The organism is Streptomyces sp. NPDC058877, from assembly GCF_042742855.1.
In the GTDB taxonomy this organism is placed as follows: domain Bacteria; phylum Actinomycetota; class Actinomycetes; order Streptomycetales; family Streptomycetaceae; genus Streptomyces.
This window is the reverse complement of sequence record NZ_JBHYMF010000012.1, coordinates 1-55,201: the sequence shown is the minus strand read 5'-3', so window position 1 is coordinate 55,201 and position 55,201 is coordinate 1. Positions and strand designations below refer to the sequence as shown.

Below are 55,201 nucleotides of genomic sequence, written 5' to 3'. Positions count from 1 at the left end.
TGGAACGCGCAGCGCACCGCACGACCGCGGACGGTGCTCCGGCAGCCCCCGGTGGGCCCGGAAGGGCGCCCCGGCGCGGGGGCGATCCGTACGCGGTTCCGGACGGCGGCCCGGCCCGTCCTTCCCCGGCGTCGGTCCTGGGATTCCCCCGCGCCGACCCCGTACGGGCTCTTACGCTGAGTGCCGTGACATCGAACAACAGACCCCTGGCCGTCTTCGACCTCGACAACACCCTGGCCGCGACGGCGCACCGCCAGCACTTCTTGGAGCGCAGGCCCAAGGACTGGAAGGCGTTCTTCGCGGCGGCGCCCGATGATCCGCCCCTGGAGGCCGGCGTCGCGCTCTGCCGCGAGGCGGCCGGGGAGTGCGAGGTGGTCTACCTGACCGGGCGGCCCGAGCGTTGCCGACGGGCGACCGTGGAGTGGCTGGCCGCACAGGGACTCCCGGAGGGGACGGTCCACATGCGGCGCAACCGTGACTTCCGGCCGGCCCGGGTGACCAAGGTCGAGGTTCTGCGTCGGCTCGCCGTCGACCGCGTGGTCAAGGTGTTGGTCGATGACGACCCGGCCGTGTGCGACGCGGTGGAGGCGGCCGGGTTCGCCGTCGTACGGGCCCGCTGGGCGGAGCCCTCCGAGGTGCTGCTGCAGGCGCAGGAGAAGGAGGGTCGCACCTGACGGCACCCTGTGCGGCGGCGGGACGCTTCGGTGCGCGCCGCCGCCGTCAGTCCTCGTCCTCCAGGCGGAAGCCGACCTTCAGACCGACCTGGTAGTGCTCGATCGTTCCGTCGACGAGATGGCCGCGCACCTGTGTGACCTCGAACCAGTCGAGGCCCCTCAGGGTCTGTGACGCGCGCTGGATGCCGTTGCGGATGGCCTGGTCGACGCCTTCCGTGGAGGTGCCGACGATCTCGGTGACGCGGTAGGTGTGATTCGACATGGGGGCCGAACTCCTCTCGGTGCGGTCCCTCCACGGTGCCCCAGGGTGCGTCGGCGCGCGACACGACGACCGCCGGGTGGTTCACGGGGACTTACCGAAGGTAAGGGACGGAGCGCCCGTCGAGGGGGTGAAACGGAATGGTCAAGGACTTGACCATCTGGTTGGTCCAGACCAGAATCCAGGCCACATACCCGCGCGAACACCCCGTTCGGTCCCCCCATGCCGGGTCAGTCCCTCCCCATGCACACGACACCGTGCTGAACCCGAGCAGAAGGTGACCCACGTGAAGAACCGCCATCTCGCCTGCCCCCTGGCCGCCGCCACCGCGCTCGCCCTCGCGGGCTGCGGGATGCTGCCGGGCGGCGACGGCGGAACGAAGACCGTCAACATCTGGCTCATGCGGGACAGCGCCAGCGAGGACTTCCTCACGCGCTTCACCGAGGAGTACGAACAGGAGCACGACGGCGTTCGGCTCCAGATCACCATCCAGGACTGGACCGGCATCGGCAAGAAGGTCACCGAAGCGATCGAGGGGTCCGGCGGGCCCGACGTCATCGAGGTCGGCAACACCCAGGTCGCCCAGTACGCCGACACCGACAAGCTCTTCGACGTGACCCTGGAGTCGATCCGCGACCTCGGCAGCGAGGACTGGCTGCCCGGCCTCGCCGAACCCGGCAGCATCGGCGGGAGCCAGTACGGCATCCCCTGGTACGCGGCCAACCGCATCGTCATCTACAACAAGGACCTCTTCCGGGACGCCGGCATCGAGAAGCCGCCCGCCACCCGCGACGCGTGGCTCGACGACACCGAGAAGCTCAACAAGAACGGTTCCCAGGGCATCTACCTCGCCGGACAGGACTGGTACACCCTCGCCGGCTTCATCTGGGACGAGGGCGGCGAACTCGCCGTTGACAAGGGCGGCCAGTGGAACGGGACGCTCGACACCCCGGCCGCCCAGCGCGGCATGGCCTTCTACAAGGAGCTCCAGTCCCTCGGCTCCGGCCCGAAGAACGCCGACGAGCAGACCCCGCCGCAGGCGGACGTCTTCGCGCGGGGCGACGTCGCCCAGCTCATCGCCACCCCCAGCGCCGTCGCCGCCATCCTCAAGGTCAACCCGGAACTCAAGGACAAGCTCGGCTTCTTCCCCATACCGGGCAAGAAGGAGGGGCAGCCCTGCGCCGTCTTCACCGGCGGCTCCGACCTCATCATCCCGGAGAACGCACCCCAGCGCGACGCCGCCCTCGACGTCGTCAAGGCACTCGCCGGCGAGAAGTGGCAGTCCGAACTGGCCCGCGCCATGGGCTACGTGCCCAACAAGAAGGGCCTCGCCTCCGTCGTATCCGGCCAGGAAGCCACCGCCGTCATGGCGCAGGGCGCCGCGCGCGGTCGCGCCACCCCCAACTCCCCCCAGTGGGCGAGCGTCGAGGCCGACAACCCCATCAAGCCGTACATGACGGCCGTCCTCCTGGGCGAGGACCCCATGAAGGCGGCGCAGAAGGCTTCGACCGCCATCACCGACACCCTCGCCGAATAGCATTCAGCGTTCCCACACCCGAGGGCCCCCGGACGGTCATGTCGAATCCGCCCGGTCACGGAAGAAGTAAGGAGCCGGGTCGTCGCACACGCGGCCCGGCGCCGCCCCTTTCCCTTCCGTCCGCCGGAGGAGCCCGCCATGCCCGCACCGACGCCCACGCTCACCGCCCCCGCATCGCCCCAGGTTCCGACCGAGCAGCCCACGCCCCGGTACGTCGTCGGTCTCGCCCGGGACCAGGAGGAGGTGCGGGCCGCCCAGCGGCTGCGCCACCAGGTCTTCGCCGGCGAGCTCGGCGCACGGCTCGAAGGACCCGAGCCCGGTCTCGACAGCGACGCCTTCGACGCCTACTGCGACCACCTCTTGGTCCGGGAGGAGAGCACCGGAGAAGTCGTCGGCACCTACCGGGTGCTGCCGCCCGAACGGGCCGCCGTCGCCGGCCGCCTCTACTCCGAGAGCGAGTTCGACCTCACCCGGCTCGCCCCCATCAGGCACGACCTGGTGGAGGTCGGTCGCTCCTGCGTCCACCCCGCCCACCGCAACGGCGCCGTCATCGCCCTCATCTGGGCCGGCCTCGCCCGCTACATGACCCGGACCGGCCACAACTGGCTCGCCGGATGCTGCTCGCTCCCCCTCGCCGACGGTGGTGCCCTGGCCGCCGCCACCTGGGACACCGTCAAGGACAAGCACCTCGCCCCCGAGGAGCACTGGGTCACCCCGCACAAGCTCTGGAGCCCGGACGGCATCGCCCGGCCCGAGGGCCGCACCGAGCTCCCGCCGCTGCTCCGCGGCTATCTGCGGCTCGGCGCCTGGGTCTGCGGTGCCCCCGCGCACGACCCCGACTTCGGCGTCGCCGACCTCTATGTGCTCCTCTCGCTGCGCCGCACCCACCCGCGCTACCTCAACCACTTCCTCTCGCTCGCCCCGGCGCAGTGAACGGGTCCACGGCCCCCTCGCCGTGGCTCCCCACGGCACCCTGCACCCCCGGACGCTGTGCCGCCCACACCGAGGACGGTGCCGGCGATCCCTTCGAGCGCGGTGCCGGCGCCCGGGCCGAGCGGGCCGCCCTGCCCCTCGCCGTGGCCCGACTCCTCGCCGGTACCGGCACCGTCCTCCTCGGCGTCCTCCTGGCCCCGATCGCGGGGCTCCTACCGGTCGCGGCGCGACTCGCCCTCGTCCGGTGCTGGGTGCGGGCCGTGGTCCGCGCCTTCGGCGTCCGCGTGCGCCACACGGGAGCCACCGGTGCGACCCCCGGCCCCCTCCTCGTGGTCGCCAACCACGTGTCCTGGCTCGACATACCGATCGTCGCCGCCGTCCTGCCCGGACGGATGGTCGCCAAGACGGAGGTCCGGAGCTGGCCCGTCCTGGGGCCGCTGGCCGCGCTCGGCGGCACCGTCTTCGTCGACCGCGACCGGCTCAAGGCCCTGCCCGGCACCGTGCGGGACGTCACCGGAGCACTCTCCCGGGGCGGCCGGGTGATCGTCTTCCCCGAGGGCTCGACCTGGTGCGGCCGGGCCCGGGGGCGCTTCCGCCCTGCCGCGTTCCAGTCGGCCCTGGACGCAGGCTGCGCCGTACTGCCGCTACGGATCGACTACCGACCCACCGGATCCGCCGCGTACGTCGGGGACGATCCGCTGGGCGCGTCCCTGTGGCGGGTCGTGACCACGCGGCGGATCGTCGCCACCGTTCGAACGGCGGCTCCCCTGCCCAGCGGTCGGTACCCGGACCGTCGTGCCCTGGCCGCCGCGGCGCAGCAGGCCGTTGCCCACCTCGATGTCGTTCAGCGGGCCGTCGCCAAGGAGAGCGCGAACCTGCCCCCGCTGTCCGTCCACCAACGGGACAGCTCCAGGCCCGCGGCTGCCAGTTCCTCCCGCACGCCCTCCTGACGGAACTTCGCCGACACCTCCGTCCGCATCTCCTCGCCCGCCGCGAACGGCACCACGAGATCCAGTTCGGGGATCTTCACGGTCAGAGCGCGGCGGGCGCGCAGCCGCATCTCGATCCACTCCCGCTCGGCGTCCCACACCGCCACGTGCTCGAAGTCGGCCGGATCGGCGTCCGCCCCCAGCTCCCGGTCGATCACCGACAGCACGTTCTTGTTGAAGGCCGCCGTCACCCCGGCCGAGTCGTCGTACGCGGCCACGAGCGTGGCCTCGTCCTTCACCAGGTCCGTGCCGAGCAACAGCGCGTCGCCCGGTGCGAGCATGGCGCGGACCGAGTGCAGGAAGGCCCGCCGCTCGGCGGGCAGCAGATTGCCGATCGTTCCGCCGAGGAAGGCCACCAGACGCGGCCCGGGGGACCCCGGCAGCGCCAGCCCCCGCGTGAAGTCGGCGACGAGCGCGTGCACCGACAGCTCCGGCCGGTCGGCCAGCAGCGACTCGGCCGCCCCGGTCAGTGCGGACTCGCTCACGTCCACGGGCACGTACGCGACCAAACCCGGCAACAGCGCGTCGATCAGGAACCGCGTCTTCTCCGACGAGCCGGAGCCCAGCTCGACCAGGGTCTTCGCCCCGGTCGCGGTGGCGATCTCCGGTGCCCGTGCGGCCAGGATCTCCCGCTCCGCACGAGTCGGGTAGTACTCGGGCAGTCGGGTGATCTCCTCGAAGAGCTCACTGCCCCGGGCGTCGTAGAACCACTTGGGCGGCAGTTCCTTCGGGGAGCGGGTCAGGCCGTGGAGGACGTCGGCGCGCAGATCGGCGCCGGCGGCGTCCGGGGCGAGGGTGCGGGTCAATTGGAACGGGCTCACGCGGACGGCTCCTTGAGCGGAATGAGGACGACGTCGGAGCGGTCGGCGGTGACGAGCGTCCGCTCGGGCACCTCCCGCCAGTGGGGGTCGTCGTCGTACGGTTCGGAGGCCACGACCACGCGGTCGTGGCCCGACAGGTACCAGAGGCTGTTCCGCCAGGCGGTCGCGGCGATCTGCGCACCATCGGTGAGCAGCAGGTTGAGCCGGGCCCCGGGGACGGCGGCGGCGACCTCCCGCACGGTGTCGGCGAGTGCCGCCCCCGGTGCGTCGCCGGCCCGCAACCGGTGCAGCACGAGCCCCCACAGCAACGCGGAGTCGGTGCGGGCCTCCAACTGGAGCAGTTCCTGCGCCGGCAGCACGGAGGCGAGTTCCGCCAGGGAGTCGGACCACCTCTCGACCGAGCCGTTGTGGCTGAACAGCCAGGGACCGGCGGTGAACGGTGCCGCAGCGGCCTCTCCGTCCGCCCCGGGCAGCGTCGCCCCCCGAACCGCTCCGAGGAACGCCCCGGAGCGCACCACCCGGGCGAGGTCCGCGAAGGAGAAGTCACCCCAGATCGGACCGGCCCGTCGGTAGCGTGCGGGCACCGGATCCCCTTCGGCGTACCAGCCGACCCCGAACCCGTCCGCGTTCACCACGCCGCTGTCCTGGGTGCGGGGCTCCCAGGACTGGCGCAGCAGGGCGTGGGGCGGTCGGACGAGCAATTCCCCCAGTGCCACCGGTTCGCCCAGGTAGGCGATGTGGCGGCACATCAGTCGAGCTCCGCGGAGCGCGCCGTCCGGAAACCGGAGAAGATCTGTCGCCGCACCGGTAGGTCCCAGTTGCGGAACGTGCCCCGGCAGGCGACCGGGTCCACGGCGAAGGAGCCGCCGCGCAGCACCTTGTGCTCCGAGCCGAAGAACACCTCTGAGTACTCCTTGTACGGAAAGGCGGTGAACCCCGGGTAGGGCAGGAAGTCGCTGGCCGTCCACTCCCACACGTCACCGATCAACTGTCGTACGCCGAGCGGTGAGGCGCCCGCCGGATAGCTGCCGACCGCTGCGGGCCGCAGATGTCGTTGGCCGAGGTTCGCGTGCTCCGGCCCGGGGTCGGCATCGCCCCACGGATAGCGACGGGAACGCCCGGACACCGGGTCGTGGCGGGCCGCCTTCTCCCATTCGGCCTCCGTGGGGAGTCGGCGCCCGGCCCAGCGCGCATAGGCGTCCGCCTCGTACCAACTGACGTGCAGGACGGGTTCCTCCGCGGGGACCTGCTCCGTCACGCCGAACCTGCGGCGCAGCCATTGTCCGCCGTCCCAGCGCCAGAACAGCGGCGCCGCGATGCCGTGCTCCCGGATCTGGGCCCAGCCCTCGGGCTGCCACCAGCGCCGGTCCGCGTAGCCGCCGTCGGTCATGAAGGCCAGGTAGGCACCGTTCGTGACGGGGGTGGTGTCGATGTGGAAGGCGGGGACCTCGCGGGGATGCGCAGGTCGTTCGTTGTCCAGGGCCCAGGGCTCGCTCGACGTCCCCATCGTGAACGGGCCGCCGGGAACCAGGACTTCGGTCGGCAGTGGGCCGGACTCCGGAGCGGGAGGTGGCGGAGCCGTCAGGACCACCGGCCCCTTCCTCAGCTGATGGGTGATCAACATCGTTTCGTCGTGCTGCTGTTCGTGCTGGGCGATCATGCCGAAGGCGAAGGCGGCGTCGAGCAGCGGTCGCCCCTCCAGCGGAGTGCGTTCGAGCACGTCGAGGATCCGGAGCCGTACGTCCGCCGCATAGGCGCGGGCCTCGCCCGGCGACAGCAGCGGCAGCGACGGGCGGCTGGCGCGCGAGTGCTGGAAGGCGTCGTAGAGCGAGTCGATCTCGGGCCGCAGTGCATCACGTCCCGCGACGGCCCGCCACAGCCACTGCTCCTCCTGATTGCCGATGTGCGCCAGGTCCCAGACGAGCGGTGACATCAAGGGCGAGTGCTGTGCGACGAGTTCGACGTCCTCGACGCACGAGGTGAGCAGGGCCGTGCGCTCCCGCGCGGCGACGAGGGCGTCGAGGGCCTGCCGCCGCAGGGCCTCGTGATCGACTTCGGCATCCGTCCCCGTACTGCTCATGACGTCACCACCTGGAGGTCGTCGGCCGGGCAACTCCCGGGAACCACGTACTGGTCGCGGAAGGCGGCCACGGCCCGCCGAACCCGCTCGCTCGCCCCGATCCGGGGCAGCGCGTCGAGCGCGGCGGAGAACACGGCCACGGCCGCGCCGTGCAGTTCGGGGTCGGCGAGGCCGTCACGGGCCGCCGCCCGCCACAGCCGGTTGCGCGGAGCGGGTTCCGTCCCGGCCCGCTCCGCCAGCGGTTTCACCACCCGGTACACGGTCTCCGCCGCGTGCGGGTCCTCGAACACGGCCGTCGTCACCGCCACCGGAACCATCCAACCGTCCGGCCCCGGCTGAGCGTCGACCATGCGCAGCTCCAGGTGGCCGCGCGGTCGTACCGGTGGGAAGAGGGTCGTCATGTGGTAGCGCAGGTCGTCGACGTCGACCGGACGGGGCAGGCCCGAGCGCAGCCACTCCCGGAAGGTCAACCCCTCCGGGACCTCCCACGGCCCCTCCTCGGCCCGTATGCACAGCACCGGAGTGTCCAGGACGTGCGCGGCCCACTCCGCGCGGGGCTCCCCGTCGGGCGTCGGGGCGAGCGTTCGCCGGGGGTCGAGGTCCGTCCACAGGGCCTGGCGCGTCGAACGCCAGCCGGTCCGGCGTCCGCCGTGCACCGGAGAGTTGGCGAACGCGGCCACCAGTACCGCGCCCAACAGGTGCGCCAGCTGCCAGCGCCGGTGGTAACCGAGCGGCCCCGGTTCCTCCAGGCCGGCGTCGAGGCAGATCTGCACCGACGCCGAGTCGCACATCATCGCCCGTCCGGCCGGCCCGGTCCGGTCGAGCGCGATCTCCATCGCGTCGTAACGGGGCTCGTGCAGGACCCGGCTGCGCGGCGCGTGCCAGGGGTCCACCCCGTATCCGCTCAAGGTGAGGCCGAGCGGGCCGAGCGCCGCCCGCACCGCCGTCAGATCGGCGGCGAGGGAGTCCAGGCACTCCATGAGCGATCCGGCCGGGCGCGAGCTGAGCTCCAACTGCCCGCCGGGTTCGAAGGTGAGGGCCGACACCAGGGGAAGCGACCGCACGGTGTCGAGCGCAGCCGCGAGCTTGGCCGGCCGCACGGGAAGGCGGGGGTCATCCAGTTCGTGCACGAGCCACTCCAGCTCCGCCCCCACGGTGCGGGGCGGGCCGGTCTTGAAGCAGATGCAGCGCAGTAGGTCTTCCGCCTCCGCCTCCGTGAGAGGGGGGCCGCCCCGCGGTACGCCGCTCGGCGACATCCGTGCACCTCCTGGTCCTCCGGGCCGCGGTGGGCCCGCTCCGGTGAGCCGCTGCTTCCACCTAAAGCCACCGTCGAGCGCCGTGCAAGAGCGCCTCGCACGTTTCCCACGCGCCCCCTGTGCCTCCGCTCGTCCGAAAACCCCCGGCAGCACGGCGGGACACGGAAAACCCTTTGCACCCATTGAGAGGAAACGATCATGCTGCCTTCATGAGTGCACGCCTGCGAGAGCTCGCCCGACGGACCGAAGAGATCGTCGCTGCGGGCCGCTACAGCGCCGCCGACGGCCGAACCGTCTCCATCGCCGACGATCTGGCCGCAGCCCTGTCCGGAACCCGCCTCCACGGCCCCGAGCCCGTCCCGGTCACCCCGGACACCGACCGCACGGCGGTCCTCACGGTCACCCCCGAAAGCAGCCTGGCCGCGGCCCGCCGCATGACCACGGCCGATGCCGACCGCCCGGTGGCCGTCCTGAACTTCGCGTCGGCCCGCAACCCCGGCGGCGGCTACCTCAACGGCGCCCAAGCCCAGGAGGAGGCGCTCTGCCGCTCCTCCGCCCTCTACGCCACCCTGCTGCGGGCTCCCGAGTACTACGACCACCACCGGTCCCAGCGGGACGCCCTCTACACGGACCGGGTCATCCACTCGCCCCGTGTCCCGGTCTTCCGCGATGACCGGGGCGCGCTGCTGGCCGACCCCTTCACGGTCGGCTTCCTCACCTCACCCGCGCCCAACGCGGGCGCAGTCCGCCGCAACACCCCCGAGCTCGCGGGCCGCCTGCCGGCCGCCCTCGCCTCCCGGGCCGAACGCGTCCTGGAGACGGCTGCCGCAGCCGGGTACCGCCGACTCGTCCTCGGCGCGTGGGGTTGCGGAGTCTTCCGCAACGACCCGGCGCAGGTCGCCAGCACCTTCAGGGCCCTCCTCACCGGTGACGGACGCTTCGCCGGGCACTTCGACGAGGTCGTCTTCGCGGTCCTGGACCGTACCTCCGGCACTCCGACGTTGGCCGCCTTCCAGCGTGTCCTCGGCTGACCGCCTGACGTGCGCCCCGCTTGCCCCCGTGCCAGGCTGAAGGGATGCGGACCACCGTCCGAAACCCCTCACGGGAGGCATGATCGTGGGCAAGAAACAGACCCGTACGAACCGGGGAGCCCGTACCGGCGGTCATGAGCACCGCAGCGACGCAACCGCGAAGGAGAAGGCCGCACCGACCCCCGCGAGAGAGTCGTCGATGCCGCTCGTCGAGCACGCGTCCCACCGCAAGGAGCGGAAGTTCGGCCACAACTGAGGTTATGACCGAGGCGCCCACCGGGTGACCCCACGGATCCTGCGCCCGGGCCCGCACCGTCGTGGTCGTGGGCCCGGTGCCTGCGGTGGGGGCGTCGGGTGCGCTCCCTCGTTCCCGACTCCGGTCCGTACGGCTCCGAGCGCTCCCCGCACCTCCGAGGCCCCTCAGGAGGTGGGCGGAGCCGGCGTCGTGACCGCTTCCCGCCCCCTCCGCGGCGTCCGGCCCGTCGCCCCGGGGCGCCTGCGGACCGGCCCGGCGCGGGGGCCGTCAGATCCAGCCCTCCAGCACGGACATGAAGCCGTCGAAGTCGTCCCGGTGGATGGTGTGTCCGGCCCCCTTCACCGTACGGAGTTCGAAGCCGCGCTCCGTCAGCATCCGGGCGTGCTCCGGCCGTACCAGGAAGCTCGGGTCGGCGAGGGCGACGAGGGAGGGCACGGCGGGCCGGGACGGCCAGAGGTCGGCCCCCACGGACGGAGCCAGCCCGTGTGCCGTCCGCTCGTCCCAGTCCCGCACCGATGCCATTTCGAGGTCGAGGTCCTCGTCCGACCAGTGCGGATTGAAGCCCTTGACCTGCTCCGGGGTCAGTGTCTTCCCCCTGGTGAAGAGCTCCGGGCGGTAGCCGCAGGGGCCGGCCGCAAGGTGCCAGGCCGGGTCCGAGTACACCGCACGGGAGGGGCGCAGACGCTCCACCGCCTGGGCGAGGACGAGCCCGCCGAGTGAGTGTCCGATCGCCAACTCCGCTTCGACCGGGAGGTTTTCGACCAGATCGTCGGCATGGTCTTCGGGCCGGTAGGCCTCCGGGCCCGCAGCCCGGGCGCTCGCCCCGTGTCCCCGCAGGTCCACGGCGATCACCCGATAGCCGTGCCCGGCCAGTGCCGGGCCGACCCGCCGCCAGGTGCGGTGGTCGGCCATCAGGCCGTGGACGAGCAGGGCCGTCCGGTCCCCGGATCCCCAGGTCGTGGTGTGCAAGCGCACGGAGCCGTCTCTCCTTCGGTGCTCGGCGGTCGCCGACGGGGGTCAGCGCACGCTGCGGATGGGGCGCACCGCCAGCGCGCCGAGCACCGACAGTACGGCTGCCACCAGGAAGAGCGCCGTGTATCCGCCACTCACCGAGACCACGAGCGAGGCCGCGAAGGGGGCGATGATCTGGGGACCCGCGTTGGCGACGTTGAGGACGCCCATGTCGCGGGCCGCGTCTTCGGCCCGGGGCAGCACCATGGTGACCAGGGCGGTGTCGACGGCCATGTAGCAGCCGAAGCCGAGGCCGTTGACGGCGGCGAAGGTCAGCATGGCCGTCCAACTGTTGGACACGGCGGGGACGAGCAGGGCCACGGCGGCCAGCGCGGCGGAAGCACCGACGAAGAGCTTGCGCCGGTCGAACCGGTCCGAGAGCCAGCCGCCGAGCACGGTGGAGACCACCATGGCGATCGAGCCGACCGGCATGAGGATCGCCACGGCCTCTTCGGGGCTCAGCCCGGCCGGCAGGTCGGTGTGGTCCTTCAGGACGTACAGCTGGAACCCGGCCACCGAGAAGTAGCCGAGGACCAGCAGGGCGCGTCCGATGAACGCCCAGCGGAAGTCGTGCTCCTTGAGGGCGTCGCCGAAGGCCGCGAGCTGCTGTTTGACGGGCAGCGGGGCCTTCGGGGGCATGCGTTCCTCGCGGGCGCAGGCGGTGAACAGCACGGCGGTGGCGGCGAGGATCGCGCCGAAGGCGAGATAGCCGGTCCGGTAGTGCTCGGAGAAGGCCGCGCCGAGCAGGGCGCCGATCGTGGAACCGACGGGGAGGCCGAGCCCGACGGCGGCCGAGGCCCTGCCCCGTGCGGACACGGGTATCCGGTCCGGCACCACGGAGGTGAGGGCCGCCTGGTAGACGTTCATGACGGCCTGGCCGAGGCACCAGGCGATGGCGACCAGCAGGATCGTGTTGACGCTCCCGAGGAGGAACATCACGGGGAGGGCGAGCAGGCCGCCGGCGAGGATCCAGGGGTTGCGGCGCCCCGAGCGGTCGGACAGGGCACCCGCGACCGGGTTGAAGACGGTCGCGAAGATCGCTGAGATGCCGGAGACGAGGCCGAAGTTCGCCACCTTGTCCGCGGGGTCGATGGCCTCGATCTGGAGTGCCAGGAGAATGCCGGGGACGCCGATGTACAGCGCGTACATGGCGGTGTTCCCGGCGAGCAGCAGGGGCAGCAGGCCGCGCGTCGGCCGGGCGCCCGGCGCGTGGGGGCCGCTGGTGGGCGGGGCGGTGGCGGAGCCCGGAGCGTCGGAGCCCGGAGCGTCGGAGCCGGGGGAGGAAAGGGCCATGGTTGCCCTCCTGGGGAGATCGCCTGGCGGGGCGAGAGCGGATGCGAGTCATGTGGTTACACGTGTCAGTGGCACGTGTGAGCATTGTCTAGCACCCATATCCGGCCATCCGCCAGACCTCGGGCCGGATCGTTCTGGAAAGATGCCGGACCGATGAGCCAACCAACCGAACAGTCCCCCGAGCGCCCCTCCAGGCACGCGGTCCCGACCAGTGCCGATGTCGCGCGCCTCGCCGGCGTATCCCGGGCCACCGTCTCGTACGTCCTGAACAACACTTCGGCCGTCCGCATCAGTGAACCCACCCGGCGCCGGGTGCGCGAGGCCGCCGAAGAACTCGGCTACGTACCCCACGCCGCCGCCCGCAGCCTGCGCGCAGGGCACAGCCGCATGGTCCTGCTGCCGACCTCCCACGTCCCGGTCGGACCGCTCTACAGCCGGTTCTTCAACGACTTCCAGTGGGCGCTGCGCCGCCTCGACTACACGGTGGTCCAGTACGGCAGCGTCGGCCTGGAGGCGGAGGAAGCGGCCCGCGCCTGGGCCGAGCTGCGCCCGGTGGCCGTCGTCTCGCTCGGCGAGGTGGAGCTCACCGGGCAGGGCGTCGAGATCCTGAAGCGCTCCGGGGCCCGTGCCGTGATCACCCTCGGCACCCAGCGCGTCGAGGGCACCCATGCGCTCGTCATGGACCAGGGACGGGTCGGCGAGGTGGCGACCGCGCACCTCCTGGACACAGGGCGGCGCCGGATCGGCGTGGTCATCCCGGAGGAGCCGGGGCTCGCCATGTTCTCCGGGCCCCGGCTCGACGGCGCCCGCCGAGCGGCCCGGGGCACCGGGGCGAGCGTCGTGCCCCTGCCCCTGCGGTACGAGGAGGAGTCGGCGTCCGCCCTGGCCGCACGGTGGGGCGAACTCGGACTCGACGGCGTCTTCGGCTACAACGACGAGTACGCGATGCTGCTCATGAGGGCCCTCCAGGACGCCGGGGTCGCGGTGCCGGGGGAGACCGCCGTCGTCGGTGCCGACGACCTGCTCCTCGGCCGGCTGCTGCGACCCCGGCTCAGCACCGTGCGGATCGACATGGTGCTCGGCAGCGAACTCGCGGAGCTGGTCGACCGTGCCGTCCGCGACCCGGACGCGGCACCCGTCAGCCGGGACCTGCTGGACTCACGGGTCGTCCGCCGGGAATCGAGCTGAGTGCGGAACCCCGAGCGACGGGACGTCCCGCTCCGGGGCGCCGCCGGTCGGTGGCGCCCCGCGGCTCCCGGACCGGACGGCGACCCCGCTGGTCATCCGCTTCCTCCCCGCAACCGGTGCCGTCCGGCGAGAGTTCCGGTGAGCGCTTAGTTTCGGTGCATGAGCACAGTTCCGAAGCGGTTCGAGATCCTGTTGGTGCCCGAGCACGTCGAGGACCGGGGCGGGGCCTCCGTCGCGGACAGCGCCGTCCGTTCGGCCGTGGTCGAGGCCACCGGGCGGCACGGGGAGTCGGGCTATCCGATCTACGAGGGGCACGGCATCCGGGCCGACGTCGACCCCGGGACGCTCACGGTCGAGGCGCTGCTCGTCGACGGCCGCGAACTCGACTACGGCCTCACGGCGCTCGTCCGGCCCGTGGCGCCGGGATGACCGTCCGGTACCTCCCGCATCCTCCCGATCGTTCCGAAACGGCCCGTTGACACGACGGGCCGTCGGGAGAGACCCTGCGCGCGCATCCGGGTGAAGATTGCCTCGCCCGGCGAACAGTGTCGTTCCGCAGGTCACGTGGGAGAGAACCGATGAGCATCCGCGACGTCTACATCGTCGACGCCGTCCGCACCCCGATCGGGAAGTTCGGGGGTGCCCTCGCCCCGGTGCGCCCCGACGACCTCGCGGCCCACGTCGTCCGGGCGCTCGTCGACCGTTCGCCCGCGCTCGACCCCGCACGGGTGGACGACGTCTACTTCGGCGACGCGAACGGCGCGGGCGAGGACAACCGCGACGTCGCACGGATGGCGGTCCTGCTCGCCGGGCTGCCCGTCAGCGTTCCCGGAGTGACCGTCAACCGCCTCTGCGGCTCCGGCCTCGAAGCCGTGATCCAGGCCGCCCGCGCCATCGCGCTCGGCGACGCCTCCGTGGCGATCGCGGGCGGCGTCGAGTCGATGTCCCGCGCCCCCTGGGTCCTGCAGAAGCCGGAGCGGGCCTTCCCCGCCGGTCACCAGCAGCTCCACTCCACGACCCTCGGCTGGCGCATGACGAACCCGCGGATGCCCGCCGAGTGGACGGTCTCCCTGGGGGAGGGCGCGGAACTCGTCGCCGACAAGCACGGCATCACCCGGGAGCAGCAGGACGCCTTCGCCCTCGCCAGCCACCGCAAGGCGGCTGAGGCCTGGGCGAAGGGCCTCCACGACGACGAGGTCGTCCCCTACCCGGGCGTGGACCTCGGCCGTGACGAGTGCATTCGCGACACCACGTCGATGGAGGCCCTCGCCAAGCTCAAGCCCTCCTTCCGCCCCGAAGGCGGCACCGTCACGGCGGGCAACTCCTCGCCGCTCAACGACGGTGCGGCGGCGCTGCTCCTCGTCGACGAGGAAGGGCTGCGGGAGACCGGCCGGGAGCCGCTCGCCCGGATCCGCACCTCCGCGGTCACCGGCATCGAACCCCAGCTCTTCGGCCTCGGCCCGGTGGAGGCCGTCCGCCGGGCCCTGGGGAAGGCCGGACGTTCCTTCGCCGACCTCACGACCTTCGAGCTCAACGAGGCCTTTGCCGCACAGTCCCTCGGCTGCCTCGCCGAATGGCCGGAACTCGACCCCGAGATCGTCAACCCGCGCGGCGGAGCCGTTGCGATCGGCCACCCCCTGGGGGCCTCCGGCGCCCGCCTGGCGGGTTCGGTGGCCCACCAGCTCGCGGCGGCGGGTTCCGGTACGGGCCTCGCCGCGCTCTGCATCGGCGTCGGCCAGGGCCTCGCGCTGGTCCTGGAGCGCTGACTCCGGACGGTCGGCGTCGCACGGCGCGCGAGTGGGGTGCGGGAAGTCCTCCCGCACCCCACTCGGCGCGACTCACTTCGCCTGGGCGTCCGCGATGGACTTGCGGACCTCGTCCATGTCCAGCTTCCGCGCCTGACCGATGACGTCCTCCAGCGCCGCCTCCGGCAGCGCGCCGGGCTGCGCGAACACGGCCACCTTGTCACGGACGATCATCAGGGTCGGGATCGAGCGGATCTCGAACGCCGCCGCGAGCTCCTGCTGCGCCTCGGTGTCCACCTTGGCGAAGACGAGGTCCTGGTGGCGCTCGGAAGCCGCTTCGAAGACCGGTCCGAACTGACGGCAAGGACCGCACCACGAAGCCCAGAAGTCGATGAGGACGAACCCGTTCCCGCTCACGATCTCGTCGAAGTTGTCCTTGGTGAGCTCTACGGTGCTCATGCTGCCTGCCTTTCGGGTCTCCTGGTGGTGGTCCTCACGGTTCCCTGGGGACTCGTCGGGCACAACGGCGTATCGAGCCGCGCTATTCCGGACCGCTCCCACCAGACTGGGAGCCATGACACGAATGGTGGAAGACGAGCACGCCTTCGACGTGGTCGTGATCGGCGCGGGTCCGGTCGGCGAGAACGTCGTCGACCGGGTACGGGCAGCCGGTCTCAGCGCGGCGATCGTCGAGGGAGAGTTGATCGGCGGCGAGTGCTCGTACTGGGCGTGCATGCCCAGCAAGGCGCTCCTCCGCCCCGCCCTGGCCCGCTCCGACGCCCGGAAGGTCGCCGGACTGCGGAAGGCGGTGTACGGCCCCTTGGACGCGATGGAGGTCTTCGCGCACCGCGACTCCGTCGTCGGTGACTGGAAGGACGACGGCCAGATCGACTGGCTGGACTCGATCGGGGCCCGGGTGTTCCGCGGCCACGGCCGGCTCCGGGGACCGCGCCGGGTCGAGGTGGCGGGCCCCGAGGGGGAGCTCCACCTGCTCACGGCCCGCCACGCGGTCGCCCTCTGCACCGGCACCCGCGCCCTCCTTCCCGAACTTCCGGGGCTGCCGGGGGCGCACCCGTGGACCAGCCGTGAGGCGACCAGCTCCGACCGGGTGCCCGAGAGGCTCGTCGTGGTCGGTGGGGGAGTGGTCGGCGTGGAGATAGCCACCGCGTGGCAGGCCCTCGGGGCGAAGGTGACCCTGCTGGTGCGGGGCCGGGGGCTGCTGCCGCGCATGGAGCCGTTCCTCGGCGAGCACGTGGCGGATGCGCTCGCCATGCGCGGGGCGGACGTCCGCACGGGGGTTTCGGTGAGTGCCGTGGTGCGCGACGGGGGCACCGGGCCGGTCACCGTGGTGCTGGAGGGCGGCGACCACGTCGAGGGCGACGAGGTCCTCTTCGCGACCGGTCGGAAGCCGCGCACCGAAGACGTCGGCCTGGAGACCGTCGGCCTGACGCCGGGCTCTTGGCTCGACGTCGACGACAGCCTGCGGGTCACCGGCAGCGACTGGCTCTATGCCGTCGGGGACGTCAACCACCGTGCGCTCATGACGCACCAGGGCAAGTACCAAGCCCGCATCGCCGGTGCCGCGATCGCCGCCCGGGCGCACGGCGACGCTCCTTTGGACACCGGACAGTGGGGTGCGCACGCGGCCACGGCCGACCGCGCCGCCCTGCCGCAGGTCGTGTTCAGCGACCCCGAAGCGGCTGCCGTGGGGCTCACCCTCGCCGCGGCGGAACGCGCGGGCCACCGGGTGCGGGCCGTCGACGTGGACCTGCGGCAGGTCGCGGGCGCGGACCTGTACGCCCAGGGCTACCGGGGGCACGCGCGCATGGTCGTCGACCTCGACCGGGAGGTGGTCCTCGGCGCAGCCTTCGTCGGGCCCGGCATCGGAGAGCTCCTCCACTCGGCGACGGTCGCCGTCGCGGGGGAGGTCCCGATCGCCAGGCTCTGGCACGCCGTTCCCGCGTATCCGACGCTGAGCGAGGCGTGGCTGCGCCTCCTGGAGGCGTACCGGGGCTGATGCCGCGTCACCCGTCGGCGTTGCGGGCGGGCCCGCCGGTCTCGCCCGGGTACGGGGGGACCAATGCGCGGGCTGCCGAGCGCGCTACCTCCAGGGCCGGCCGGGCGTCCCGACCCGACTCCTGCCCCAGGACCACCCGAGTGCTCAACCCGTCCAGCAGGGCAAGGAGTTCGGAGGCACGGGCGCCCGCGTCGAGCGGTGCGAAGCGCCGGCGTGCCACCCCCGCCGTCAGCAGGGCCTCCAGGTCTGTCTGCCAGGCCGCGTCGAGTTCCACCTGGGCCTCGCGGAGCCCGGCGTTGCCAGGCGTGCGGGCCCACAGCTCGATCCACAGCGTCCAACGCGGGTCGCGGGGGCCGCGAGGAAGGTAGAGCCGGAGGAAGAGGTCGAGCTTGCGCTCGGCCGTGGTGCGTCGGCCGAGGAGCGCGCGTCGTTCCTCGGCCAGTGCCGCCTCGCTCCACCGGAGGGCCGCCAGCAGCAGGAGGTCCTTGCTGCCGAAGTAGTAGAGGATGTGGCCGCCGCTCGTCCCGAGCCGCTCGGCGAGCGCCGCCATGGTGAGGGACGCGAGGCCGTCCTCGGCGATCGCCGCCATGGCCTCCTCGAGCATCCGCTCCTGGGTGACGTTCCCGTCCCTCCGCCGTGTTGAGCCTGCCACTGCAGTCGTCCCCGTCCTGTGCGTCGCGCGCCCCGCGACTCCGCTGTCTGCGGGATCGACCTTAACCGCACCCTCCTCGGGTCTTGACGCGCCCCGGGCCCGTCCCACATCTTGAATGCCGTTCTAAAAATTAGAACGGCATTCAAGGTTTTCTCCGCGAGAGGAGTGCGATGTGCTCGCACGCGACACGGCGCCCGTGACCACGGACCGAACGGCGACCGACGAGGTCTTCCAGGTCGAGGAGCACGGCATCGACCCGATCCCCGACGCCGAGCGGCACGGCGACGCCAAGGACGTCTTCTGGCTCTGGTTCGGCTCGAACCTCACCTTCACCTACGTCATCAACGGCGCCCTCGCCGTCGCCTTCGGGCTCTCCTTCTGGCAGGCCACCGCCGTCGTGGTGGTGGGCGGCCTCGCCTTCCTGGTCATCGGCGCCGCCGGGCTCAGCGGAGTCCGCACCGGCACCGCCACCCTCGTCATCTCCCGCGCGGCCTTCGGGCGCCGAGGTAACTGGCCCGCCGGCCTCCTCAACTGGATCGTCAGCATCGGCTACACCATCGTCAACACCGTGGTGGGCACCCTGGCGCTCGAAGCCTTCTTCGCCGACCTCGGCTGGAACGGTGGACACGCCACCCGGGCCCTCGCCCTCGCCGTCACCCTCGCCCTGACCTTCGCCGTCGCCCTCTGGGGCCACGCCACCGTGCAGTTCGCCGAACGTTGGATGGCGTACGTCCTCGCCGCGGGCTTCGCCGCCCTCCTCGTCCTGCTGCTGCCCGGCGCCGACACCTCCGCCCCCGCCGCCGCACCCGGAGCCTCGGGCTGGAGCCTCGCCTTCGTCGTCATGCTCGCCGGCCCCTTCTCCTACCTCCCCATGCCCGCCGACTACACCCGCTACCTCCCCCGTACCACCCGCCTCAGAGCCGTCACCTGGAGCGGCGCCCTCGGCGGCTTCCTCTCCTCCGTGGCCCTGGGCGTCGCCGGAGTCGCCGCAGCGACCCAGGTCGACATGACCGACGCCGTCGCAGGCACCGAGAGCCTCCTCCCCGGCTGGTTCCAACCCCTCTTCCTCGCACTGGTCCTCGGCGGCTCCGTCACCAACTCGATCATCACGCTCTACTCGTCGAGCCTGAACCTCCAGGTCCTCGGCATCCCCTGGACCCGGGCCCGCGCCATCGTCATCAGCGCGGCCGTCACCGCGGTGGGCTCCCTCGGCGCACTCTTCCTCGCCGACTTCACCACCTCGCTCCTCTCCTTCCTCTCCCTCCTGATCATCGTCTTCGCCCCCTGGGGCGGGGTCTTCCTCGCCGACATGGTGCTCCGCCGCTGCACCTACGACACCGATGCGCTACACGCCGACGGAAGCGGCGCCTACTGGTACCGGTCCGGCTGGCATCCGGCCGGCGCGGCCGCGCTCCTCACCGGACTGCTCTTCTCGGCGCTGACCTGTGACTCCGAACTGTGGACCGGTCCGCTCGTCGCCCCGCTCGGCGGCGCGGACCTCACCCTGCTCGGTTCGGTCGTCTCCGCCCTGACCTATGTGCTCCTCGCCCGCGGGCGGGTCACCCCGGTCACCTCCTGAGCACCCCCACCCGCCCTGCGCGGGGAGCACCCCCGTGCCCCAGCACGCACGGCCACGCTCCCGGTCGGTGTCCCGCCCCGGCCCGCCCCACCACCCGTACGACACGGAGCCGCACCCCATGAACCGCATCCCCGCCGACCTCGTCCTCACCGGGGCCCGCATCCACACCGTCGACCCCGAGCTTCCCGAGGCCCAAGCCCTCGCCGTCCGTGCCGGCCGCATCGTCTGGATCGGCTCCGATGCCGGGGCCGACGTCTGGACCGGACCCGACACGCGGGTCCTCGACGCCGCCGGACGCCTCGTCCTGCCCGGTTTCGTCGACGCCCACAACCACGTCCGCCTCGGCTCTGACGACGCCTGCGCCCAACTCGCCGGAGCCGGCGACCTCGACGAGATCCACCGACGCATCCGCACCTGGCACGCCGCCCATCCGGACGCCGAATGGATCGAGGCCGAGGCCTTCGACTACTCGGCCGTCCCCGAGGGGCGGATGCCCACCGCCGCCGACCTGGACCCGGCCACCGGTGACACCCCGGCCCTCGTCCTCAGCTACGACGTCCACACCGCCTGGCTCAACACCGCAGGCCTCCGCCGCCTCGGCATCGACCGCGACCACACCGACCTGCCCTTCGGACGGGCCGTCACCGACCCGGCCACCGGCGAACCCACCGGCTTCGTCAAGGACTTCGCCGTCAAGGGCCTCTCCCGCGAAGGCCATCGCGCCCTGCGCGCGCTCGGCCTGCCCTGGGCCTCGCCGGACCGCCAGTACGCACGGCTCGCCAAGAGCCTGGACGACGCCATCGGCTACGGCATCACCACCGTCGTCGAGCCGCAGAACTCCCTCGACGACCTCGCCCTCTTCGAGCGCGCCCGCGCCGAGGGGCGGTTGCGTTCCCGGATCGTTGCCGCACTCTTCCACCCGCGCGGCACCAGCACCGCGGACCTCGACGCCTTCCAGGCCGCGGCAGCCCGGTACGCCGACGACCGGTTCCGGGTCGGTCCGCTCAAGCTGTACATCGACGACGTCGTCGAGCCCCGCACCGCCGCGCTCCTGGAACCGTACGCCGGCTGCTCCCACCACCGGGGCGACACCTTCTACCCGGCCGAGGAGTTCGCCGAGCTGCTCACCCGACTCGACGCGCGCGGCTTCCAGTGCTTCGTCCACGCCACCGGCGACCGGGGCATCCGCACCGTGCTGGACGCCGTGGAACGGGCGCGCGCCGTCAACGGGCCCCGCGACGCGCGCCACCAGATCGTGCACGTCGAATGCCTCGACCCCGCCGACACCCCGCGCTTCGCCGCCCTCGGCGTCACCGCCTGCATGCAGCCCCGACACGCCGCCCCGGACATCGCGGGCCCCGGCCGGGACTGGGCCGAGAACGTCGGCCCGGAGCGCTGGCACAAGGCCTGGCCGCTGCGCAGCCTGAACGAGGCAGGAGCGGTCCTCGCGCTCTCCAGCGACTGGAACGTCGCCGAGATGGACCCCATGGTCGGCATCCACGCAGCCGTCACCCGCCGTCCGCGCGGTGGTGGCGAGCCCTGGACGGCGGGCGAGACGATCGACGTCGCCACCGCCGTCGAGGGCTACACGATGGGCTCCGCCCACGCCAACTTCCTCGAACACGAGCGGGGCTCGTTGACGGTGGGGAAGCTCGCCGACTTCGTCGTCCTCTCCCGCGACATCCTCCGCGTGGACCCCGAGGAGATCCCGGGCACGGTGGCGGAGACGGTGGCGGTCGGTGGCGAGGTGGTCGTCGAGCGGCGCGGCGGCGCGTGACGGACGGGGCCGCCCGCCCGCTCCCCGGGCGGGCGGAACGCCCCGCTGCTCAGTGGCCGTCGTTCCCGGTCTCCACCGCCATGCGCCGGTCGAAGCCGCGACCCCCGTCCCGTGACTCGTACACCCCGTCCTGGGTGGCGACGAACAGCCGGCTGCCGTCCACGGCGGTGAGCGCCTGCGGGGCTCCGCCCGGCACGCCACCGACCCTCTCCCAGGCGGTGCCGTCGGAGGTGCCGCGGAAGAGGACACCGCTCGGGTCGATGCCGAACGGGGCGTCAGCAGTCCCCCAGGAGACGTATGCGAGGACCGGGCCGGAAGCCGCCGCGAAGGTCCGGCCACCGTCCGTGGAGCGGACCACGCCGGCCTCGGTGGTGGCGAGGACGGTTCCCGGCGCATCGGGGGAGACGGCGATGTCGAGTGCGCGCAGGGTCGCGCGGTCCTCCCAGGTGACCCCGTCGGAGCTCACCCGCAGGAGGCCGGCGGCGCCGTCGTAGCCGTAGACGGTGGAGTCGGACGCGGTGTCGAGGGCGTGGAAGTCGACCTTCCCCGCGAGGGACTTCTCCTGCCAGCTGAGGCCGGAGTCCGTCGAGGCGATGAGTCCCAGGTCGGCGGGCCCCTTGCTGCCGGTGCCGGGCGCAGGGTGTCCGCTCGCGAGGAAGGTGCCCGCACCGGTGACCGTGAAGCCCATGAAGTCGTCGCGCCGGTCGCCGACCGGGGTCGGCCTGCCTTCGGGGTCCGGGGTGTGGAGGCCCTGGTGGGTGGCGACGTAGAGGGTGTCGTCGTGCAGTCCGAGGCCGTGGACGTGGCTGAGGACCGGGTCGGATCCGGCTCCGTCGGCCGTGTTCCCCGAGGAACAGGCACCGAGGGCCAGGGCGAGGACGACGGCGCCGAGGGCGGCGCCGATGGATACGGCCGGGCGGCGGCCGGAAGAGGTCGTGTTCATGGTTCCTTCGCCGAAGGGATGAGGGAGGGCACGGCGGCTCGTACCCCGCGGGGGACGAGCCGCGGCGCGCGGGGTGACGGGGCGGTATCAGAGCCGGTCGAGGACGGTCCGCAGTCGCCCGATCTCGGCGGACTGCGTCCGGACGACGTCGTCGGCCAGCTCCTTGGCCGTGGGGTTGAGCCCCTTCCGCAGTTCGTCCTTCGCCATGGCGACGGCTCCGTCGTGGTGGGCGGTCATCAGCTCGGCGAACGCGCGGTCGAAGCTTTCGCCCTCGGCTGCGGCCAGACGCTCCATGTCCTGCGCGGACATCATCCCGGCCATGCCGTGTCCGGAGCCGTGCTCGGCGGCCCCGGGGGCACCCCAGCCCTTCAGCCAGGCCTTCATCTTCTGGATCTCCGGGTCCTGGGCCTGCTCGATCGCCGCCACCAGTTCCTTGACCTCGGGGTCCGAGGCCCGGCCTTCGGCGAGCCTCGCCATCTCCAGGGCCTGCTCGTGGTGGGGGATCATCATCTGCGCGAACATGACGTCCGCGTCGTTGAAGGCGCCGGGTGCGGCGCCGCCGCCTGCGGCGGTCTCGGGGGAAGCTGCTGCGTCCGGGGAGGCGGCGGACGTGCCGCCGTCGTTCCTTCGAGCGTCGTCGTCGGTGCCGCAGGCGGCGAGGAGGAAGGCCGCTCCGGTGACGGCGCCGACGAGGGCGAGCCGACGGGTGGTGGGACGGATGGGGGCACGCATGGCGGAGGTACCTCGTGTGGTGTTCGTGCGTACGGAAAGGACTGACCGGGTGGGGCACGGGCGGCCGAGGGCGGCCCGTGACGGCGGAGCGGTCTAGATCCGCAGGACGGACGAGCGTGCGGGGTACGGGGGGCTGAGCGGCGGAGCGTGCGGGCCGAGCGAGGGCCGGAACCGTGCGAGGAAGGGGGCGAGCCGGTCGGGACGGCGCCCGAGTGCCGCCCTGACGAGGCCGGCCAGCAGCCAGGAGCCGAGGACGGCCACGCACAGCACGGTCAGGTCCGTGCCCGGGCCCGGCTCGTGCCGGGTGCCGGTGCTCCCCTCGCCGTGTGCCGCGGAGACGTGCTCCGCATCGACCTGGGAAGTGCCGTGATGAGGGGCGGAAGCGCCGCTCGTGTTCCCGCCCGAACCCTCGGGGTGACCGACGGAGTGCATCAGGAACACCCCGAGTGCGAGCACGGCCACGAGCAGGAGGTGCGCCACGGCACCCCCTGCTCGCCCACGGCTTCCCGCCGGGTGTGTGCGCACAGTCATGACCTCCGCGGCGAAGATACCGTGCGGGGGTATCAGATCTGCGTTAAGAGGGAACCTCGCCCGCCATCGCCGCGGCCATCCGCAGGTGCGGCGCGGCCTCGTCGGGGCGGCCCTGGCGCTCCAGGGTGCGTCCGAGCATCAAGCGGGCGTAGTGCTCGACCGGGTCGTGCTCCAGGATCGTGCGCAGCTCGGCCTCGGCGCGGGACAGCTGGGCGGAGTGGTAGTAGGCCCTGGCCAGGAGGAGTCGCTGGGCCGTCTGGTCCGGGTGCTCGGCGACGAGGCCCCGCAGGATGCGGACGGCGGTTCCGTACTCCTTCGCCTCGAAGAAGAGCCGGGCCCGGTCCCAGCGCTCTCCGGCCGTTCCGAACTCGTAGTACGTGTCGCTCACTTGCTCGCCCTTTCCGGAGCCCCTGATCTGCCACTCTGTGAGGTGGTCGCCCGGGTCAACACCACCAGCCTGTTGAACATTCCACTAAGAATGGGTTGAGCCTCATGAGCAATCTTGATCGTCAGGCCGCGCTGACCGTGTGCGGCGGTCGGGGCTTCGTCGTCGCCGAGCCGGTACGGGAGCTGCTCAGCCCCCGTCACGTCCGGCTCGGAGAGTCGACCGAGGTCCGCAGGCTGCTCCCGAACCTCGGCCGGCGCATGGTCGGAGCCTGGGCCTTCGTCGACCACTACGGTCCCGACGACATCGCCGACGAACCCGGCATGCAGGTCCCGCCCCACCCCCACACGGGGCTGCAGACGGTCAGCTGGCTCCACGAGGGGGAAGTCCTGCACCGCGACTCGCTCGGCAGCCTGCAGACGATCCGTCCGCGCGAACTGGGCCTGATGACCTCGGGTCGCGCGATCTCCCACTCGGAGGAGAGCCCCCGGTCGCACGCCCGCTTCCTGCACGGAGCGCAACTCTGGGTCGCGCTTCCCGGCGCCCACCGCCACGTCGAACCGCACTTCCAGCACCATGCCGACCTTCCCCGGGTCACCGCGCCCGGCCTCACCGCCACGGTGATCCTCGGAGCGCTCGACGGCGCCGTTTCGCCGGGCACCGCGTACTCCCCCCTCGTCGGCGCAGACCTCGCCCTCGCCGCGGACGCCGAGGCCCTGCTGCCCCTGGAGCCCGACTTCGAATACGCGGTCCTCGCCATGTCCGGCGAGGCCCTCGTCGACGGCGTCCCCGTCCTGCCCGGTTCGATGCTCTACCTGGGCTGCGGTCGCGCCGAGCTCCCCCTCCGCGCCGTCTCGGACGCGGGCCTGATGCTCCTCGGCGGGGAGCCCTTCGAGGAGGAGATCGTGATGTGGTGGAACTTCGTGGGCCGCACGGACGAGGAGATCCGCGAGGCGCGGGAGGCGTGGATGACGGGCGACCGCTTCGGCGAGGTCAAGGGGTACGACGGGGACCGGCTGGACGCCCCGGAGGTCCCGGCGACGCAGCTGAAGGCGCGGGGGAGGGTGCGCTGATCCGGGGTTCCCCGGGTGGGCGGACACCTGCCCCCGCGGCTGCCGGCGGGATTGGGCGAGAGGTGCGCATCGCGCCCCTTTCCGGTCGCCCGGTCGGCAGGGTGCGCTTCCGGTCGTCGAGCGGAAGCGGATCCGGGTCGTGCCCGGTGCGCACTGGTGGGAGAACGCCTGCACGCAGCGGGCGAGGTGCTCGGCGTCGGGCGAATCCACGTCGTCGGGGGGACGTCGGAGAACCGTTGCCGAACGGCACGGAGTCCGAACGGCACGGAGTCCGGCCGGTCGGCTCAGCCCCGGCGCCGTTGGTAGCCGTCGCTGGCGGTGGGCATCGCGTTGTGGACGGCGAAGGCGTCGTAGGAGACGCGATCGGTCCGGGCCTGGCGCCGGGCCTCGTGTTCGATCCGTAGCCCGTCGGCGCTGTCCGTCCGACCGCCGGAGCGGCGCATCAGCAGGATCACCAACAGCAAGCCGACTCCACCGAGCAGGCCGAACAGGATCAGGACCGCGCCCATCTACTTCCTCCTTCGTCCGCGCAGGCCGCGCACATCACGGGGCCGGGGGCTGCCGAGGCCGGTGGTGACCCGGCGGTGACGCCCCGGGCGACGCCCCCCATCGAGGCCGGGGCGTTCTGACCTGCCGTCGTACGGGTGGGACGCGGCTCTGCGTGCCGACCCGTGCAGCCGCGTGCCCATGCTGTTCCCCGACCCCGACACCCCGCAACGGCGGAGCCCGGCAGCCGGTGTGCTGGCCCGTTGCCAGAACCCGGCAACCCGCCGACCCGGAGGGAGGGAGGGACGGGCGGCTCACGACCGGTGGCCCGGCCTCCACGGCGGCAATCCCCCGAGCCGGTGCCGCCCGGCGGAGCGCGTCCCGGTGCACGGCCGGCCTTCCCGGTTCGGGCTCCCGCGTCCGTCTGCCGCCCCCTCGGGCGGTGGAGCTAGTGATGCCGCAGGACGTAGAGCTCCCACGCGTCGGGGTCACCGATGAAGACGTACAGCTTCGGGTGCTCACGGGTGCCGTAGACCCCCCAGTTCCCCATGCCCACGGGGCAGGCGTCGACGGTGACGTCGACCTGCTGGGAGCGGGGGCCGTCGGCGGGGTCGTAGGCCCAGGTGCCCGTGCCGGTGCATGCGTGGACCTGGGGCTCGAAGGGGTCGAGGGAGTCGTCGAAGGCGAAGGTGTCGACACGGGTCGCGGTGGCCGTGCCGTCCGGAGCGAGGGTGAGGATGCCGCCCTTGCCGTCGGAGTACGTGCCGGCGATCTGCTCGGTGCTCAGCCGTGGGGGCTCGTATCCGATGCCGGCGTACAGGGCGATGCCGGCGAGGGTCCAGGCCGTCACGGCGGCGAGCGTCCCGTACAGCGCGATCCGTCCGAACATCGTGGTTCCGGAGAGCGCCGGACGCCCCGGCAGCAGCAGTCTGCGGGCGACCAGGGCGGGGGCGGTCAGCGCGGCCGTCACGGCGAGCCAGCCGCCCGAGCACGCCACGACGCCGGCCTCGGTGAGGAGAGCCAGTGCCAGGGTCGGTGGGGCGGTCGCGGCGGCGGTCGTCACGGGCACCCACCACCATGCCTCCCGCCCGGAGAACCTCCGGCCGAGCCATGAGGCCGCGGACAGCAGCGGCATCACCGCACCGACCGTCACCAGGGTGCCCAGGACGGCTCCGAGCGCCGCGATGAACGGCGCGGCGATCACCAGCACGGCGAGTCCCAGCGCGTTGTAGGGCAAGGGCGGTCTTTCCTGCGTCTGCTCCCAGGTGAAGTTCGCGGTGATCCCGATCACGGCCTCGACGAACAGCACCGAGACGGACGCCGTCAGTACGGCGCCGAACCTGTCCTTCGCGCGTCCCCGGGCGCGGACCGACACCGGCATCTGGATTTCTGAACGCATTCAAATCCCCTCCGGCCCTCATCATGCACCATGCCGGCCCGGCCGTCGGCGCATGGCCCCGGAAGCGCCCGTCTGCCGCGCCGGCGATCAGGCGTCCGCCCCCGCAGGACGGGGCGCCGTCGTGCCGCCGGCCGCGGGCAGGACCGTGCCGGCGGTGCCGTGTGCAGGGTGCGGACCCGTCGGTCCGGGGCGACGGGGGCGGGGCGGCCGGGCTCGCCCGAGGAGAATGCCAAGACCGCCCACGGGGCGAGCCCATGATCGGAAGTCAGGAGCAGAGCCCGCGCGGGTCCGCCCTCCTCCTCGGCGGCGGGATGGTGGCCAAGCCCACCAGAGAGGTGCTGACGGTGGGCTGCGTACCCATGTCCCGCGCCCGATCGGCGCCATAGCCTCCCGCAGGTCCCCGTCCACGAGCCCCGGAGGCACGTCGATGCATCGTTCCCCCTTCCCCTCCCCCTCGCACTCCTGGCGGCGGGGCGGGCCGATGGCCCTCGTCCTCGCTGCCCTCACCCTCGCCGCGGTGCCGGCGACGGCGACGGCGGACCCCGTCGTCCGCGCGGGCCACTGCGCCCGCATGGGCCACCTTCGCGTCCCGGGCGCCGAACTCCAGCAGACGGCGTGCCTGGACGAACTCACCACGGCCGGCACGGTCGCCTCCGGGCACACCGATCCGGCCGATTGGGCGGGACTGACGCCGAAGGAGCTGACCGTCCCCAATGGAGTGCCCGGCATCCAGATCGACGGCTACTTCCCCGACACGTCCACCACCAACACCAACCACGGCTGGAACCACGACGCCCAGTTCGTCATCCGCCTGCCCGACCACTGGAACGGCGGTCTCGTCGTGGCCGGCACCCCCGGAAACCGCGAGCAGTACGCCAACGACCGCGCCATCGCTGACGGGGCGCTGGCCCGTGGTTACGCCTACGCCGCCACCGACAAGGGCAACACCGGGCTCGCCTTCTACCGGGACGGAAAGGCACCCGGCGACGCGATCGCCGAGTGGAACGACCGGGTCACCCAGCTCACCCGTGCCGCTCGCGCCACGATCTCCCAGCGGTACCACCGGCCCCCGTCCCGCACCCTGGCCGCGGGTCTGTCCAACGGCGGCTACCTGGTGCGCTGGCAGTTGGAGAACCACCCCGAGCTCTACGACGGCGGTGTGGACTGGGAGGGCACCCTCTGGCGTGCCGACGGCCCCACCCTGCTGGACTTCCTGCCGAAGGCCCTGCGCGCCCATCCCGTGTACGCAGCGGGCGGCGAAGGAGCCGAACGGGCCCGGGAAGCCATGCACGCGGCCGGGTTCCCCGCCGAGACCGAGTTCCTCTGGCCGTACCACCACAAGGTCTACTGGGACCTGACCCAGCGCATCTACCGCGAGGAGTTGGACCCCGACTTCGACGGCGCCACCGAAGCGGGCACCCCGTACTGCGCGACGGGCACGCCCGCCTGTGACACCGACTACGACTACGCCACCCGCCCCGAAGAGGTCCGGCGGGCCGTCGAGAAGATCGCGCTGACCGGACGCATCGGCAAGCCCCTGATCACCCTGCACGGAACCCTGGACGCCCTGCTGCCCATCAGCCAGGACTCCGACGTCTACGCCCGCATGGTGCGCGAAGCCGGCCGGGAACGCCTGCACCGCTACTACCGCATCGAAGGCGGCACCCACACCGACGCCCTCGCGGACGTGTTTCCGGACCGGCTGCGGCCCCTCGCGCCGTGCTACCGGGAGGCCTTCAGCGCGCTGGAGGGTTGGCTCGCCGAGGGGCACCGCCCGCCGGCCTCGGGCACCGTCGCCCTGCCCGCCGGCCGGACCGCGGTGGCTTCGGCCAACGACTGCTCCCTGGACACCGGTGGGGCCGGCGGCACGTCATGAGCGCCTGACGCTCGGCTGCCCCGTGGAGACCGGTCGGGTCCGGCCGCCACGCTCCCCGGCCCGGCTCCCCGGCCCGACTCCTCCGGCGCGGCCGGGCTCGGGGAGCTCTGCCGCACCGCGTCGTCCACGACGGACGCCTTCGCGACCGGCGGGGATCGGACTCCAGGTGCGGCGCTGAGCGCCCAGCGGTGCTGACGCCCGGCGGGTGGGACCCGCCGGCGGGTTCGGCGCGGCACACCCATAGAAATGGATCATGCGATCATATGGTCGCGATCCTGTGGGGGCTTCGCGCGGGGAAGACGGGAGCTTGGCATGGCCGTGGGTGGGGACCGGGACGGGGCGTCCCTGTCGGACGAGGAGTGGGAGCGTTTCCTGCGCGAGTCGATGGAGGGATCGGCGAACGCGCCGAGGGAGCCGTCCGCGCAGGCCCGCAGCGTCGGGAGCCGACCGGGGGAGGGGCTCGGCCAGCCCGATGGATGGCGTACGTACACCCCGCCCGCGCCCCGACGGCGCAAGGGCTGGTACGTGGCCGGCTTCGTGGCGTCGGTGGCCCTGCTGGTCGTCGCCGTGGCACCGGAGCGGGTCGCCGGCTGGTTCGGTAGCGGAAGCCAGGAGAGCCAGGAGAGCCGGCCATTGGCTCCCGAGACGGGGGACCCGGGGGAAGCACCTCCAATGGAGCCGGCCGAACGACCCACCCTCGCCGAACCCTTCAAGGGGTCGCCCGCGGCGCGTTGGGCGAGCGGTGCGGCAGGGATCACCGTGCCGGAGGCCAGGGCGACCGGGTGGATGAGCGCGCCCCAGGTGGCCCAGGCCCTCGAACGGAGCCGGGACTTCCTCGTCGCGTCCAACCTGGACCCCGCGGTGCTGACGGGCTCGCGCCCGGAGAAGGCGATCACGTTGATCAACCCGCACCAACGGGACGTCCAGGACTTCCTGCGGGTCGCGTTCCGGACGCCCGACGAGAAGAACGACCCGCTGCTGCTGTTCAGCCGCTTCCAGAGCTCGCAGGTGCACCTCGTCGGGGACGTGGTGAAGACCCGGGGGCAGTTGACCTATCGGGAAGGCGAGCGGGGTGCGGTCCACGTGACCGGCGACGTCACGTTCGTGTATCCGGTGACGCCCGCGGAGGGCGGTGACCAGGTCGTACGCACGATCGTTCGGCGCGAAGTGGTGATGAGCTGGGACGACCCGGCCGACGTCATCACCGAGTCGGGAACCTTTTCCCTCGTGTCCTACAAGCTCGACATGACGAACGGTGGCTGCGACACCCACAACGGTTTCCTGACGCCGACGTTCGGCAACGAACGGCCCTCCACCGGAGGCGCCCCACCGGTCGACCCCTATGACCGCAGCAGGTCCTTCGACGAGCGCATGGCCTCCGCGGACGGCGGGTGTGGGGTGGCCACGCGGTCGTGAGGGTCCGTTCCGGTGTGGGCAACAGCGGAATCGACGGCGCGGGCGACTGCTTCCCCCGGCCGCGCACGGGGCCGGCCGTGGCGCGGGTGGGCGCGGAGGAAGGGGCGGAGCGGGGCCGTGGCGGGGAGGGCGTGCCCCTCGGGCCCCACCAGGTCTGATGTGCGAGGACCGGACCTATCCTGATGGGTGACAGACCAAGGGGGAAGGAGTTTCTTATGGCCTGGTTCTGGTGGGTCCTCATCATCTTCTGGACGGGTGGCTTCGCTTGGGCGGCCGACACCGTACGCACGGCGCTGCGCAACCGCCACGACCGCAAGCTGGAGCTGTTGGAGGCCGCGAAGCAGGAGCGTCTGGCCGTAGAAGCGGCGCACCGGCCGCCGGAGCCCATCTGCGGGTGCACGCATCACCTTGCCAAGCACGACAAGCAGGGCCGGTGCCACGAGCGGGTCGAAGTTCCGACGGCCTGGGACGAACAGAAGAACCCGCTGCGGTACGAGGCCGGCCAGTGCAATTGCCAGCAGTACGTGGGACCGCAGCCGCTGTCCCAGGTGTTCGCGGAGGAGTTGACGGACCGGGCCTGATCCGGCCGGCCCTCGTGCCGGGTGGACGGATCGGTTGCGTTCTCGGCGCCCCGCCGGTCCGGAGAGCGCGGTCGGCGTGCGGCGCCCCTCCCGTGACCGCGGGGGCCTTGATCATGCGGTCGTTGCCTTCTAGGGGCCCGCGTAACGTTCGATCGTGCTTCCGTACTCGAACAGGCCGTCCGCTGAGGCCGTTCTCGCCGCAGTCCCTGCTCTTGCGCCGTACGCCCGGCCCGCGGTCGTCCTCCATCCGACGCCCGGGAAACCAGGGCACCAGGACAGCTCCATTGCCGGGCCGATGCGCTGGCCGGTACATGAGCCGTGGCCGCACTGCTCCGTGCCGGACGAACTGGAGCCGTCCGGGCTGCCGCCAGTGGCAATGGTTCCGGTGGTGCAGGTCTTGCGACGGGACGCGCCGGGAGACTGGTGGCCGCAGGGAGCCGATGTGTTCCAGCTGCTGTGGCGCCCGAACCCGCACGGGGACCCGCCGGCTCCGCACGCGGACGGAAGCCCGGTCGTGGAGATTCGCTGGCGGCGGGCAGCCGACCTGCCACAGGAACCCTTTCCGGCCCCCGCGCCCCTGCGGCAGGAAGGCGACGACCACGGCTTCTCGCCCCGGCCGTGCCTGCTGACCCCCGTACCGCTGACCGATTTTCCCTATCCTGGGGGACTGCCGGACGACGTCGCGGATGACGTGGAACGGCTGGTGGAGGAAACCTCCGACGAGGACGGGGGCGACGTCATCACGCGGGTGGCGGGATGCAAGTTCGGTGGCTGGCCACCTGGCACCTCACCGAACCGTGGGAGTTCCGCTGCCGTAAGTGTGACACCCCCATGAGACTGCTGTTCACCGTGGCCAGCGACCACACCACGCGCATCACCGTGGGCAGATGGGGAGACCTCCGGGTGTTCGGCTGCCCCGTGGACATGCGGCACGGCTACGAGTTCGACGTGCACTGACGCGACGACACGCGCCATGGAGCGAATCAGCAAGAGGCCCACACGACCGGAGCTCCACCAGACCTTTCGGTCCTGCTCGAAGAAGTGCGAAGGTCCGAGCTCCTTGCAGCTTGCCCTGGACGTTTGCCCCATCATTCGTGTCGGGCGGTGGATTCGGACTCCTGGGCCAATCGGCGCAGAGCGAGCAGTGCGGGTTCGAGGAGAAGGGCCAGGAGGACGACGTGTTCCGCCCTTTCGCCGGGGTCCGTCGACGGCCTCGCACGGTCCAGGTCCAGCGTGGCGGTCTGCTCGGCGATCCGCGCGTAGGGAAGGAGCATCGTCCAGTCGACCTCCAGGCCGAGCGAGCGCAGGGCGTGCAGGGAGCGGCTGATGGTCCGTCGTGCGGGGTGTCCCTCCGGCACCCTCCAACCCAGCTTCTCCATCAGCGCGTTCGTCTCGGAAGCGTCCGTCCGCGGATCCTCGTGCCCGTTCGGAGCGAGGTCCGTGCCGGGCAACAGGCGGAGGACCCCGCCGAGTCGGTCGGGGGAGCGGGCCTCGTCGGAGGACAGGAGGGCGAGGACCTGCTTGGCGTCGCTGACCGAGAGTCCCCTGACGCCGATCAGGGCCCGGATGAGTTTCAAGCGGTGCAGGTGCGACTCGTCGTACTGGGCCTGGTTCGCTGCGGTCGTGCGGCCCGGCGGTAGCAGTCCTTCCCGCAGGTAGTACTTGATCGATGCGGTGGAGACCCCGCTGCGACGGTGGAGTTCGGACAGGCGCACGGGTTCCCCATCAGTCGGACGTCAGGTTCTCGGTGGGGTGCGGGGGAGGAGTGAAGGGGCCCCAGGTGAAAGCCGGCCGCCAGGGCTCCGGGGGTGCGCTCCAGGCCAGTTCGCCGATCTGGACGAGTGTCCGCCTGCCGGTGAGCGAGCGGAACACGTCCAGGCTTCCGCCGCCCATCGTCGCCGTGGCCTCGCCCTCACCGATCGTCCAGGACCCGTCCGGGGTCTCGACGTGCAGCGCCGGCAGCCCGTGCTCGACCAGCGACAGGCCGAAGCCCAGGGTCACCAGTTCGAGGGCGTCCCGGAAGGCGGAGTGATCACCGGCCAACGGCACGCCCAGCGCGCGGCGGACGTCGAGGTGGTGGGAGACGAGGTCCATGAGCGCAATGCGGGGCCGCAGCCCTGGGGCGTGCTCCAGCGCCTCCCGCACCGGCTCGTCCAACGAAGCCCATTCGGAAAGGAGTTCATCGATCGGTCGGTGCTGCTCGGGCGGTGGGACATCGGGCAGCTCGCGGGGGTCTTCGGCGACGACCCTCCGACAGACCTGGAGCAGGTGTCCGACGAGGTCGCGCACGTTCCAGGCGGGGCACGCGGGCACGGCTAGCTCCGCGGCATCGGGGCGGTCTCGGAGGAGGCGGGCGATGTCATCACGGACGTCCCGGTACGCGGTTCCGTAGAAGTCCTTGGGGCGCTGTGGTCCGGTCATGCGTGCGTGTCCTCGGGCTCGGGGCGGATGGGGGCGTGCGGTGCCACGGCCGAACCGGCCTGCCGCTTCGAGAGGTGTCCCGCCTCGTGCAGCCAGCGGACCGTGTCGGCGACCGTCTCGACGAGGGGGCGGGCGACGACACCGCCGGTTGCGGCGCGCTCGTCCACGGGCACCGCGTGTGCACAGGTGTAGACGGCCCCGTACTCCGCCGGAACGTGCCAGGGCCACACCCGTTGCAACAGGTCCGCGAGCAGGCCGAAGGGAAGTACGGCGCGGGCCGGGAGGAAGGCGGCGGGAAGCCGACGACCGGTGGCCGCACGGACCGCTCGGAGGTAGTCCCGTGTCGTCACGAACCGACTCGGACCGAAGTGCCGGTTCCCACCGGGCACCTCCCGCAGGACGAGTCGGCCGTGGAGTTCGGCGGTGTCGCGGACGTCTCCGAGCGGAAAGCCCCCGAGGGGCCAGAGCGGCATCAACCCCCTCAATTCTTCCCGCAGTCGTGCGTTCTGATCGCCGAGATACGGATCGTGCGGACCGAGCAGCGCCGGCGGATAGCTGATCACCACGGGTGCGCCCGCCGCTTGATGGCGCCGGGCGATCGACTCCGCAGCGGCCTTGCTCGCCAGGTACGCCTCGCGCGGGCTGCCGACCGGCGAGTCCCCGTCGATCGTGCCGGCGACCGCGGGCCACATCGCACCCACGGTGGAGACGTGGACGACCGGGTCCGCTCCGGCGCGCACCGCCGCACCGAGGACCACTTCGGTGCCCCGCGCGTTGGTCTTCCGCACCTCGGCGCGCCGCCTGCTGTCGAAGGAGTACACCGATGCTGCGTGCAGCACCGCGTCCGCCCCTTCGACGGCCTGCTTCACGGCGCTTTCGTCGGTGACCTCGCCCGTCACCACCTCCACGGCCTCCGACCGCACCCCGAGCGGCCCCAGCGAGGCCTCCACCCGTGCGGGGTCGCGGACGAGCAGGCGCACCCGGGCGCCGCGCCGGACGAGGGCCGCCACCGAGTGAGCGCCGACGAAGCCGGTTCCACCCGTCACCGACACCAACATGCTCGGTCCTGCCTTTCCTTGGAAGAGCGTGCAGTGACCCTCGCGACCGGCTGGACATCAGTTCCCGGCCGATGCCCTCCGGGCCGCGGGCTTTCCTTTCCGGGCCGCCCCCGAGGAAGAGGGCAGCCGCCAGGAGCAGGGGCATCGCGCCGATGATCGCGGTCATGCCGGTCGAAGGAGCCGATCGCGGTTCCCGTGATGCCGGCCAGCGGAAGCCAGGACAGGGGGAGGGAACTGCCGCGTTTCATGGGTGACTTCAGGCCGTATTCCTGTGCGAATCCGGGTGTCACGAAGGCCAGGGCGGTCGGCTTCGTCGCGTCGATGGTCACGGTGATCGCCATCACGGTCAGCAGGGCGATGTGCGGGCCCCGCAGGGGGGCGTCGTCGAGTGCGCGGATCCGGATGCGTGCGGCCTCGCGCCGGATCTCCCTTCCTCGGCGGGGCACCAGGTCGTACGGTGCCGCGAGCAGTCCGATGACGATCAGCGTCATGCCGATGGTCATCGAGAGGTCCATCGGCATGCCGTTCATGTGGTGATCCACGTGCCCGGCCTGGACGTACACCAGCAGGTACAGCAGCACTCCGAGGGTGCAAGCGACCGCGCCGCCCCAAAATCCGAACGGATGCCCGAATCCTGGGGGTGAGGTTTCACCCGAACGGGTTCTGTCTCCTGCGCTGGGCATGGGTGTCCTTCGGTCACGTGAGGATGGAGTGCCGCTGGTGCCTCGCGGTGGCGCTGCCATCGTGGAGCCCAGCGGGGGGCCGTGACTTCTCGCACGTTGCCGCCCTGCGATTCCTTTCGGTTGCGACTCCGGTCTGTACGGGGGAGTCCTGACCGAACGCCTCCGGAGGAGACGACATGCCCACCGAACGAACCGAACCGATCACCGCGATCGTCACCGGCGCGAGCCGGGGATTCGGCAGAGGGGTCGCGACCGCGCTGGTCGAGACGGGCTTCCGCGTCGTCGGCGTCGCCCGTGGTGCGGACCCGCTCGCGGAACTCCGTGCGTCGTTGGGGGACGGATTCGTCCCCGTGGTCGCCGATGCGGCCGATCCCTCACTGCCCGTGCGCCTGATCGACGAGTTCCGACCCCGCGCACTGGTCCTCAACGCAGGAGCGAATCCGGTCCTCGCCCCTCTGCACGAGCACACGTGGGACACGTTCCGGGAAGCCTGGGAGACCGATGTGCGGCAGGCCTTCGAATGGGTCGGTGCGGCCCTCCGACATCCACTGGTGCCGGGAAGCGTGGTGATTTCCGTGTCGAGCGGCGCGGCGCTCAACGGCTCCCATCTCAGCGGTGGTTATGCGGGGGCCAAAGCGACGATCAGGTTCCTCTCCGCCTATGCCGCCGACGAGTCGGCACGCCGGGACCTGGGCCTGCGCTTCGTTTCCGTGCTGCCCAAGCTCACCCCGTCGACCGGGCTGGGAGCGGCTGCGGTGGCCGCCTACGCCGCGCGACGCGGCTCCGACGTCCCGGCCTTCCTGGAGTCACTGGGACCGACCCTGACGGAGGAGCAGGTGGGTGATGCCCTCCTGGGGCTCGTCGAAGAACCGGAGTTGAACCACCTCGCCTACCTGCTGACCCCAGAAGGCCTCAAGGAGTTGTGACGGCGATGACGAACGAACTGCGAACCGAGCAGCCCAGCGTGACCCTGGGTCTGCTGCTGGACGCCGCAGAAGAGTTGTTCGGCACGCACGGCTACGCGAGCACGTCGCTGGACGCCGTCGTGGCTGCGGCGGGGATGACCAAGGGGGCGGTGTACCACCACTTCCGCAACAAGGCCGAGTTGTTCCGAGAGGTGTTCGTCCGGCAGCAGGAGCGGGTGGCCGCGGAGCTGGAGCAGGCCGCGGCCCGGGCGCCCGACGCGGAGACGGCACTGCGCAACGGGGCCAGGCTCTTCCTGAAGCACTGCATGGACGGCAGAGTCCAGCGGATCACGTTGCTGGACGCGGGTGCGGTGCTGGGGTGGGAGACGGCCCGGAAGATCGAGTGCGAGCACACCCTGAGGGTCTTCCAGTCGAGCATGAGCGCGGTCATGGGGAGCGCGCTCGACGCGGAGACCCTGACGGTGCGCTGTCACATGCTCTTCGCCGCGCTGCGCGAGGCGGGAATGCTGCTGGCGCGCTCCACTGACCCGGAACGGGTCCTGGCGATGGTCACGTCGGAATCGGAGCGGCTGTTCGCGCCCTTCGGCGGAGCGGAAGCGGCTTGAGGGGGAGCGGGTCCGGTCAGCTGCTCGCGACCCACTGGGAGTGGAAGCCGTGCGGGACCCGCACGGGCAGGGGAACGACCGCGACGGGCGGACCGGTGAAGTCGGCCGTGTCCAGTACGACCAGCTCGCCGCGGTCACGGGCCGGGTCGTGCACGAGGCTGAGCAACCAGCCGTCCCCCTCGGGTGCGGTGGCATCGCGCGGGACGAACACCGCTTCGCCTGACTCCCGCCCGTGACCGAGGTCATGAGAGTCGATCCGGCCGGTCAGGAGGTCATGGCGCAGTATCGACGGGCCTGCGAGGGCCGCTCCGTGGCCCGGACGCATTCCCACCGCGAAGGCGTAACGGTACGGGGAGCCCGTGTACCGCTCGTCGATGCGCGGGAACTCCGCGACGCGGGACGAGAGCTGTGATTCGGTCACGGTGCCCGCGAGCCGGTCCACGGTCCAACGCCACAGGACGGGAACGGACTCGCTGGGGTGCAGCGGGTCGTGGTCGAAGGCGCGCTCGTGCCGGATGACGTCGACGACGACTTCATGGCCGCGCTCGTAGGCGTTGACGGGGTGGAAGACGAAGCAGGGGGCGACCTCCATCCACAGGACGTCGGCGTCTCCTCCGTTGCGGGGCAGGATGCCGATGCGCGCGCCGTGGCCCTCGTCCCAGGCGTAGGGGACCCGTGCCCCCGACGCCGCTGCATCAGCGCTGAAGGTGACCGGAAGGTCGTAGAGAATTGCGTGACGGTCCGTCAAGGAGAAGGCGTGCATCATCGGAGCGCCCTTCACCGAGATGTTCGCGTGGTGCCGCACCCGCCCGGAGGCGTCCAGCGTCAGGTAGTCGACCCCCGGCCGTCCGGGCTCGTACGCCACCGCGTACAGCTCCCGTGTGAGCGGATCCTCCAAGGGGTGGGCGCCGAAGCCGGCGGGCAGGGTGCCCTCGAAGTCGATGCGTGCGACCGTGTCGAGCTCGGGCCCGAGTTGAGCCGGCAGCACTCCGCCGTCACCGAGTGCCAGGGTGCGTCCGGCGTGGCGCACGACGTGCGCGTTGGCGTTGTCCGAGAGGCCGTGACGCGGTCCGGGCGTGGAGAGTTCACCGAAGGCCCGGGTGATCCGATCGGTGCGCAGCCAGCGGTTCCGGTACCACTCGACCCTGCCGCCCCGCAGTCGAAGGCCGTGCACCATGGCGTCGCCGGCGAAGGAGTGGTCACGGGCCGGGTCGTGGCGGTGCAGGGAGTTGGGGCCGATGCGGAGGAAAGTGCCGTCCAGCTCTGCTGGTAGCCGGCCGTGTGCGGGGAGGTCGAGAAGGGTGCTCTCCTCCATCACCGGCTGATAACCACTGCTCAGAAGGTGCGACGTGCTGTGTACGTGATGAGTGTGCATCGCTGCCCATCCTCTGAATCACTGTTACGTAACGCCGTTACGGCAGGCTCGCAGCGGCATGCGATGATGTCAAGGGTGAGCCCACGTGAAGCAGATCCGGTCGTTGGTGCCCAACTCGTCGAAGCCGCAGCTCGGTTGCTTGCGGAGGAGGGGCCGGCCGCGCTCTCGACGCGCCGATTGGCCGCAGAGGTGGGCACCTCCACCACGGCCGTCTATACGTGGTTCGGAGGCAAGGACGACCTGGTCCGGGCCATGGTCCGGGACGGCTTCCGACTGCTCGACCTGCAGCTCGGTTCGGTCGGGGAGTCCGACGACCCCGTCGCGGACATCGGGGCCCTCGGATGGGCCTACCGGCGCAACGCGCTGGAGCACCGCCACCTCTACAGCGTGATGTTCGGGGGAGCCGTCCTCGGCGGCTTCTCGCTCACCGATGAGGACCGCCAGCACGGCCGGTACACCCTCAGGTTCCTGGTGCGTGCGGTGGAGCGCTGCATGGAGGCGGGTCGCTTCGCCCCCGGTGAACCACAACTGGTGGCCCACCAGATGTGGATCGCGTTGCACGGACTCGTCACGCTGGAACTCGGTGGCTATCTGGTCGAGCCGTACGCGCCGGACGTGTGCTTCGAGGCGCAGGTCCTCGGACTGCTCATGAGCGTCGGCGTGGACCGGGAGGAGGCCGTCGCCTCCTTGAAGGCCGCCGGGGCCAGGAACAACGACTGAGGGGTCGCGGAAGTCCGCGACCCCTCGGGTCGAGCCGGTTCTTTCTGGCGGCGGGGTGTCAGCCCGCGCTGGGTCTTGCCGCCTCGTACTCGGGCGCCTGCCAGCTGTCCAGTTCGGGCAGGGCGAGGAGGATGGGCAGGTCGAAGGAGCGGAACTCCCGGGTGCGCAGGTCGACCCGGAGCGGGTGCCCCGAGCGGATGGTCACGGGGTCGCCGGCGCCGATGAACAGCGGCTGGCGGTTCCAGGGGCGGGGATCGACGCCCCACTTGGCCACGACGGCCGCGCGCAGGTACCACACGCCGTCGGGCAGTCCGTGGAGGGAGTACTCCCGGTCCGTGTCGAGGATGTCGCAGGCGGCTGGAGCCCCTTGCACGATGGGGTCCTTGAAGGCGGCGACGTAGACCCGGGTGGGCACCTCGGTGGGAGGGACGGAAACGGAACCGTGCACGCGGGTGGGGCAGCCCTCGTCGTGCGGCCCGGGTAAGACGTTCGGCAGGATGGGGACGCCCGCGTGCGCGAGGGTGCGGTAGCGCGTGGGGGAGACGCCGACGCTCCAGGTGAAGCGACTGGTGAACGTCCCCAGGCTGTTGTAGCCCACCTTGTAGGAGATGTCGGTGACGCTGAGCCCTGTTTCGAGGAGGAGGCTCTTGGCGCTGTGCACCCTGATGGCCGATAGGAATCGGCCGGGTGATGTTCCGGTGAGTTCCCTGAAGAGCCTGGAGAAGTAGAACTTGCTGAGAATCGCGGTGCTCGCCATTTCATCCAGCGAAAGCGGTTCCCCATAGCGGTCCCACATGGTCCTTATGACACGTTCAACAGCGGCTTGCAAAACATCTCCCTAATCGCGAGCGAAGAAGCAGATGGAGCCCGTGAACTGCAGAGAATTAATGGCGCGCTTTTATTCACCCCTCACACGGAACGGCCGGCATTAATGCCGGAACAGGCGTCATAGCAAACAACCGGAACGGTTGCTCCGTGCCGGTGCATACTAACAGTATGCAAAGTCGCCTACAATGGCGCCTAGTGCGGAGGTTCTGCGCTCTCGATTGCTAGATCGATTCCCCCGATGGGGTGGGCAGCCGCCGGGCCCGCCCCATCGGGAGGAAAATGATCAAGGGGCTCCGTCGCTTACGGGATCGGGAAGAAGGAGCGCACGAACTTCTCGAAGAGGCGGTCGCCGATGGTCCAGCGCATCCGCGGTAGCAGTCGGGAGGGCACCCCTATTCGGTAGCGGATGCGTGGATTGTCGCTGGTCACCGCCTTTTCGATCACTTTGGCCACGGTCTCGGCGCGCACGGCCATCCGGCCCCGTCCCGTGGGGTGCTCGGTCTCCCGGTAGGCGCCGTGCCAGTCGACGAAGTGCTCCCAGAAGTCGTCGTAGAGCTCAGAACCCTCCTGTCGGGTCATGCCGAGGTCGGCGACCGTGGTGGGGACGAAGCCGCCGAGCACGGGGGACGGTTCGATGAGCACCACCTTGATGCCGAACTTGGCCACCTCGTGTCGCAACGAGTCCCCGATGGCCTCCAGCGCGTGCTTGGTCGCCTGGTAGTAGCCGCGGCCGGGCGTCGCGAACTGCCCGAAGATCGAGGACATGATCACCACCCGCCCCTGTCCGTGTGCCCGCATGCCCGGGAGGACCAGCTGGGTCAGTCTCGACAGGCCGAACACGTTGGTCTCGAACTGCCGCCGCACCTCCTCGATCGGAGTCTCGCCGATCGTCCCGTTGAGGCTGTAGGCCGCGTTGTTGATCAGGGTGCCGACCCCGCCGTGATCAGCGGTGATCTTTTCCACCGCATCGACCATGGACCGTTCGTCGGTGACGTCGAGGTGTAGCACTTGGATGCCCTCGGCGGCCAGCTCGGCAAGGGCGTCGACATTGCGTGCGGTCGCGTACACCGGCCAGCCGGCGCGGTGCAGGCGCAGGGCCGCGGCCCGACCGGTGCCGGACGACAGGCCGGTGCCCGAGGAGGCGCCGGTCAGCAGGACGGCTCGGGGGGCAGCCATCAGGCGACGCCTTCGACGTCGACGTCGGGCTGCTGGGAGATCCTGCTGTGGGCCACCGAGGAACCGAGTCCGAGTCCGTCGACGAGCCGGTTGATGAAGGCGAACAGGGCTGCGGTGAAGACCGCTTCCAGCATCTCCTCGTTGCTCCACCCGGCCGCGGCGACCCGGTCCCACTCCTCGTCCGTGACCTTGTACGCCGCCCGACTGACCCGGGTCACCAATTGCATCAGCGCCAGGGTGCGCGCGTCGATGGGGAGTTCTTCCGGCTCGTTCGCGGAGGCGATCGCCTGGGTGAGTTCCGCGCTGCCGCCGAACTGCGTGAGGAACCAGTTGTGGGTGCCCACGCAGTAGGGGCATCCATTGATCTTCGAACTCCACGCGGAAATCATCTCGCGCGTTGCGCGCGGTAGGACTCCGTCGCTGAATACTCCGGTGTACCCGGCGAGTACGACTTCGAGGAGGTCCGGTCTGGTGGAGACGAGTCGAAACATGTCGGGAACGAACGGGAGGTTCGTCGTCTTCTTGATCCGGTCATAGAGACCGGCAGTCGCCCCAGATGCCTCTTCCTCATCGACCAGGGGTACGCGGACCCCCGGTACCGATTGATTACCCATGTGCCTGACTCCTGCCTCTGATCAGGAATGTGACCTGTACTCCGACGCGCCGCGGACGAGTCTGTCGACGATCCTCCCAGAGAGGTTTGGGTGGAATATCTTCGAAATTGCCCTGTCGCTTCGATGGGGAATTGGCTGAAATTTTCCAGGGCCGGTGAACGGGCCGCTCCCGGATGTCCCCGATGAGGTCCGGTCCGGCCCTTCCGGCGCGCCTCGCGCCTGGCTGCTGCTGCCGGGCCGTTCGAGGAGGGGGCGCGGACCGCCTTGCCCTCGTGCTCCGGATCCCGCCACGGCTTCGTCGGGTCCCCCGCGTCGGTGAAGGGCGACGCCCGGTTGTCGTTTGGATCGGTAGGGAAGTTCCCGCCATCGGGCTCGGCATATCCCGGACGCATGGCCTGGCCCCGTCGCCGGACACGTCGACGGAGTCCGCAAGGACGCGGCCATTTCCGAGGCGTCCGGGGATCGCCCGCGCAGCAACCCTTAGGGTGAGCGACGTGAATACCGCGAGTAAGGCACAGCGCGCGAGGTGGAGGCCGTTGATGACCGAGAAAGAGGACTTCACACATGTCTTGTCCCAATACCGCACGGAATTGTTTGCGCACTGCTACCGAATGGCGGGGTCCATCCACGACGCAGAGGACCTGGTGCAAGAGACCCTGCTGCGTGCCTGGCGGTCCTACGGCACCTTCGAGGGGCGGGCAAGCGTACGCACCTGGCTGTACCGCATCGCCACCAATGTGTGCCTGAGCGCCCTCGAACACCGCGACCGCAGGCTGCTGCCGACCGGTCTCGGCACGCCGCACGCCGACCCGGAAGCTCCGCTGGCCACCTCGATGACGGAGGTGCCCTGGATCCAGCCCGTACCGAGTGCACTGCTGGGGGCGCCCGCGGACGACCCGGCGGCCGTCGTGGTCCACCGGGCCAGCTGCAGACTGGCGTTGATCGCCGCACTGCAATGGCTCCCGCCCAGGCAGCGGGCGGTGCTCCTCCTGCGCGACGTGCTGGCCATGTCCGCGGGGGAGGTCGCCGACCTGCTCGGCACCAGCGTCCCCGCGGTCAAGAGCGCGCTTCAGCGGGCCCGGGCGCAGCTGCAGCGACTCGCGCCGGTGGAGGACGACGTCACCGACACCGTCACCCCGGACCAACAGCACCTGCTCGAACGCTATATGAGGGCCTTCGAGGACACCGATGTGCACGCCCTGCTGGAGCTGCTCACCAAGGACGCCGTCGCCGAGATGCCGCCCTTGCCGTGTTGGTTCACCGGTCGGGAGGCCATCGTGCGCTTCTTCGGCACACACGTGCTGACCACGCGGGGGAGGTACCGGTTGGTGCCCACCTCGGCCAACGGCCAGCCGGCCTTCGCCCTGTACCGGCGCGGCTCCGACGGCCTCCACCACGGACACTCGGTCACGGTCCTCACCTTGGCGGGACACAAGATCTCCCGGATCTCCGGTTTCCTCGACGCGGATCTGCTCGACTCGTTCGGGCTGGCACGGACCTACGGAGCCCAGCGTTCTCGACGGGTCCCCGTATGAGTGGGGGGCGTGCGCCCGGCCCATGAGGTCGGGTGCACGCCCCGAACCGGGCCTGTGCGCAGGTGCGTTCCGACGTCAGCCGCGGTGCTCGACCAGTGCGCCGAGCGCACCCCCTGCGCACAGGCCCAGCAGGGCACCTGCCCAGAGGCCGTGGAAGTGCTGCACGCGCCAGCCCACCGCTCCTCCCGCAAGCGACAGGAGGACGAGGGCGCTGAGTGCGGGCGGCTCGGTGAGCCAGTCGGGCCGGCGCGTCAGCTGGCGAACTTGTCCGTGCCGTTCCACCAGTTCTGCCCGGGTGTTGCCGCGCTCGCGTCGTCGTACTTGTCGTGGTGCCGCCACCAGTCCCACGGGTACTCCAGCTCGGCCTCTTGGCGGCCCAGGGGCGTCAGGTCCAGGTAGTTGTAGAAGTTCTTGAAGATGTCACCGCCCCGGTCGTACACCGAGTAGGTGTGGAAGACGTCCGTCCCCGCACGCAGGAACACGCTGACGCCGGGGAGCTCCCCCTGCTCCGTGGTGACGTTGTAGTCGTGGTTGAAGTCGGTGCCGAAGGACGAGACCCAGGGGATGGTCCAGCCTATCCGCTTCTTGAAGGCCTCCAGCTTGGGGAGCTGTCCGCGGGAGACCATCACGAACGTGGTGTTGCGGGCATTGATGTGCGACAGGTGGCCGACGGAGTCGGCCTGCATCGAGCAACCGATGCAACCCTCCTCCTGGTCCGGACCGAACATGAAATGACGGATGATCAGCTGCTTTCGCCCCTCGAACAGGTCGAGCAGGGTCATCGGTCCTTGCGGAGCGTCGAAGACGTACTCCTTCTCGACCCGAACCATCGGCAGCTTGGGTCGGGCCGCGACGACCTCGTCGTGCAGCCTGGTCAGTTCCTTCTCCCTCTCCAGCAGTTCCTTCCGGGCGCGCAGCCACTCCTCGCGGGTGACCACCTTGGGCATGTCCATGGTTTTCCTCCGCTCTGGTTCGCTTCCGTGCGAAAACGCGCCGTCCGCGCGGGACGTGGGGGCACCCCGCCCGCGCGGACCGCGGTGCCTCAGCCCTCCAGGAGCCAGTCCGCCAGGCGTTCGCCGATCATGATCGAAGTGAGATTGGTGTTGCAGTTCACGATGGTGGGCATCACCGAGGCGTCGGCCAGGTAGAGGCCCTCCGTGCCGTGGACCCCGAGCCGCTCGTCGACCACGGCTCCCTCGTCCGAAGCCCGCCCCATGCGGGCGGTTCCGACCGGGTGGTAGCCGCTGTCCAGACTCACCCGGACGTACTGGCGCACCATCTCGTCGTCCGCGATGAGACGGTCGTCCAGGACGATGACCTCCTCCCCCTGGCTCCGGACGCCCGGATGTCCGACCAGCTCCCAGCAGGTCCGCACGCCGTCGACGAGCTTCTCCAGGTCGCGCTCGGTTGCCAGGAAGTTGAGGTCGATGTCGGGTGCCGCGGACGGATCGGTCGTGCTCAACCGAAGCCGTCCACGGGATTCGGGCTTCTGGTCCACCACCATGACGCCGAGGATCACGTTGCCCCGGGCCAGCATCTGCAGATCGGGGAACATGGTCAGGTCGAAGTGGCTCACCAGGTAGTACTGCAGGTCGTTGAAGTCGGTGGAACCCTTCGCCGTGGTCCGGACGATGGTCTGCAGGAACGGGTCGGTGGTGTCCACCGACCCCGGCCTCGGCCTCATGAAGACGCCGGTCCGCGGGTGGTCGATCAGATTGGCGCCGAGACCGGGGCGGTCCCACCGGACGTCGATGCCGAGCCGCCTGAGGTCCTCGGCCGGACCGATGCCGGAGCGCATCAGCAGCGTCGGCGAGTTCACCGCACCCGCCGCCAGGATCACCCGGTGGGCGTGCACCTCCTCCGTCGCGCCGCCCTTCGTGGAAACCGCCACGCCAGTGGCGCGGTCGCCCTGGAAGAGCAGGTGGTGGACCAGGGTGTGTGCGCGGATGGTGAGGTTCTCCCGGGCGCGGACCTCCCCGGTGAGGTAGGCCATGGCGGTGGAGAACCGGGTGCCGGGATCCCTACGGGTGGAGGGGATCGGGCCGATTCCGGTGGCCGTCGGGTCGTTGTGGTCCGCGACCTCGGGAAAGCCCATGGCCAGGCTCGCCTCGACGAAGGACCGTTGGACCGGGGTCAGTTCATCGGCCTGCCAGCGGCGGACGGGTACGGGACCGCCCTTGCCGTGGAGCTGCTCACCACCGAAGTCGAGGTCGTCCTCCAGCTTCCGGTAGTACGGAAGAACGTCCTCCCAGGACCAGGCCGGGTTGCCGGCGGAGACCCATTCCGCGAAGTTCTCGGGCACGCCGCGCAGGGCGATCGTGGCCCCCACGGCAGAGGACCCCCCCGTCACCTTGCCGCGCGGATAGAGAATTCGGCGGCCGTCACTTATTTCCGCCCGAAATTTCCAGTCGTGTGCGCTCAGGGACATCGCACTGCCGTTGCGGATGTCCTGCGGAGTCTCCTCGACCGTGGGGAAATCCGGCCCCGCCTCCAGCAGCAGAACACTGCGCGACGGGTCCGCACTGAGCCGCGCGGCGAGCGCGGCTCCGGCCGAACCGGAGCCGACCACTATGTCGTCGTACGTCTGCGTCATGAAACACCCTCGGAGTCTCAGATCCGGCTGTGGACTTGTTCCGCCACCGAGCATCACTGCCACCTGACCTCGCGACTTCTCCGAACTTGCCCAGCTTGCCGTGGACGGCGCTCCACACCGGACGGAGAGCAACGTCAGAGAAGCCAGACGTTCCGCCATATCCCAGTCTCGGAACGCGAACTGAGTGCCGAGCAATTGCCCCAGTTGATCGAAAGTGAGGAGAGAGCGGTGATCCACCGCGAGCGATTTCGCAGGCTCACACCCGGACTGGTGACGGTATTGGTGGCCACGTCGCTGTTTTTTGCGGTACGGACTTCCGTGGCCGTCACCGGCGGCGAACAGGCCGCGGCGAAGTACGCGTTCAAAGAAATGCCGATCGCCATGCCCCCGGGCTATGAAGCGCAGCGCATGAACACCGTTCGAACGGTGAATCCGGCGTACGAGAAGCTGCGGTCCTGGGTCTCCTCGGTCGGTGCGGGAATTGCGATCAACGACCTGACCGGACACGGCAGGGCCGACGGGATGTGCATCGTCGACACCCGAACGGACCAGGTGGTGGTGACCTACACGCCGACCGCCCCGCCCGCCGACCGGTTCACCCCCTTCGTCCTCGACGCCGCCCCGCTGCCGATGGACTCCGCCATGGCACCCACGGGATGCACACCGGGCGACTACAACGGCGACGGCCGGACGGACCTGCTCGTCTCGTACTGGGGCCGCACCCCCATCGCCTTCCTGGCCAAGTCGAGCGCCACGACGCCGTCGCAGGCCGCGTACGTCCCGCGCGAGGTGGTGCCCTCGCAGTCGATCGACGGTCGGTACCACGGTCCCCGTTGGAACACCGACGCCGTCTACGTCGGCGACCTGGACGGCAGCGGTCACCCGTCGCTCGTCATCGGGAACTACTTCCCCGACTCGGACGTGCTCGACCCGAACGGGCTCGACAACGTCGCGATGAACGACTCACTGTCCTCTTCGAAGAACGCCGGTGGCGACCACGTGCTGCGCTGGGCGGGGGCGACCGCCGGTACGGAGCCCACTGTTTCCTTCGTCGAGGAGAGGGGCGCCATTCCGTACGGGCTCTCCACCGGATGGACCCTTGCGATCTCCGGCGCCGACCTGACCGGCGACGGCCTGCACGAACTCTACGTCGCCAATGACTTCGGCCACGACCACTTGCTCTACAACCGCTCGGAGCCGGGACGGATCAGGTTCACCGAGGCCAAGGGCAAGCGCACGTCGACCGTGCCCAAGTCGTTCGTGCTCGGCAACGGTTCCTTCAAGGGCATGGGCGTCGACTTCGCCGATGTCGACCACAACGGCAGCTTCGACATGATGGTCAGCAACATCACCGCCGCCTGGGGCCTGGAGGAAAGCAACTTCCTCTGGATCAACAAGGCCAAGGACACCGAGGAGATGCGCCGCAAACTGGACGCGGGCGAAGCGCCCTTCGAGCAGGAGGCGCAGGAGCACGGGGTCGCCTGGAGCGGCTGGGGCTGGGACACCAAGATGGCCGACTTCCTCAACTCGGGCGAGCTGTCGATCCTCCAGACCACCGGATTCGTCAAGGGCGACATCAACCGGTGGCCCTGGCTCCAGGAGATGGCCATGACCAACGACAACCTGCTGTCCAACCCCGCGATGTGGCCCAACGTCCAGCCGGGTGATGACATCGCCGGCGACGACCACCTCGCCTTCTACGCGAAGAACGCGAGCGGCACGTACGTCAACGTCAGCGAGCGGCTCGGGCTCGACGTGAAGATCCCCACCAGGGCCCTCGCCACCGGTGACACCACCGGAACCGGCGTGCTCGACTTCGCCGTCGCCCGACAGTGGGGGCCGCCGGCCTTCTACGCCAACACGTCGCCCCAGCGGGGCAACCACCTGGAGCTGAAGCTCTACCGGCCCTCCGTCGAAGGAGATCGGGGAACAGGCGAGGGGCTCAAGAACACCGGGACGCCCGCGTACGGTGCCACGGTCAAGGTCACCTCGGCAGCCGGTACCCGCGTCTCGCAGCTCGACGGAGGTGGCGGCCACAGCGGATTCCGCAGCTTCGACGTGCACTTCGGACTGGGCCCGCAGCAGGAGCCGGTGACGGTCGAGATCTCCTGGCGGGACACGAACGGCGAACGGCACCGGACGACCAAGGAGCTCAGCCCCGGCACCCACGCGCTCATGCTGACCGATGACGCCCAGGAGGTTGCGAGCCGATGACCACCCCCACCGCTTCCCCGACCGCACCGGCACGGCCGGCCGCGCCAGAGCCCCGGGCCGCACGCGACCCGCGCTATCTCGCACTGCGCAACTTCGCGATCTCCATCAGCGTGTTCAACATCCTCGGGTACACCGTGCTGGGCTTCGAACAGCCCTGGCTCTGGCCCATCATCGCGGCCCTCGCCGCCTACGCCACAGAGATCGCCCTGGAAGTCCTCAGCGCCTGGGCCCAGCGGCGCACCCCGCGCTTCCTGGGCAACGGAGTGCGCGGCGTCTACGAGTTCCTGCTGCCCTCGCACATCACGGCCATCGCGGTGAACATGCTGCTCTACGCCAACAACCAGCTGCTCCCGGTGCTCTTCGGGGTGTTCGCCGGCGTCGCGGGCAAGCACGTGCTCCAAGCCCCCATCGCCGGTCGCATGCGGCACTACATGAACCCGTCCAACTTCGGGATCACGCTCGCCCTGGTGTGCTTCGGGTCCTGGGTGAGCATCGCACCGCCGTATGAGTTCACGGAGAACGCGGACACCTTCTTCCGCGTCGCGATCCCGCTGATCATCGTCATGGCCGGCACGGTGATCAACTCGATGCTCACCAAGAAGATCCCGCTGATCGTCGGCTGGGTCGGGGGCTTCGTGATCCAGGCACTGATCCGGCACGAGTTCTGGGACGTCGCCCTGGCCTCCGCGCTCGGCCCGATGAGCGGCGTGGCCTTCGTGCTGTTCACGAACTACATGATCAGCGACCCCGGCACCACCCCGATGAAACCCCGCAACCAGTTCGTCTTCGGCGCCTCGGTCGCCGTGGTGTACGGCGTCCTGATGCTGTTCAACGTCGTCTACACGCTGTTCTTCGCGGTCACGGTGGTCTGCGCGGTGCGTGGCATCGGCTGGTGGGTCGCCCACCTGCTGCAGAAGCGCCGCTCCCGGGAGACGGCCCGGCGCGATACGTCCCAGAGCCGATCCACGGAGCTCGGCGAGAGCCCCACGAGCGAGGCGGTGGCCGCGTGACCCCATCCCCCCGGAACCCCGGTTCCTCAGATCCCTCCCGCATCGCCGTCGTCGGCATCGCCTGTCGCTACCCCGACGCCGAGTCCCCGAACGAGCTGTGGCGCAACGTCCTGGCCGGACGACGGGCCTTCCGCCGGCTGCCCGACGAGCGGATGAGGGCGGAGGACTACTACTCTCCCGACCCCACCGCGCCCGACCGCTTCTACTCCGCCAAGGCCGCGGTGATCGACGGCTTCGAGTTCGACCGGGTCAAGTACCGGGTTGCGGGAAGCACGTTCCGCTCGACCGACATGACGCACTGGCTCGCGCTCGACACCGCGGCCCGAGCACTCGAAGACGCGGGCTTTCCGCTCGGAGAGGGCCTGGCCGGGGCCAACACCGGGGTCATCATCGGCAACACGCTGACCGGTGAGTTCAGCCGGGCCAACCTGATGCGGCTGCGCTGGCCCTACGTCCGCCGCACGGTCGGCGCCGCCCTGCGCGAACAGGGCTGGGACGACACCGCTCTGGCCGGCTTCCTGGACCAGCTCGAAGAGCGCTACAAGAGCCCGTTCCCGCCCATCGGCGAAGACACCCTGGCCGGCGGCCTCGCCAACACCATCGCCGGACGCATCTGCAACCACTTCGACTTCAAGGGCGGTGGATTCACCGTCGACGGTGCCTGCTCCTCCTCCCTGCTCTCGGTCGCCACCGCATGTGACGCCCTGACCGACGGACGGCTCGACGTCGCCGTCGTCGGCGGGGTGGACCTCAGCATCGACCCCTTCGAAGTCATCGGCTTCGCCAAGACCGGGGCGCTCGCAACCGGCGAGATGCGTGTCTACGACCGTGGATCCAACGGCTTCTGGCCCGGCGAAGGCTGCGGCATGCTCGTACTGATGCGCAATCAGGACGCCCTCGAACAGGGGCGCTTCCGATATGCGAGCATCCAGGGGTGGGGCTACTCCTCCGACGGCAAGGGCGGCATCACCCGTCCCGAAGCGGGCGGACACCGGCTCGCGCTGCAACGCGCCTACGCCACCGCCGGCTTCGGCATCGACACGGTGGCCTACCTGGAAGGACACGGCACCGGCACCGCAGTCGGCGACGCCACCGAACTGCGTGCCTTCTCCGAGGCCCGTCGCGCCGCCGCCCCCGACGCCGCCCCCGCCGCGATCGGCACGGTGAAGGGAAACATCGGCCACACCAAGGCCGCGGCCGGCGTCGCCGGACTGCTCAAAGCCGTCCTGGCGGTGCGCCACCAGGTCATCCCGCCCGGCACCAGCCACGTCGACCCGCATCCCGAACTGACCGGTGAGAAGCCGGCACTGCGCGTCCCGTACGAGGCGGAGACGTGGCCGGAGGGCGCGCCGATCCGGGCCGGGGTGTCGTCCATGGGCTTCGGCGGCATCAATGCGCACATCGTGGTGGAGCACGCGGACGGCGTCCGCAAGACCGACGTCGGCCGCGTCACCCGCAAGCTCGTCCGGTCGCGCCAGGACGCGGAGCTGTTGCTGCTCGACGCGGACGGCATCGCCGAACTGCGGGGCAAGGTGGCCCGAGTGGCCGCGCTGAGTTCGAAGCTGTCGTTCGCCGAGATCGGCGACCTCGCCGCGACCCTCCAGAAAGAGCTGTCCGAGCGCCCCATCCGGGCGGCGGTCGTCGCGGCCGACCCGGAGCAGACCGAACGACGCTTCACCCAACTGCTGGCCCACCTCGACGGCGGAGTGCGTTCGGTCCTCGACACGACCGGAGGAGTCTTCCTCGGCACCACCGCGACGGCCCCGCGCATCGGCTTCCTGTTCCCGGGACAGGGGGCGGGGCGCCGGGGCGACGGCGGCGCCGTACGACGCCGCTTCGCCGCGGTGGACGAGCTCTACCGAGCGCATCCCCTGCCCACCGACGGAGACCTGGTGGCCACCGCCGTGGCGCAGCCGCGCATCGTGACCTCATCGCTCGCCGGGCTCCGCGTGCTGTCCTCGCTGGGGATCGAGGCCACGGGAGCCGCCGGGCACAGTCTCGGCGAGCTCACGGCGCTGCACTGGGCCGGCGCGATGGAGGAGGCCGCGCTGCTCCAGATCGCCCGCGAGCGCGGTCGGGTCATGGCGGAGGCGAGCGACGGCGACGGGACGATGGCCGGCATCGCCGCGGACGCGGCCCGTGTCGAGCCCCTGCTCAGCGGCGAGCCGGTCGTGATCGCCGGGTACAACAGCCCGCTGCAGACGGTGGTTTCCGGTCCGGTGGACGCCGTTCGGAGGGTGTGCGCCGCGGCGGCCGCCCAGGGCCTGGGGACGGCCGCGATCAACGTCTCGCACGCCTTCCACTCCGAGGCGGTGGCCCCGGCGGCCGAGGCGTTCGGGGCGTACCTGGCGACACGGTCGTTCGGGCCGCTGCAGCGCCGCATGGTGTCCACCGTGACGGCGGACGTGCTCCCGGAGGACACCGACGTACCGGCACTCCTGACCCGGCAGGTACTGGACCCCGTGCGCTTCAGCGAGGCCGTGCAGACCCTCGCGGCGGACACCGACCTCCTGCTCGAAGTGGGTCCCGGGCACATCCTCCGCGGCCTCGCGACGGAGACCGCCCCCGATGTTCCGGTCGTCTCGCTCGACACGGACAGCGGTTCGTTGTCCGGCCTCCTCACGGCCCTCGCCGCGGCGTACGCACTGGGGGCGCCGGTGCGGCACGCGGAACTGTTCCGAGACCGGTTCACCCGCCCGCTCGCGCTGGACAAGGAGTTCCAGTTCTTCGCCAGCCCCTGCGAGTCGACTCCGGAGGGCGACTTCTCCTTCGCCGAGGTGCGCCGCGACACACCGACCCCTGCAGCACAAGGCACCCCCACGGCCCAAGCGGGCCCGTCCGCCGCTGCGGGCGCCCCCGGTGCGGAGAACAGCCTCGACGTGCTGATCCGCCTCGCCGCAGAGCGGGCCGAACTCCCGGTCGAGGCGGTGAACCCGAACAGCAACCCCCTGGACGAACTGCACCTCAGCTCCATCACGGTGGGGCAGATCATGAACCAGGCCTCCCAAGAACTGGGCCTCACCGCACCGCTGGTCACGACGGCCTTCGCCACCTCGACGCTCGCCGAGCTGGCAGGACTCCTGGACGAACTGGCAGAGACGGAAGAGGGTGGAGCGGAGCCGGCGCGCACGGTCCAGGGCGTCGGTCCCTGGGTGCGGGCCTTCGCCCTCGACCTCGTACCGACGGACCGTGCCCCCGCTGCCACCACCGCCACCCCGGCGCGAGGCGGGGACTGGCAGCTCTTCGCCCCGGAAGGGCACCCGCTCGCCGCTGCGCTGCACGATGCGCTGGGCGCCGGGGGACTCGGCAACGGCGTACTGCTCTGCCTTCCCCGGGACTGCTCCGAGGAGCACGTGGGGCTGATGATCGCAGCTGCCCGTGCCGCGCTGTCCCGGCAAGGCCCGTCCCGCTTCGTCGCGGTCGGCGACCGCCGCGGAGCGGCCGGTCTGGCCAAGACCTTCCACCTGGAGGCTCCCGACGTCGAGACCACCGTGGTGACCCTGTCGCTGCCGGACCGGCAGTCGGACCGGCGGGTGCGGGAGCTGGTGCCCCGCATCGTCGCCGACGTGGCGGCGACCAGTGGGTTCAGCGAGGTCGTGTACGGGGAGGAAGACCTCCGCACCGTTCCGGTGCTGCGTCCCCTGCCGGTGTCCGCGACGCCGGCGGCCGTTGGCGGGGCGACCGACCGCCAGCCGGCCCTGGACGCCGGGGACGTCCTGCTCGTCACGGGCGGTGGGAAGGGCATCACCGCGGAGTGCGCCCTTGAGCTCGCCCGGGACACCGGCGCCGGCGTCGGCCTGCTCGGCCGTTCGGACCCTGCGGACGACGCCGAACTCGCCGAAAACCTCCAGCGGATGACTGCTGCGGGAGTCAACTTCCGTTACGTGCGGGCCGATGTCACCTCCGCCGACGAGGTCAAGGCGGCGGTCAGCGAGATCCGCGACGCCCTCGGCCCGGTCACGGCGGTGCTGCACGGCGCGGGCCGCAATGAGCCGCACGCCCTCGCCAACCTGGACGAGTCGTCCTTCCGGCGCACCCTCGCCCCGAAGATCACCGGACTGCAGACGGTGCTCGCCGCCACCGACCCGGCTTCGCTGCGGCTCCTCGTCACCTTCGGCAGCATCATCGGCCGCGCCGGACTGCGCGGTGAGGCCGACTACGCCACCGCCAACGACTGGCTCACCGATCTGACGCACCGCGTCCAGGAGGACTTTCCGGACTGCCGCTGCCTGGCGCTCGAATGGTCGGTGTGGTCGGGGGCCGGCATGGGCGAACGGCTCGGCGTGCTCGAGTCGCTGGTACGGGAGGGCATCGAACCGATTCCCACCGACGAAGGCGTGGCCCTGCTGAAGGAGCTGATCGCGGATCCGCGGACGCCGACCGCCCTGGTCGTGATGGGGCGTGCCGGCGGTCTGCCGACACTCACCCTGGAGGAGTCCGAGCTGCCGCTGCTGCGCTTCGTGGACCGGCCCCGGGCGCACTATCCGGGGATCGAGCTGGTCGTCGACTCCGACCTCTCGGCCTCCGGCGACCCGTACCTGGTGGACCACGAGCTCGACGGAGACCTGCTGTTCCCCGCCGTCCTCGGCATGGAGGCGATGGCCCAGGCCGCGGCGGCCCTCACCGGACTCGACGGAGCGCCCACCTTGGAGGACGTGGAGTTCCTGCGGCCGGTGGTCGTCCCCAAGGAGGGACAGACCACCATCCGGGTCGCCGTCCTGGCGAGGAACATCGGCACCGTGGAGGCGGTGATCCGCAGCAGCGACACCGGATTCCAGGCCGACCACTTCCGCGCCGTGCTCCGCTACGACCTACCGGATCCCTTGGACGAAGCTCCTCTGCCACTCGCCGAGCGCGCGCCGCGCGTACCGCTGGATCCGGCCCGGGACCTGTACGGACCGGTGCTCTTCCAAGGGATGCGCTTCCAACGTCTGCTCGGATACCGGCAGTTGTCGGCGAAGGGGTGCGTCGGGGAGGTCTCCAACAGTGCCGTCGCCCCCTGGTTCGCCCGTCACCTTCCTGCCGACCTGCTGCTGGCCGACCCGGGAACGCGAGATGCGCTGATGCACTCGATCCAGTGCTGCGTTCCGGACGCCACCCTGCTTCCGGTGAGCGTCGAGCGGCTCCATCTGAGCGACCCCGATGCGGTGCGCGGTGAGAAGAAGGTGGTCCTCCACGCGGCCGAGCGCTTCCGTGACGGCGACACGTACGTCTACGACCTCGACGTCAGGGACCAGGCCGGGCGGCTGGTCGAGCGTTGGGAGGGGCTGCGTCTCCGGGCCGTGCGGAAGCAGGACGGAACGGGTCCCTGGGAGCCGTCCCTGCTCGGCCCCTATCTGGAGCGTCGGGCGGAGCGGGTCCTGCCCGTCCCCGTGCGCTGTGTGGTGCGCCCCGATGACGAGGGCGTCGCCGAGGGGGTGGCCTCGCGGCGGGAACGGACCGCGAAGGCGATCGGCTGGGCGTTGGGCGAAGAGACTCCGGTGACGTACCGCCCCGACGGCAAGCCCGAGGTCGAGGGGGGACCGCACGTCTCCGCCTCGCACGGTGCCGGTGTGACGTTCGTGGTGACCGGAGCGGTTCCGGTCGCCTGTGACGTGGAAGTCGCGGAAGCCCGTACGGACGAGGAATGGACGGGCCTGCTGGGTCCCGAGTGCACGGCCCTGGCCCGACTGCTCGCCGTTGAACACGAGGAGCCGCTCTCCCTGGCGGCCACCAGGGTGTGGGGAGCGGTGGAGTGCCTGCGCAAGAACGGCCGTGCACTGACCGGAATCACGGCCGACGCCGTGCCCGTCGTGGACGGGCACTGGGTGGCGCTGCGCTCCGGAGAGGCGCGCATCGTCACCTTCTCGACGTCGCTGCACGGCGTCGACGCACCCGTGGTCTTCGCCCTGATGGCCCGGACGACGGAGAGGAACCACTGACCATGCAGCCGTACTACGAGTACCGCCATCTGGTGGGTTTCGAGGAGACGAACCTGGTCGGCAACGTCTACTACGTCAACTACCTGCGCTGGCAGGGGCGTTGTCGGGAGATGTTCCTACAGGAGCGGGCTCCGGAGGTGCTGGCCGACATCCGCGAGGACCTGAAGCTGTTCACGCTGAAGGTGGACTGCGAGTTCTTCGCGGAGATCTCGGCCTTCGACGAACTCTCGATCCGGATGCGCCTGGACGATCTGACGCAGACCCAGATCGGTTTCAGCTTCGACTACGTACGGGTCGGCGGCGACGGGTCCGAGAACCTGGTCGCCCGTGGCCGGCAACGAATCGCCTGCATGCGCGGCCCGAACTCCGACACCCGCCCTTCGCGGGTTCCCGAGGCGCTGCGGAAGGCACTGGCGCCGTACGTGACGGCGCAGCTCGCCGATTTGACGAACGGGGGCTGAGGGATGACCGCAACCGATCGCACCCCGATCCGCGAAACCTCCGAACTGCGCGGTGTCCTGGGGCGTTTCACCACCGGGGTCACCGTGCTCACGGCGGGCCGGGACGTCCCCCGCGGGATGACGGCCAACGCCTTCACCTCGGTCTCGCTGGAGCCGCCGTTGATCCTGGTGTGCGTGGTCCGCACGGCAGCCATCCACGACGTCATACGGGACGAAGGCGCCTTCGCGGTCTCGGTGCTCTCCCGTCAACAGGGCGACTTGGCGCTGTACTTCGCGGATCACGGCAGGCCGCGCGGCCGACGCGAGTTCGAGGACGTCGACACCGTACCGGGCAAGTACACCGGGGTTCCCGTCCTCCTCGGCGCGCAGGCATGGCTGGAGTGCCGTCTCGTCGCTGTCCACGACGGTGGTGACCACTCGATCTTCCTGGGCTCGGTGGTCGATGCCGGCCGGGAGGAGAAGGACGACCCGCTGGTGTACTTCGGCGGCGGCTTCCACCGCCTGTCGACGTGACCCACCCGTTTGATCCTTGGTGTGGAGG

At 71.0% G+C, this 55,201-nt stretch carries 52 protein-coding genes; 26 read left to right on the top strand and 26 right to left on the bottom strand.

What is annotated here, in order from left to right; genetic code table 11:
• The first annotated feature begins 185 nt into the window (after positions 1-185).
• A complete protein-coding gene (locus ACFW2Y_RS05125) occupies positions 186-674 on the top strand; it encodes a hypothetical protein (protein ID WP_384873743.1) in 489 nt (162 codons plus the stop codon).
• A 46-nt stretch (positions 675-720) separates the two neighbouring features.
• Here ACFW2Y_RS05125 and ACFW2Y_RS05120 read toward each other — a convergent pair whose 3' ends face one another.
• The gene (locus tag ACFW2Y_RS05120) at positions 721-936 is read right to left on the bottom strand and encodes a dodecin (protein ID WP_384873741.1); all 216 of its coding nucleotides are present in this window, start codon (positions 934-936) and stop codon (positions 721-723) included.
• Between the two features lie 283 nt (positions 937-1,219).
• Here ACFW2Y_RS05120 and ACFW2Y_RS05115 point away from each other — a divergent pair, with 283 nt between their 5' ends.
• From ACFW2Y_RS05115 to ACFW2Y_RS05105, 3 genes are all read left to right on the top strand, one after another.
• A complete protein-coding gene (locus ACFW2Y_RS05115; RefSeq protein WP_384873738.1) occupies positions 1,220-2,470 on the top strand; it encodes an extracellular solute-binding protein in 1,251 nt (416 codons plus the stop codon).
• Positions 2,471-2,608: 138 nt separating this feature from the next.
• On the top strand, positions 2,609-3,403 hold the full coding sequence (locus tag ACFW2Y_RS05110) for a GNAT family N-acetyltransferase (RefSeq protein WP_384873735.1): 795 nt from the start codon (positions 2,609-2,611) through the stop codon (positions 3,401-3,403).
• Complete coding sequence (locus ACFW2Y_RS05105; RefSeq protein WP_384873732.1) at positions 3,400-4,353, top strand: lysophospholipid acyltransferase family protein; 954 nt, start codon at positions 3,400-3,402, stop codon at positions 4,351-4,353. The genes ACFW2Y_RS05110 and ACFW2Y_RS05105 overlap by 4 nt, the downstream gene beginning before the upstream one ends.
• On the opposite strand, the gene egtD is transcribed toward ACFW2Y_RS05105, so the two are convergent.
• From egtD to egtA, 4 genes are read right to left on the bottom strand one after another with little or no spacing between them, the layout of a single operon-like run.
• Positions 4,248-5,213, bottom strand: a complete 966-nt coding sequence (egtD, locus tag ACFW2Y_RS05100) for an L-histidine N(alpha)-methyltransferase (protein ID WP_384873729.1) — start codon at positions 5,211-5,213, stop codon at positions 4,248-4,250. The genes ACFW2Y_RS05105 and egtD overlap by 106 nt on opposite strands.
• Complete coding sequence (gene egtC / locus ACFW2Y_RS05095; protein WP_384873726.1) at positions 5,210-5,962, bottom strand: ergothioneine biosynthesis protein EgtC; 753 nt, start codon at positions 5,960-5,962, stop codon at positions 5,210-5,212. Before egtC ends, egtD begins: the two co-directional genes overlap by 4 nt.
• Positions 5,962-7,293, bottom strand: coding sequence for an ergothioneine biosynthesis protein EgtB (gene egtB, locus ACFW2Y_RS05090; protein ID WP_384873723.1), 1,332 nt, complete (start codon positions 7,291-7,293; stop codon positions 5,962-5,964). Before egtB ends, egtC begins: the two co-directional genes overlap by 1 nt.
• The gene (gene egtA, locus ACFW2Y_RS05085) at positions 7,290-8,549 is read right to left on the bottom strand and encodes an ergothioneine biosynthesis glutamate--cysteine ligase EgtA (protein ID WP_384873719.1); all 1,260 of its coding nucleotides are present in this window, start codon (positions 8,547-8,549) and stop codon (positions 7,290-7,292) included. Before egtA ends, egtB begins: the two co-directional genes overlap by 4 nt.
• A gap of 209 nt (positions 8,550-8,758) precedes the next feature.
• Between egtA and ACFW2Y_RS05080 the strand changes: the two genes are divergently transcribed.
• Positions 8,759-9,580, top strand: a complete 822-nt coding sequence (locus ACFW2Y_RS05080) for a TIGR02452 family protein (RefSeq protein WP_384873716.1) — start codon at positions 8,759-8,761, stop codon at positions 9,578-9,580.
• Between the two features lie 79 nt (positions 9,581-9,659).
• Positions 9,660-9,836 (top strand): hypothetical protein, encoded by a 177-nt coding sequence (locus tag ACFW2Y_RS05075; RefSeq protein WP_384873713.1) that lies wholly within the window; start codon positions 9,660-9,662, stop codon positions 9,834-9,836.
• A gap of 267 nt (positions 9,837-10,103) precedes the next feature.
• On the opposite strand, the gene ACFW2Y_RS05070 is transcribed toward ACFW2Y_RS05075, so the two are convergent.
• Positions 10,104-10,811, bottom strand: a complete 708-nt coding sequence (locus ACFW2Y_RS05070) for an alpha/beta fold hydrolase (RefSeq protein WP_384873710.1) — start codon at positions 10,809-10,811, stop codon at positions 10,104-10,106.
• 42 nt (positions 10,812-10,853) lie between these two features.
• On the bottom strand, positions 10,854-12,140 hold the full coding sequence (locus ACFW2Y_RS05065) for an MFS transporter (RefSeq protein WP_384873707.1): 1,287 nt from the start codon (positions 12,138-12,140) through the stop codon (positions 10,854-10,856).
• A gap of 153 nt (positions 12,141-12,293) precedes the next feature.
• Between ACFW2Y_RS05065 and ACFW2Y_RS05060 the strand changes: the two genes are divergently transcribed.
• The 3 genes from ACFW2Y_RS05060 to ACFW2Y_RS05050 all read left to right on the top strand — a co-directional run bounded on the left by ACFW2Y_RS05060 (position 12,294) and on the right by ACFW2Y_RS05050 (position 15,094).
• Entirely contained in the window at positions 12,294-13,328 is a 1,035-nt protein-coding gene (locus ACFW2Y_RS05060) for a LacI family DNA-binding transcriptional regulator (RefSeq protein ID WP_384873704.1), read from the top strand.
• A 159-nt stretch (positions 13,329-13,487) separates the two neighbouring features.
• Positions 13,488-13,757, top strand: a complete 270-nt coding sequence (locus ACFW2Y_RS05055) for a hypothetical protein (protein WP_384873701.1) — start codon at positions 13,488-13,490, stop codon at positions 13,755-13,757.
• Positions 13,758-13,906: 149 nt separating this feature from the next.
• On the top strand, positions 13,907-15,094 hold the full coding sequence (locus ACFW2Y_RS05050) for a thiolase family protein (protein ID WP_384873698.1): 1,188 nt from the start codon (positions 13,907-13,909) through the stop codon (positions 15,092-15,094).
• 72 nt (positions 15,095-15,166) lie between these two features.
• On the opposite strand, the gene trxA is transcribed toward ACFW2Y_RS05050, so the two are convergent.
• A complete protein-coding gene (trxA, locus tag ACFW2Y_RS05045) occupies positions 15,167-15,532 on the bottom strand; it encodes a thioredoxin (protein WP_384873695.1) in 366 nt (121 codons plus the stop codon).
• A gap of 115 nt (positions 15,533-15,647) precedes the next feature.
• Between trxA and ACFW2Y_RS05040 the strand changes: the two genes are divergently transcribed.
• Positions 15,648-17,090: a dihydrolipoyl dehydrogenase family protein gene (locus ACFW2Y_RS05040; protein ID WP_384873692.1), complete on the top strand. Its 1,443-nt coding sequence runs from the start codon at positions 15,648-15,650 to the stop codon at positions 17,088-17,090.
• Between the two features lie 7 nt (positions 17,091-17,097).
• Here the strand turns inward: ACFW2Y_RS05040 and ACFW2Y_RS05035 are convergent, their stop codons facing one another.
• Positions 17,098-17,742 carry a TetR/AcrR family transcriptional regulator gene (locus ACFW2Y_RS05035; RefSeq protein ID WP_384873689.1) on the bottom strand — a complete coding sequence of 215 codons (645 nt, stop codon included), beginning with the start codon at positions 17,740-17,742 and terminating at the stop codon, positions 17,098-17,100.
• Positions 17,743-17,914: 172 nt separating this feature from the next.
• Between ACFW2Y_RS05035 and ACFW2Y_RS05030 the strand changes: the two genes are divergently transcribed.
• Both ACFW2Y_RS05030 and ACFW2Y_RS05025 read left to right on the top strand, forming a co-directional pair.
• Positions 17,915-19,321 carry a purine-cytosine permease family protein gene (locus ACFW2Y_RS05030; protein WP_384873686.1) on the top strand — a complete coding sequence of 469 codons (1,407 nt, stop codon included), beginning with the start codon at positions 17,915-17,917 and terminating at the stop codon, positions 19,319-19,321.
• Positions 19,322-19,439: 118 nt separating this feature from the next.
• On the top strand, positions 19,440-21,098 hold the full coding sequence (locus ACFW2Y_RS05025) for an amidohydrolase (RefSeq protein ID WP_384873683.1): 1,659 nt from the start codon (positions 19,440-19,442) through the stop codon (positions 21,096-21,098).
• 49 nt (positions 21,099-21,147) lie between these two features.
• Here ACFW2Y_RS05025 and ACFW2Y_RS05020 read toward each other — a convergent pair whose 3' ends face one another.
• From ACFW2Y_RS05020 to ACFW2Y_RS05005, 4 genes are all read right to left on the bottom strand, one after another.
• Complete coding sequence (locus ACFW2Y_RS05020) at positions 21,148-22,041, bottom strand: F510_1955 family glycosylhydrolase (protein WP_384873681.1); 894 nt, start codon at positions 22,039-22,041, stop codon at positions 21,148-21,150.
• An 87-nt stretch (positions 22,042-22,128) separates the two neighbouring features.
• Positions 22,129-22,773, bottom strand: a complete 645-nt coding sequence (locus ACFW2Y_RS05015; RefSeq protein ID WP_384873678.1) for a DUF305 domain-containing protein — start codon at positions 22,771-22,773, stop codon at positions 22,129-22,131.
• A gap of 93 nt (positions 22,774-22,866) precedes the next feature.
• Positions 22,867-23,253, bottom strand: coding sequence for a hypothetical protein (locus tag ACFW2Y_RS05010; RefSeq protein ID WP_384873676.1), 387 nt, complete (start codon positions 23,251-23,253; stop codon positions 22,867-22,869).
• A gap of 94 nt (positions 23,254-23,347) precedes the next feature.
• Positions 23,348-23,692 (bottom strand): tetratricopeptide repeat protein, encoded by a 345-nt coding sequence (locus ACFW2Y_RS05005; protein WP_384873674.1) that lies wholly within the window; start codon positions 23,690-23,692, stop codon positions 23,348-23,350.
• Positions 23,693-23,796: 104 nt separating this feature from the next.
• Between ACFW2Y_RS05005 and ACFW2Y_RS05000 the strand changes: the two genes are divergently transcribed.
• Positions 23,797-24,762 carry a pirin family protein gene (locus ACFW2Y_RS05000; RefSeq protein ID WP_384873671.1) on the top strand — a complete coding sequence of 322 codons (966 nt, stop codon included), beginning with the start codon at positions 23,797-23,799 and terminating at the stop codon, positions 24,760-24,762.
• 284 nt (positions 24,763-25,046) lie between these two features.
• Here ACFW2Y_RS05000 and ACFW2Y_RS04995 read toward each other — a convergent pair whose 3' ends face one another.
• On the bottom strand, positions 25,047-25,271 hold the full coding sequence (locus tag ACFW2Y_RS04995; RefSeq protein WP_384873669.1) for a hypothetical protein: 225 nt from the start codon (positions 25,269-25,271) through the stop codon (positions 25,047-25,049).
• A 425-nt stretch (positions 25,272-25,696) separates the two neighbouring features.
• Positions 25,697-26,647 (bottom strand): hypothetical protein, encoded by a 951-nt coding sequence (locus ACFW2Y_RS04990; protein WP_384873667.1) that lies wholly within the window; start codon positions 26,645-26,647, stop codon positions 25,697-25,699.
• Positions 26,648-27,074: 427 nt separating this feature from the next.
• Here ACFW2Y_RS04990 and ACFW2Y_RS04985 point away from each other — a divergent pair, with 427 nt between their 5' ends.
• The 4 genes from ACFW2Y_RS04985 (at position 27,075) to ACFW2Y_RS04970 (ending at position 31,477) form a co-directional block, all read left to right on the top strand.
• Positions 27,075-28,523 carry a tannase/feruloyl esterase family alpha/beta hydrolase gene (locus ACFW2Y_RS04985; RefSeq protein ID WP_384873664.1) on the top strand — a complete coding sequence of 483 codons (1,449 nt, stop codon included), beginning with the start codon at positions 27,075-27,077 and terminating at the stop codon, positions 28,521-28,523.
• A 312-nt stretch (positions 28,524-28,835) separates the two neighbouring features.
• Entirely contained in the window at positions 28,836-29,939 is a 1,104-nt protein-coding gene (locus ACFW2Y_RS04980; protein ID WP_384873661.1) for a hypothetical protein, read from the top strand.
• Positions 29,940-30,154: 215 nt separating this feature from the next.
• Positions 30,155-30,520, top strand: a complete 366-nt coding sequence (locus tag ACFW2Y_RS04975; RefSeq protein ID WP_384873659.1) for a hypothetical protein — start codon at positions 30,155-30,157, stop codon at positions 30,518-30,520.
• An 831-nt stretch (positions 30,521-31,351) separates the two neighbouring features.
• Positions 31,352-31,477 carry a hypothetical protein gene (locus ACFW2Y_RS04970; RefSeq protein ID WP_384873656.1) on the top strand — a complete coding sequence of 42 codons (126 nt, stop codon included), beginning with the start codon at positions 31,352-31,354 and terminating at the stop codon, positions 31,475-31,477.
• A 131-nt stretch (positions 31,478-31,608) separates the two neighbouring features.
• Here the strand turns inward: ACFW2Y_RS04970 and ACFW2Y_RS04965 are convergent, their stop codons facing one another.
• The 4 genes from ACFW2Y_RS04965 to ACFW2Y_RS04950 are packed head-to-tail and all read right to left on the bottom strand — an operon-like array spanning position 31,609 to position 34,580.
• Positions 31,609-32,235 carry a MerR family transcriptional regulator gene (locus tag ACFW2Y_RS04965; RefSeq protein ID WP_384873654.1) on the bottom strand — a complete coding sequence of 209 codons (627 nt, stop codon included), beginning with the start codon at positions 32,233-32,235 and terminating at the stop codon, positions 31,609-31,611.
• A 10-nt stretch (positions 32,236-32,245) separates the two neighbouring features.
• Positions 32,246-32,941 carry a maleylpyruvate isomerase family mycothiol-dependent enzyme gene (locus tag ACFW2Y_RS04960; protein ID WP_384873651.1) on the bottom strand — a complete coding sequence of 232 codons (696 nt, stop codon included), beginning with the start codon at positions 32,939-32,941 and terminating at the stop codon, positions 32,246-32,248.
• Positions 32,938-33,987: an NAD-dependent epimerase/dehydratase family protein gene (locus ACFW2Y_RS04955; RefSeq protein ID WP_384873649.1), complete on the bottom strand. Its 1,050-nt coding sequence runs from the start codon at positions 33,985-33,987 to the stop codon at positions 32,938-32,940. The genes ACFW2Y_RS04960 and ACFW2Y_RS04955 overlap by 4 nt, the downstream gene beginning before the upstream one ends.
• Positions 33,984-34,580, bottom strand: a complete 597-nt coding sequence (locus tag ACFW2Y_RS04950) for a hypothetical protein (RefSeq protein WP_384873646.1) — start codon at positions 34,578-34,580, stop codon at positions 33,984-33,986. Before ACFW2Y_RS04950 ends, ACFW2Y_RS04955 begins: the two co-directional genes overlap by 4 nt.
• A 278-nt stretch (positions 34,581-34,858) precedes the next feature.
• Here ACFW2Y_RS04950 and ACFW2Y_RS04945 point away from each other — a divergent pair, with 278 nt between their 5' ends.
• Together ACFW2Y_RS04945 and ACFW2Y_RS04940 are read left to right on the top strand one after the other, a co-directional pair.
• Complete coding sequence (locus ACFW2Y_RS04945) at positions 34,859-35,608, top strand: SDR family oxidoreductase (RefSeq protein ID WP_384873644.1); 750 nt, start codon at positions 34,859-34,861, stop codon at positions 35,606-35,608.
• A gap of 5 nt (positions 35,609-35,613) precedes the next feature.
• The gene (locus ACFW2Y_RS04940; protein ID WP_384873642.1) at positions 35,614-36,213 is read left to right on the top strand and encodes a helix-turn-helix domain-containing protein; all 600 of its coding nucleotides are present in this window, start codon (positions 35,614-35,616) and stop codon (positions 36,211-36,213) included.
• A gap of 16 nt (positions 36,214-36,229) precedes the next feature.
• On the opposite strand, the gene ACFW2Y_RS04935 is transcribed toward ACFW2Y_RS04940, so the two are convergent.
• Positions 36,230-37,528: a carotenoid oxygenase family protein gene (locus tag ACFW2Y_RS04935; RefSeq protein WP_384873640.1), complete on the bottom strand. Its 1,299-nt coding sequence runs from the start codon at positions 37,526-37,528 to the stop codon at positions 36,230-36,232.
• A 135-nt stretch (positions 37,529-37,663) separates the two neighbouring features.
• Between ACFW2Y_RS04935 and ACFW2Y_RS04930 the strand changes: the two genes are divergently transcribed.
• The gene (locus ACFW2Y_RS04930; protein WP_384873638.1) at positions 37,664-38,308 is read left to right on the top strand and encodes a TetR/AcrR family transcriptional regulator; all 645 of its coding nucleotides are present in this window, start codon (positions 37,664-37,666) and stop codon (positions 38,306-38,308) included.
• Between the two features lie 58 nt (positions 38,309-38,366).
• Here ACFW2Y_RS04930 and ACFW2Y_RS04925 read toward each other — a convergent pair whose 3' ends face one another.
• From ACFW2Y_RS04925 to ACFW2Y_RS04915, 3 genes are all read right to left on the bottom strand, one after another.
• Positions 38,367-39,104, bottom strand: coding sequence for a helix-turn-helix transcriptional regulator (locus ACFW2Y_RS04925; protein WP_384873635.1), 738 nt, complete (start codon positions 39,102-39,104; stop codon positions 38,367-38,369).
• Positions 39,105-39,436: 332 nt separating this feature from the next.
• The gene (locus tag ACFW2Y_RS04920; protein WP_384873633.1) at positions 39,437-40,312 is read right to left on the bottom strand and encodes an SDR family NAD(P)-dependent oxidoreductase; all 876 of its coding nucleotides are present in this window, start codon (positions 40,310-40,312) and stop codon (positions 39,437-39,439) included.
• Positions 40,312-40,926 (bottom strand): carboxymuconolactone decarboxylase family protein, encoded by a 615-nt coding sequence (locus ACFW2Y_RS04915; RefSeq protein ID WP_384873631.1) that lies wholly within the window; start codon positions 40,924-40,926, stop codon positions 40,312-40,314. The genes ACFW2Y_RS04920 and ACFW2Y_RS04915 overlap by 1 nt, the downstream gene beginning before the upstream one ends.
• A gap of 173 nt (positions 40,927-41,099) precedes the next feature.
• On the opposite strand from ACFW2Y_RS04915, the gene ACFW2Y_RS04910 reads away from it, so the two are divergent.
• Entirely contained in the window at positions 41,100-42,461 is a 1,362-nt protein-coding gene (locus ACFW2Y_RS04910; protein WP_384873630.1) for a sigma-70 family RNA polymerase sigma factor, read from the top strand.
• Between the two features lie 251 nt (positions 42,462-42,712).
• Here the strand turns inward: ACFW2Y_RS04910 and ACFW2Y_RS04905 are convergent, their stop codons facing one another.
• From ACFW2Y_RS04905 to ACFW2Y_RS04895, 3 genes are all read right to left on the bottom strand, one after another.
• Complete coding sequence (locus tag ACFW2Y_RS04905) at positions 42,713-43,414, bottom strand: DUF899 domain-containing protein (protein WP_384873627.1); 702 nt, start codon at positions 43,412-43,414, stop codon at positions 42,713-42,715.
• 89 nt (positions 43,415-43,503) lie between these two features.
• Complete coding sequence (locus ACFW2Y_RS04900) at positions 43,504-45,054, bottom strand: GMC family oxidoreductase (RefSeq protein ID WP_384873624.1); 1,551 nt, start codon at positions 45,052-45,054, stop codon at positions 43,504-43,506.
• A gap of 134 nt (positions 45,055-45,188) precedes the next feature.
• On the bottom strand, positions 45,189-45,437 hold the full coding sequence (locus ACFW2Y_RS04895) for a hypothetical protein (protein WP_384873622.1): 249 nt from the start codon (positions 45,435-45,437) through the stop codon (positions 45,189-45,191).
• Between the two features lie 25 nt (positions 45,438-45,462).
• On the opposite strand from ACFW2Y_RS04895, the gene ACFW2Y_RS04890 reads away from it, so the two are divergent.
• Genes ACFW2Y_RS04890 through ACFW2Y_RS04870 form a run of 5 tightly spaced genes read left to right on the top strand, consistent with a single transcriptional unit; the run spans position 45,463 to position 55,173 of the window.
• Positions 45,463-47,268: a CRTAC1 family protein gene (locus tag ACFW2Y_RS04890; RefSeq protein WP_384873619.1), complete on the top strand. Its 1,806-nt coding sequence runs from the start codon at positions 45,463-45,465 to the stop codon at positions 47,266-47,268.
• The gene (locus tag ACFW2Y_RS04885; protein WP_384873617.1) at positions 47,265-48,278 is read left to right on the top strand and encodes an enediyne biosynthesis protein; all 1,014 of its coding nucleotides are present in this window, start codon (positions 47,265-47,267) and stop codon (positions 48,276-48,278) included. Before ACFW2Y_RS04890 ends, ACFW2Y_RS04885 begins: the two co-directional genes overlap by 4 nt.
• Positions 48,275-54,199, top strand: a complete 5,925-nt coding sequence (locus tag ACFW2Y_RS04880) for an SDR family NAD(P)-dependent oxidoreductase (protein ID WP_384873614.1) — start codon at positions 48,275-48,277, stop codon at positions 54,197-54,199. The genes ACFW2Y_RS04885 and ACFW2Y_RS04880 overlap by 4 nt, the downstream gene beginning before the upstream one ends.
• Positions 54,200-54,201: 2 nt before the next feature.
• Positions 54,202-54,660 (top strand): acyl-CoA thioesterase, encoded by a 459-nt coding sequence (locus tag ACFW2Y_RS04875; protein WP_384873611.1) that lies wholly within the window; start codon positions 54,202-54,204, stop codon positions 54,658-54,660.
• A gap of 3 nt (positions 54,661-54,663) precedes the next feature.
• Entirely contained in the window at positions 54,664-55,173 is a 510-nt protein-coding gene (locus tag ACFW2Y_RS04870; RefSeq protein WP_384873608.1) for a flavin reductase family protein, read from the top strand.
• The last annotated feature ends 28 nt before the right edge of the window (positions 55,174-55,201 follow it).

What these genes read in the sequence shown, in the direction of transcription:
- ACFW2Y_RS04875 (WP_384873611.1), top strand. Translation starts at nt 54,202, where the DNA reads ATGCAGCCGTACTACGAGTACCGCCATCTGGTGGGTTTCGAGGAGACG.
- ACFW2Y_RS05065 (WP_384873707.1), bottom strand. Translation starts at nt 12,140, where the DNA reads ATGGCCCTTTCCTCCCCCGGCTCCGACGCTCCGGGCTCCGACGCTCCG.
- egtA (WP_384873719.1), bottom strand. Translation starts at nt 8,549, where the DNA reads ATGTCGCCGAGCGGCGTACCGCGGGGCGGCCCCCCTCTCACGGAGGCG.
- ACFW2Y_RS04925 (WP_384873635.1), bottom strand. Translation starts at nt 39,104, where the DNA reads ATGTGGGACCGCTATGGGGAACCGCTTTCGCTGGATGAAATGGCGAGC.
- ACFW2Y_RS04920 (WP_384873633.1), bottom strand. Translation starts at nt 40,312, where the DNA reads ATGGCTGCCCCCCGAGCCGTCCTGCTGACCGGCGCCTCCTCGGGCACC.
- ACFW2Y_RS04960 (WP_384873651.1), bottom strand. Translation starts at nt 32,941, where the DNA reads ATGACCGGACCACAGCGCCCCAAGGACTTCTACGGAACCGCGTACCGG.
- ACFW2Y_RS05110 (WP_384873735.1), top strand. Translation starts at nt 2,609, where the DNA reads ATGCCCGCACCGACGCCCACGCTCACCGCCCCCGCATCGCCCCAGGTT.
- ACFW2Y_RS04890 (WP_384873619.1), top strand. Translation starts at nt 45,463, where the DNA reads ATGAACACCGTTCGAACGGTGAATCCGGCGTACGAGAAGCTGCGGTCC.
- ACFW2Y_RS04985 (WP_384873664.1), top strand. Translation starts at nt 27,075, where the DNA reads ATGCATCGTTCCCCCTTCCCCTCCCCCTCGCACTCCTGGCGGCGGGGC.
- ACFW2Y_RS04870 (WP_384873608.1), top strand. Translation starts at nt 54,664, where the DNA reads ATGACCGCAACCGATCGCACCCCGATCCGCGAAACCTCCGAACTGCGC.
- ACFW2Y_RS04940 (WP_384873642.1), top strand. Translation starts at nt 35,614, where the DNA reads ATGACGAACGAACTGCGAACCGAGCAGCCCAGCGTGACCCTGGGTCTG.
- ACFW2Y_RS04980 (WP_384873661.1), top strand. Translation starts at nt 28,836, where the DNA reads ATGGCCGTGGGTGGGGACCGGGACGGGGCGTCCCTGTCGGACGAGGAG.
- ACFW2Y_RS05060 (WP_384873704.1), top strand. Translation starts at nt 12,294, where the DNA reads ATGAGCCAACCAACCGAACAGTCCCCCGAGCGCCCCTCCAGGCACGCG.
- ACFW2Y_RS04900 (WP_384873624.1), bottom strand. Translation starts at nt 45,054, where the DNA reads ATGACGCAGACGTACGACGACATAGTGGTCGGCTCCGGTTCGGCCGGA.
- ACFW2Y_RS05015 (WP_384873678.1), bottom strand. Translation starts at nt 22,773, where the DNA reads ATGCGTGCCCCCATCCGTCCCACCACCCGTCGGCTCGCCCTCGTCGGC.
- ACFW2Y_RS05025 (WP_384873683.1), top strand. Translation starts at nt 19,440, where the DNA reads ATGAACCGCATCCCCGCCGACCTCGTCCTCACCGGGGCCCGCATCCAC.
- ACFW2Y_RS05000 (WP_384873671.1), top strand. Translation starts at nt 23,797, where the DNA reads ATGAGCAATCTTGATCGTCAGGCCGCGCTGACCGTGTGCGGCGGTCGG.
- ACFW2Y_RS04885 (WP_384873617.1), top strand. Translation starts at nt 47,265, where the DNA reads ATGACCACCCCCACCGCTTCCCCGACCGCACCGGCACGGCCGGCCGCG.
- ACFW2Y_RS04905 (WP_384873627.1), bottom strand. Translation starts at nt 43,414, where the DNA reads ATGGACATGCCCAAGGTGGTCACCCGCGAGGAGTGGCTGCGCGCCCGG.
- trxA (WP_384873695.1), bottom strand. Translation starts at nt 15,532, where the DNA reads ATGAGCACCGTAGAGCTCACCAAGGACAACTTCGACGAGATCGTGAGC.
- ACFW2Y_RS05120 (WP_384873741.1), bottom strand. Translation starts at nt 936, where the DNA reads ATGTCGAATCACACCTACCGCGTCACCGAGATCGTCGGCACCTCCACG.
- ACFW2Y_RS05075 (WP_384873713.1), top strand. Translation starts at nt 9,660, where the DNA reads ATGATCGTGGGCAAGAAACAGACCCGTACGAACCGGGGAGCCCGTACC.
- ACFW2Y_RS04975 (WP_384873659.1), top strand. Translation starts at nt 30,155, where the DNA reads ATGGCCTGGTTCTGGTGGGTCCTCATCATCTTCTGGACGGGTGGCTTC.
- ACFW2Y_RS04990 (WP_384873667.1), bottom strand. Translation starts at nt 26,647, where the DNA reads ATGCGTTCAGAAATCCAGATGCCGGTGTCGGTCCGCGCCCGGGGACGC.
- ACFW2Y_RS05020 (WP_384873681.1), bottom strand. Translation starts at nt 22,041, where the DNA reads ATGAACACGACCTCTTCCGGCCGCCGCCCGGCCGTATCCATCGGCGCC.
- ACFW2Y_RS05040 (WP_384873692.1), top strand. Translation starts at nt 15,648, where the DNA reads ATGACACGAATGGTGGAAGACGAGCACGCCTTCGACGTGGTCGTGATC.
- egtC (WP_384873726.1), bottom strand. Translation starts at nt 5,962, where the DNA reads ATGTGCCGCCACATCGCCTACCTGGGCGAACCGGTGGCACTGGGGGAA.
- egtB (WP_384873723.1), bottom strand. Translation starts at nt 7,293, where the DNA reads ATGAGCAGTACGGGGACGGATGCCGAAGTCGATCACGAGGCCCTGCGG.
- ACFW2Y_RS04945 (WP_384873644.1), top strand. Translation starts at nt 34,859, where the DNA reads ATGCCCACCGAACGAACCGAACCGATCACCGCGATCGTCACCGGCGCG.
- ACFW2Y_RS04910 (WP_384873630.1), top strand. Translation starts at nt 41,100, where the DNA reads ATGTCCCCGATGAGGTCCGGTCCGGCCCTTCCGGCGCGCCTCGCGCCT.
- ACFW2Y_RS04895 (WP_384873622.1), bottom strand. Translation starts at nt 45,437, where the DNA reads ATGGCGATCGGCATTTCTTTGAACGCGTACTTCGCCGCGGCCTGTTCG.
- ACFW2Y_RS04970 (WP_384873656.1), top strand. Translation starts at nt 31,352, where the DNA reads ATGAGACTGCTGTTCACCGTGGCCAGCGACCACACCACGCGCATCACC.
- ACFW2Y_RS04995 (WP_384873669.1), bottom strand. Translation starts at nt 25,271, where the DNA reads ATGGGCGCGGTCCTGATCCTGTTCGGCCTGCTCGGTGGAGTCGGCTTG.
- ACFW2Y_RS05080 (WP_384873716.1), top strand. Translation starts at nt 8,759, where the DNA reads ATGAGTGCACGCCTGCGAGAGCTCGCCCGACGGACCGAAGAGATCGTC.
- ACFW2Y_RS04915 (WP_384873631.1), bottom strand. Translation starts at nt 40,926, where the DNA reads ATGGGTAATCAATCGGTACCGGGGGTCCGCGTACCCCTGGTCGATGAG.
- ACFW2Y_RS05055 (WP_384873701.1), top strand. Translation starts at nt 13,488, where the DNA reads ATGAGCACAGTTCCGAAGCGGTTCGAGATCCTGTTGGTGCCCGAGCAC.
- ACFW2Y_RS04935 (WP_384873640.1), bottom strand. Translation starts at nt 37,528, where the DNA reads ATGGAGGAGAGCACCCTTCTCGACCTCCCCGCACACGGCCGGCTACCA.
- ACFW2Y_RS05050 (WP_384873698.1), top strand. Translation starts at nt 13,907, where the DNA reads ATGAGCATCCGCGACGTCTACATCGTCGACGCCGTCCGCACCCCGATC.